This window comes from Roseovarius sp. THAF9, from assembly GCF_009363715.1.
GTDB lineage: Bacteria > Pseudomonadota > Alphaproteobacteria > Rhodobacterales > Rhodobacteraceae > Roseovarius.
Map to the genome: position 1 here is coordinate 3,995,642 of NZ_CP045404.1, position 55,401 is coordinate 4,051,042.

The window sequence follows — 55,401 nt, forward strand, 5'->3', positions numbered from 1 at the left end:
CACTTCGAGGCCGGCGATCTTGCCGGCGTCTTTCGTGGCCTGACGCTGGGCGTCGTTGAAGTAGGCGGGCACGGTGATGACAGCTTGCGTCACTTCCTCGCCGAGATAGCTTTCGGCGGTTTCTTTCATCTTGCCGAGGATGAAGGCCGAGATCTGGCTGGGCGAATACTTGTCGCCCTTGGCGCGCACCCAGGCGTCGCCATTGCCACCGTCGATCACTTCGAACGGCATGTTCTTCTTGTCCTTGGCCAGATCGCTGTCGTCCTGGCGGCGACCAATCAGGCGCTTGACGCCGAAGATGGTGTTTTCGGGGTTGGTGACCGCCTGGCGTTTCGCCGGCTGGCCGACAAGGCGCTCGTCGTCGGTGAAGGCGACGATCGAGGGCGTGGTCCGCGCACCTTCGGAGTTTTCGATGACACGCGCTTGGCTACCATCCATGATGGCGACGCAGCTGTTGGTGGTTCCGAGGTCAATACCAATGACTTTGGACATGTTTTTCGATCCCTTCTGTTCTTAAGGCGATTGAGGGGCGACCGGACCCGTCAAAGGCATCTGGCCACCATGTGAGTTGCAGATCCCGAAAGCGGTCTCTGCGCTTCGGACGGTATATAGGCAGGGGACTATGACCCTGCAAGCGGTTGAAAAGCGGTGAATCGCAGGATTCGGGTTTTAATTTGGCGGATTCGATGGAATTCGGGGAAACATGACAGACGAGACGCTTCAGATACGCGGATTCCGCATTTTCAAGGAATATCTGGATGCGGCACGTCAGGTGGCGCTGGTGGAGGCGCTGCGGGACGTGGTGCAGGCGGCGCCACTGTTTTCGCCGATGACGCCCTATGGCAAGCCGATGCGGGTGAAGATGACGTCGGCCGGGCGTTATGGCTGGGTGTCGGACCGGCGGGGATACCGTTACGAGGAGCGGCACCCCGAAGGCATGGCTTGGCCGCCGATCCCCGAGGAGGTGCTGGAGATCTGGCGCGATCTGGTGAGTGAAGAGCGCGTGCCAGATTGCTGCCTGGTAAATTTCTACGATGCCGATGCGCGAATGGGGATGCACCAGGATCGGGACGAGGCCGATTTCAGCTGGCCGGTGCTGTCGGTGTCGCTGGGCGACGAGGGGCTGTTTCGGATCGGGAACGCGACGCGGGGCGGCAAGACGGAGTCGCACTGGCTGCAATCAGGGGACGTGGTGGTGATGGGCGGTGACGCGCGGCTGACCTATCACGGGATCGACCGGATCAAGCCGGGCACCTCGATGCTGCTGGAAAAGCCGGGGCGGATCAACCTGACCTGCCGGGTCGTGGATTGACGCCGGCGATTGGTCAGCGTGCAAGGTTGCAGCAGCCGGTCAGGTAGGTGACGCCCGAATCTTCGGTGACGAAAAGGTCGACGCTCATGCCATAGGCGCGGTCGGACATGCCGTCGGTGCAGGCGTCGCGCTGGAACATGAAGGTAAAGACCTGGGTCTGCGATTGTCCGAAAATCGCGTAGTGGTCGGTGCGGTTCTCGGAGGTGACGGGATCTAGGGTTGCCACGGAAATCGGGTCGTCGTCCATCCGATCGAGCGTGGCGCTGGCGGTGCTGCCGACATCGAGCGACCAGAACGGCTCGGTTCCGGCGCAGGTCAGCGGGCGGGGCAGTTGATCGTCCGGCTGATCCGGGCGCCGGTCGAGGAAGCGCAGGGCGACCCAGCCCGACGCCTCGTCGACATTGACGCGCGCCCATTCGCGGCTTTCGTCGAATGCGACGACTTCGATGAAGCGAGCATCGGCGGTCAGCTTGGCGACGATGGAGTTTCCCACGCCGGGTGCCGCACGGACATTCAGGACGTCGTCAGCGGCGACGCCCGAGACATCGTAGAAGGCAGGTAGCGCCTGAGCATGGGCGAAAGTGGCGCACAGAAGCAGCGCACATGCCGAGAGGAGTGTTCTCATCGGCGGGCATACCAGCTGCTGGAGGCGAATTGACGGGTGTAGAATTCCGCCAGAAGGCCAAGGATAAGAAGAACGCAGCCCACGATGAGCGCGTATTCGACACTGGTGTTGCGCGGAAAGTAGTTGGCGAAGACGTACCCGCGGCACTGGTCGATGGCGTGAAACAGCGGGTTCCAATCGAACATGGCCAGCATGTAGCCGGGCAGCGTGTTGGCGACGAAAAGCTTGCCCGACGCGATCATGTTGGCACGGGTATAGACGATCTGGATCAGGTTTACCGCCGTGGGAAACCACGGTTTCGCCGCCATGATCAGAAGGCCGACCCCGCAGCCGGTGAACCAGGCCAGCAACAGCATTCCGAAGGCGCCGATCGGATCGGCGATTTCGATCCGTTGAAAGGCGGTGTGATAGATGAACAGGATCACCAGCGCCGACAGGACCTGAATGTAAAGGGCACCCAGCGCCGCGGAGGTGATGGAAATGATCGTGTTCATCGGTGCATGCTGCATCATGGGCGACGACGGACCCGCAGCACCCGCGACCGCGCCCAGCGCCTTGATGTGGGTGAGGTAGAGAAACACCCCGGACATCATGTAGAGCAGGAAATCGCCGCGCAGCTTGGCCCCGCGCAGGCCCAGGACCGTGAACATCAGATAAAAGGCAAGAACGAAGATGATCGCGGTGCTGATGTTGACGAACAGCGCCATGAACGCGTTGCCATGCGTGCTGCGCACGTCGCGGACCGTGGTGTGATAGATCAGCTCGCAGATCGTCACGATGGACGATAGAACCGATTTCTTGCGCGTGTTCTGAAACATGTCCTGTCTGGAGCAACCGCCTTGTTGTGAAATTCTCGCACGGAATTCTTGCCGTCCCGTTAGTGACGTACCATAAGGGGCACGCAGCGGTCCCGCAACAAACGCCTTTGTGGGTTGGACAAAAGAATGGGAGCAGGCATTGGATTACGACAAACTTGTCACGGTCATGCGGCGGTTGGCGCTGGAAGCCGGCGACCGGATCATGGAGATCTACGACGCGGACGATTTCGACGTGAAGGTGAAATCGGATGACAGCCCGGTGACCGCGGCGGACGAGGCGGCGGACAAGATTGTCTCGGACGGGCTGCGGGCGGCGTTTCCCGATGTGGCCCTGATCACCGAGGAACAGGCCGCGACCCATGGCGAGCAGGCCGACACCTTCCTGATCGTCGATCCCTTGGACGGGACCAAGGAGTTCATACACCGGCGCGGCGACTTCACCGTCAACATCGCCTATGTCGAGAATGGTGTTCCGACGCGGGGCGTGGTCTACGCGCCGGCCAAAGGACGGATGTTCTTTACTCGCCCCGACGGGGTTTCGGTGGAGGAAACCGGACCCTTCGCACGGCACAGGTCCGGCGCGCTGACCAAGATTGACGTGTCCGATCCGGACAACGGCGCGCTGATGGTGGTGGCCAGCAAGTCGCACCGGGATCAGGCGACGGACGATTACATCAACAAGTATGCCGTCAAGGATATGACAAGCGCGGGGTCGTCGCTGAAATTCTGCCTGATCGCGACGGGCGAGGCGGATATCTATCCGCGCCTCGGTCGGACGATGGAATGGGATACCGCCGCCGGGCACGCGGTACTTTTGGGAGCCGGCGGCCAAGTGGTACGTTTCGATGACCAGACGCCTTTGAAATATGGCAAGGAAGCCTATGCCAACCCGTTTTTCATCGCCTATGCGCCTAAGGTTGAGCTGAAGCCCGCCTAATGAGCGTCTTGGTGGTCATCCCGGCACGCTATGCCTCGAGCCGCTATCCGGGCAAGCCGCTGGCCATGCTGCGTGGCGCGGATGGCACGGAAAAGAGCCTGATCGAGCGCAGCTGGCTGTCGGCCAAAAGCGTTTCGGGTGTCGACCGGGTGGTCGTGGCCACGGATGACACGCGGATCGAAGAGGCGGCGCGCGGTTTTGGTGCCGAGGTGGTGATGACCTCGCCAGACTGCGCCAACGGGACAGAACGCTGTGCCGACGCGCTGCGAAATCTCGGTGGCGATTACCAGATCGTGGTGAACCTGCAGGGCGACGCGCCGCTGACCCCGTACTGGTTTGTCGAGGACCTGATCGCGGGGATGCGCGAGACCCCGGAAACAGATGTGGCCACGCCGGTACTGCGCTGCGACGGGCGGGCGCTGAACGGGTTCCTTGAAGATCGCGCCAATGGCCGGGTTGGCGGCACGACGGCAGTTTTCGGCCAATCGCGCCACGCGCTCTATTTCTCGAAGGAAGTGGTGCCCTATACGTCGCGCGTGTACGGCGACGGGGAAGAGACACCGGTGTTTCACCATGTGGGGGTCTATGCCTACAGGCCGGAAGCATTGTATGCTTACGGAACCTGGTCGGCGGGCCGGTTGGAAACGCTGGAAGGGCTTGAACAACTACGGTTCCTAGAGAACCGGCGTTCGATCTTGTGTGTCGAAGTGGAGGCGAGGGGACGGCAATTCTGGGAACTGAACAACCCGGAAGATATTGAGAGGATAGAAGGCATGATGCGGGATATGCACATGTCGTAGGCACGGTGAAGAAACGCGACCTGATTTCATAGGTTTGCCACATTGAGCCGGTTGTATTCCGGATCGTGACGTGGGTCTTCTTCGTACGAGTTGCCGATAACGGCTGAGGAGCTTTAGATGCGCAAAAAACTTACAAAGGCGATTTTTCCCGTGGCTGGGCTGGGAACGCGATTTCTGCCGGCGACCAAATCGGTTCCCAAGGAAATCATGACGCTGGTCGACCGCCCGCTGGTGCAATACGCCATCGACGAGGCGCGCGAAGCCGGGATCAAGGAATTCATCTTTGTGACCTCGCGCGGCAAGGGCGCGCTGGAGGACTATTTCGACAACGCGCCTCAGCTTGAGCAAGAGTTGCGCAAGAAGGGCAAGGATGAGCTGCTGGAGATCCTGAAATCGACCAACATGGACAGCGGCGAGATCGCCTATACCCGGCAGAACAAGGCGCTGGGTCTGGGCCACGCTGTGTGGTGCGCGCGGCGTCTTATTGGTAATGAGCCTTTCGCGGTAATCCTGCCCGACGACGTGATCGCGGCGGAAAAGTCCTGTCTGGCGCAGATGGCCGATGCGTTCAAGGAAACCGATGGCGAGAACAACATGGTCGCCGCCATGGAAGTGCCCGAGGACAAGGCTTCAGCTTATGGTGTGCTGGACGTGAAGGAGGATATGGGCCGGATTGTTTCGACCAAGGGCATGGTGGAGAAACCCGCCCCCGGCGAGCAGCCATCGAACCTGGCAGTGATCGGGCGCTATATCCTGACGCCGACGGTATTGCAGAAACTGAACAAGAAACAGACCGGCGCCGGCGGCGAGATCCAGCTGACCGATGCCATAGACGCGGCCCGGGGCGAAGGCGAAGAAGTTCTGGGTTTCCGGTTCGAGGGGCAACGGTTCGACTGTGGCTCGAAGTCCGGGTTCCTTCAGGCGACGGTGGCCTTCGCGTTGAACCGGCCCGAGCTGCGCGACGACCTGCTGAGTTATATTACGGATGTGGTGCAGCCCGCCAAGGCCGCGCAATAACGAAGGAATGGGTCGCCCCTTGCCGAATGTTCTTGTGACCGGCGGCGCGGGCTATATCGGTTCGCATGCCTGCAAAGCGCTGGCGGGTGCCGGCTATACCCCTGTTACCTATGACAACCTGAGCACAGGTTGGGCGGACGCCGTAAAGTTCGGTCCGTTCGAGCAGGGCGACCTGCGCGACCGGGCGCGGCTGGGCGCGGTGTTTGCGGCCTACCAGCCCATCGCGGTGCTGCACTTCGGCGCGCTGAGCCAGGTGGGCGAGAGCATGCGTGAGCCGGGCCGCTATTGGGATAACAACGTCACCGGCTCGTTGGTTCTGCTGGAGGCGGCGGTGGCGGCGGGGTGCGGCAAGTTCGTATTTTCCTCGACCTGTGCCACCTATGGCGACCAGGACAACGTTGTGCTGAACGAGGACAGCCCGCAGGCCCCGATCAACGCCTATGGCGGGTCGAAGCGGGCAATCGAAAACATGCTGCGTGATTTCGAGGCGGCGCACGGCTTGCGGCACGTGATCTTTCGGTATTTCAACGTGGCGGGCGCCGACCCCGAGGCCGAGGTGGGCGAGTTCCACCAGCCGGAAACGCACCTTGTGCCGCTGATCCTGGACGCGATCGACGGTAAGCGCGACGCGCTGACGATATTCGGCACGGATTACGACACGCCCGACGGTACGTGCATTCGCGACTACGTGCATGTCTGCGACCTGGTGGATGCGCACGTGCTGGGATTGAAATGGCTGGAGGACGACAAGGGCAGCCGGGTGTTCAACCTTGGCACCGGAAGCGGTTTCTCGGTGCGCGACGTGGTGGAGCATGCGCGCCGCATCACAAACAAGGAGGTGCCCGTTGTCGAAGGTCTGCGCCGGCCGGGGGACTGCACCAAGCTGGTGTCTGGCTCGGAGCGGGCGGTGTCGGAGCTGGGCTGGAAACCGGGCCGCTCGACGCTGGACGAGATGATCCGGGATGCGTGGCAGTGGCATCAAACTGGACATTACGAAAAATAACGCCGACCCTGCGGTCGAAAGAAGGGTCAGGCAGGACGGATGAGCGTGCTTTCGCAAGCATGGGAGGCGTACAGGCTTCGGTGGAAGCGCCGGCGCCTGTTGTTGCGCGCGCTGCGCAAGCGGCGGCAGTTGCGACCGGTGGTGGACCGCACCGACCGGATCGCGCCGGGGGATATCCTGTGCTTTTCCACCGTGAGGAACGAGGCGGTGCGCCTGCCGTTCTTCCTGCAACATCACCGCGCGCTGGGCGTGCGGCATTTTCTGTTTGTCGACAACGACAGCGACGACGGCACGCGCGACTACCTGGAGACGCAGGAGGATGTTTCCCTGTGGCGGACGCAGGCCAGCTACAAGCTGTCGCGCTTCGGGGTCGATTGGCTGACATGGTTGCAGATCAAGCACGGGCACGGGCATTGGTGCCTGACGCTGGATGCCGACGAGATCCTGATCTATCCGTATCATGAGACTCGCCCCCTGCCCGCGCTGGTCGAAAAGCTGGAACAATCGGGTCGAGACTCGTTCGGGGTGCTGATGCTGGACATGTACCCCAAGGGGCCGCTGGCGCAGCACGGCTATGCCCCCGGAGCAAATCCGTTCGAGCGGTTGTGTTGGTTCGACGGCGGCAATTACATGATTCAGAAAAAGCCGGATCTGCATAACCTTTGGATCCAGGGCGGCGTGCGGGCGCGCAGGTTCTTTGCCGACCGGCCGGAGCGGGCGCCGACGATGGGTAAGATGCCCCTGGTGAAATGGAACCGGCGCTATGCCTATGTCAGCAGTGCGCACTCGCTGTTGCCCCGCCGGCTGAACCGGGTTTACGACGAGGACGGTGGCGAGCGTCTGTCGGGCGTGTTGCTGCACACGAAGTTCCTGAACACGGTGGTCGACCGGTCCGCCGAGGAAAAGCAGCGGCAGGAGCATTTTGCCAATAGCGACCTCTACGACAGCTACTATGACGCGCTGGCCGAGAACCCCGATCTTTGGTGTCCGGCCTCGACGCGGCTGATCGGATGGCGGCAATTGGAGGCGATGGGCCTGATGTCAAAGGGCAACTGGATCTGAGGGTCGTAATTGTTTGCGTTCTGGAAACAATCTCTTATACCGATTGAAGGGGAACGGAGCCGGCCATTGCGGCGGTGTACCATATTGGAAAAGAATGTTTTAACGCGATGCGTGTATGGTGGCGGTCGGTCAATCCGGCGGCCTAGAGGGTGTGAGTAGTGAGTTTGTTGCAGTCATATGCCATGCGGCTGCGCCGGAAGCGGCACAGGGTGCGCGCCTTTCGCAAGCATTTCTCGCTCAAGCCCGTGGTGGATCGCACACGAAAGATCCGACCTGGCGACATCCTGTTGTTCAGCACCATGCGCGACGAGTTCGTGCGCCTGCCGTTCTTTTTGCAGTACTACCGCAACCTTGGGGTTTCGCATTTCTTGATCGTGGATAACGACAGCACCGATGGCGGGCGCGAGTTCATGGCCGACCAGGAGGATGTGTCGATCTGGACCACCAAGGCCAGCTACAAGGGGTCGAAATTCGGGGTCGATTGGCTGAACTGGTTGCAGCGCAAATATGGCCACGGGCACTGGACGCTGGTGGTCGACCCCGACGAGCTGTTTATCTATCCGTTCTGCGACACGCGCCCCATCCGGGCGCTGACCGACTGGTTGGATACCAGTCAGGTCAAATCGTTTGGCGCGATGCTGTTGGACATGTATCCCAAGGGCCGCATCGACGACGTGCGATATTTGCCCGGCCAGGACCCGCTGGAGATCGCGGGATGGTTCGACCCCGGCAATTACGTGATCGAGAAGAACCGGCAATACGGTAACCTATGGATACAGGGCGGGCCGCGCAGCAGGGTGTTCTTTGCCGACCGGCCCAAGAAGGCCCCGGCGCTGAACAAGACGCCGCTGGTGCGGTGGGACAAGCGGTACACTTATATCAGCTCGACCCACACGCTTTTACCGCGGGGGCTGAACCTGACCTATGATGAATGGGGCGGGGAAAAGGCCAGCGGGATCCTGCTGCACGCGAAGTTCCTGAATACCTTCACCGCCAAGGCAGAAGAAGAGTTACAGCGCGGCCAGCACTATGCCGGGAGTGTCGAATACAAATCATACGCCGAGAAATTTCAGGACAGTCCCGACCTTTGGTGCAAATGGTCCGAAAAATATATAAACTGGCGGCAATTAGAAATTCTTGGGCTGATGTCCAAGGGAAACTGGGCATGAGGATGGGCAGAGGGTGAGCGTCGGCATCATAATGCTGGTCCACACGGCCTTTGACCGGGCCGAGCAGGTGGCGCGCCATTGGGCCGCCTCGGGCTGTCCCCTGGTCATTCACGCCGACCGGAACGTGCCCAACGCGACCTACCGCAAGTTCATCGACGCGCTGTCGGACCTGGACAGGGTCAAGTTCGCCAGGCGCCATCGCTGCGAGTGGGGGACATGGGGCTTGGTGGCGGCGACTCAGGAAGCGTCGGAGATCATGCTGCAGAGTTTTCCGGACGTGCGGCACGTCTATCTTGCCTCCGGCTCCTGCCTGCCGCTGCGCCCGGTGCAGGAGCTGATCGACTATCTGGAAGAGCGGCCGCAGACCGATTTTATCGAAAGCGCCACGACGGCGGATGTGCCTTGGACGATCGGGGGGCTAGACCACGAGAGGTTCACCCTGCGCTTTCCGTTTTCCTGGCGGCGAAATCGCAAGCTGTTTGACCGCTATGTCGCCCTGCAACGCAAGATCGGCTACAAGCGGCGCATTCCGAACGGGATCGTGCCGCATATGGGCAGCCAGTGGTGGTGCCTCACACGGCAAACCCTGTCGGCGATCCTGACGGACCCCGAGAGGGCGACCTATGATCGCTATTTCAAGCGCGTGTGGATCCCGGACGAGAGTTATTTCCAGACGCTTGCAAGGCTCTATTCCCGCCAGATCGAAAGCCGGTCACTGACGCTTTCGAAGTTCGACTATCAGGGCAAGCCGCATATCTTCTACGACGATCACCTGCAATTGCTACGTCGCTCGGACTGTTTCGTGGCGCGCAAAATCTGGCCGTTTGCCAATCGGCTTTACAATGCGTTCCTGACCGATGCGGCGGGCGCGATGAAGCGCACAGAGCCCAACCCCGGCAAGATCGACCGGATCTTTGCCAAGGCGGTGGAGCGGCGCACGCGCGGGCGGCCCGGCCTGCTGATGCAGAGCCGGTTCCCGGTGGAGGGGCGCGAGAACGGGCTGACTTGTGCGCAGTATTCCGTGTTTGAGGGGTTCAGCGACCTGTTCGAGAATTTCGAGCCCTGGCTGGCCAAGATGACGGGCACGCGGGTGCACGGGCATCTTTTCGCACCGGAGCGGGCAGAGTTTTCCGACGGCCAGACCGTGATGAACGGTGCGCTGAGCGACAGTGCGAAGCTGCGGGATTACAACCCGCAAGCGTTCCTCGCGAGCCTGATTTGGAACACGCGCGGCGAGCGGCAGTGTTTCCAGGTCGGACCGCGCGACCACATCAAGAAGATCGAGTGGTCGCTGGCCAAGGACCAGAACGCGCAGATCTCGGTGATTTCGGGCGCGTGGGCGGTGCCGCTGTTCAAGTCGAACATGAACTTCGCCGATATCCGACAAGAGGCCGCGCTGTTGCAACAGGTCGAGAGCAAGCACCTGGAGGTACTGCGCTCGCAGTGGGGCAAGGCACGGGTGCGGATCTGGACCATGGCGGAATTCATTGAGGCCCCAATGGAGCCTCTTCAGACGATCATCGACGAGATCGGCAAGCAAAGCGTGCATGGCCTGGCCGAAGTCCCCAAAATGGCCGATCTGACCGGGTTCGGGCAGTTCTTGCAGAACCTCAAGAACCAGGGGATGCATCCCTACCTGATGGGCGATTTCCCGGTGGAGCATCGCCTGCACGAGCCGCAGGGGCAGACGCGCAAACCCTACCTGGTGCGGTAAATGGCAAATAATTTCGACTATTTCGTGGTGTTCGCAGAGATGCGTACCGGCTCGAACTTTCTAGAGGCGAACCTGAACGCGTTCCAGAGTTTCGAGTGCTTCGGCGAGGCGTTCAACCCGCATTTCATCGGCTATCCCAACTGCGACGAGATCGCGGGCGTGGCGCAGCATACGCGCGATGCCGACCCGATGCAGCTGATCAAGGCGGTGCGGGACGTGCCGGACAAGATGGGCGGGTTTCGGTATTTCCATGACCACGATCCGCGCATCCTCGACGTGATGCTGGACGATCCGCGCTGCGCCAAGATCATCCTGACGCGTAACCCGGTGGACAGTTATGTCAGCTGGAAGATCGCGCAGGCGACGGGTCAGTGGAAGCTGACCAACGTCAAGCGGCGCAAGGATAGCCAGGTGCGGTTCGACAAGGCGGAGTTCGAGACGCACGTGACCAAGTTGCAGGAGTTCCAGGTCTTCCTGCTGAACCGGCTGCAAGCGTCGGGGCAGGCGGCGTTCTACATCGCCTACGATGACCTACAGAACCTTGACGTTCTGAACGGGCTGGCGAAATTCCTGGGCAGCGACGAACGGCTGGAGGCGCTGGATGCGTCTCTGAAAAAGCAGAATCCCAGCGGGCTGGAAGACAAGGTGTCCAACTTCAAGGATATGGAGCACGCCTTTGCCGGGCTTGATCCGTTCAACCTGACCCGGACGCCGAATTTCGAGCCGCGCCGGGGGCCGGCGGTGCCCGCTTTCGTGACCGGGGCTCATGCCGCGCTGCTTTACATGCCGATCCGGTCGGGGCCGGAGGCGGCGGTGTGCGATTGGCTGGCCGGGTTGGATGGCGTGGCGGTGGACGACCTGCCCACCAAGCTGAATCAGAAGGAGTTGCGCCAATGGAAACGGCGCAAACCGGGGCATCGCGGGTTTACCGTGCTGCGGCATCCGGTGGCACGGGCGCATGCGGCATTCTGCAACAAGATCCTTCAGACCGGGCCGGGGTGCTTCTCGGACATTCGCAAGACGCTCAGAAACTTTCACAAGCTGCCGCTGCCGGGGAAGATGCCGGACGAAGGCTATGACCGCGAGGCGCACAAGCTGGCCTTTGCCGCGTTCCTTGCGTTTCTGAAGGCGAACCTCGCCGGCCAGACCAATATCCGGGTGGATGCGCATTGGGCCACACAGTCGTCCATCATGCAGGGTATGGCACAGTTCAGCCTGCCGGACATCGTGCTGCGCGAGGACGAACTGGCCGAGGCGCTGCCGCGCCTTGCGGCGTCGGTGGGATATGACGCGGCTCCAGCGCCTGCTAGACCAGCGCCAGATCAGCCATTCTCGATTGACGAAATCTATGATGACGAGATCGAGTCGCTGGTCAGCGACATCTACCAGCGGGACTACATGATGTTCGGATTCCGGGCTTACGCCGCCTGAACCGACTGCGATTCCGTAATGATCGTGTGCAGGGTCGCCGGGTCGTCATTTGCGCGCAGCTTGGCGCAGATCGAAGGATCGCGCAGCGTCCGCGAAACAAGCGCCAATGCCTTGAGATGTTCCACGCCGGCATTCTCGGGTGCGAAGAGGGCGAAGGCAAGGTCGACCGGCTGGCGGTCGACCGAGTTGAAATCGATGGGCGTGTCCAGCAGTACGAGCGCACCGACGACAGAGTCGATGCCCTCCAGCCGCGCGTGCGGCAGGGCGACGCCATGCCCCACGCCGGTTGGACCGAGGTTCTCCCGTTCGATCAGGGCGTCCACGACCCTTTGCTGATCGAGACCGTAGACGGACTCAGCGATGCTGCCCAGTTCGTGCAACAGGCGCTTCTTGCTGGACACGGAGGAGTAGACCCGGACCGCGTCAGGCCGCAAAATCTGAGTGAACTGCATTCAGCTATGCTCCATCGGCGGCTTGCGCCGCCTTGCTTGCTCGATCGTCAAGGGTCAATCCATCCGATATTGCCGTCATCGCGGCGATACACGACGTTCAACCCCTCTTTACCTTCATTTCGGAACACGAGCACCGGTGCGCCGGCGAGCTCCATCTGCATGACTGCTTCGCCGACCGACAAAGAGGGAATATGATGTTCCATCTCTGCAACGATAACGGGCTGGAGGCTTTCTGGTTCCGATTCTTCCCCTTCGCTTTCGGAGGCGAGGATATAGGCGGATGCCTGAGAAAGTTCAATAGGTTCCGCCCGCTCTCGGTGATGGTCCTTCAATCGGCGCTTGTACCGGCGCAACTGCTTTTCCAGTTTCTCGCTGCAATCGTCGAAGGCGGCGTAGATTTCATGCGCGTGGGCCTTGGCCGTGGCCGTCATACCCGTGGACAGGTGAATCGTCGCTTCGCAGACGAATTCGCTCGCGCTTTTTGAAAAGAAGACATGCGCGTCCGTGGGTCGTTCGGCATATTTTTCCACAATGGAGGTCAATTCGTTCTCGACATGAGTCTGCAAAGCCTGGCCGACATCGATTTGTTTTCCACTGATTTGATAGCGCATTCAGAACCTCCAAGATGCGGACAGAAATGACCTTACGGGCGATGTTTCGCCCTGACGTGGGTCAAATCTGTGAGGGATAAAATGACGTTTTGTGTGTGCTCGGCCTCGGCCCAAGTGATGGGTCGCACGGTTCGAACAGTGCAAAAACCGAAAGCGTCATACCTCATTTGATCCGCGATATGGGCGTCTTGTCAATGGAGATTGCGTTAACGTCTGGCGTAAGATCACTTAGGATATACGAAAATTTTCGCCGAGGTAGACGCGGCGGACGTTTTCGTTCGACACAACCTCGTCGGGCGTGCCGGACATCAGGACCTGGCCATCATGCAGGATATAGGCGCGGTCCACGATCTCGAGCGTTTCGCGCACGTTGTGATCCGTGATCAGCACGCCGATGCCGCGTTTCTTGAGATCCGCGACCAGGTGGCGGATGTCGCCGACCGAGATCGGGTCAACCCCGGCAAAGGGCTCGTCCAGAAGCAGGTACTTTGGTTGGGCGGCAAGGCAGCGGGCAATTTCTACCCGGCGGCGTTCCCCGCCCGAAAGCGCCAGCGCGGGAGCGCGGCGCAGGTGTTCAATGGAAAATTCGGACAACAGCTCTTCGAGCCGTTTGCGGCGCTTATGGCGGCTATCCGTGGAGATATCGAGGATCGCCATGATGTTGTCCTCGACCGACATGCCGCGGAAGATCGACATTTCCTGCGGCAAGTAGCCTACGCCCAGCTTGGCGCGGCGATACATCGGAAGGCCGGTGACGTCACGGCCATCTATCCGGACATGGCCGCCCTCGGGATAGATCAGGCCGGCAATGGCGTAGAAGGTCGTTGTCTTGCCCGAGCCGTTGGGGCCGAGAAGCGCCACGACCTCGCCCTGGCGCAAGGACAGGCTGACGTCGCGGATGACGACGCGCTTCTTGTAGCTTTTGCGCAGGTTCTCGACGGCGAGGCCGGTGCTTTCGTGGGCGATATGTAGGTCGGGACGGGCCATTTACCGATCGCCGCCCTCTGGTTGCAGGATGGTCTTGACCCGGCCGGTGACGCGAGCAGTGCCGGCGCGCGTGTCGACGAACATCTTGTCGCCAGTCAGTGCGTTGGGACCCTGAATCAGCAGAACGTCGCCCTCCATCTCGATAAGGCCGGTGTCGACGTTGTAATCGGCCTGCGACGCCTCTGCGGCATCCTCGCCACTCACAAGTGTGACGCCGCCCGTGGCCTGAAGCTGTTCAATCCCGCTTTGATCACCCTTGTAGACGACAAGAACGCGCGGCGCCGACAGACGCATTTCACCTTGGCCGATCAGCACGTTACCGGTGAAGACGGCCGTGCCGTCCTGCTGATTCACGTCCAAATTGTCGGCCGTCACCTCGACAGGCAGCGTGCTGTCCTGCGCGGTGTTGCCGAAAGCGATCTGCGCGCCCTGGGCCAGCGCGGGTAGCGGAAGAGATAAAAGGACGAGCGCGATAAATGTGCGAAACGAATGGGTCACTGATCGATATCCTCGGGCGGCTGCGGGGTATATACCAGTTTCACCCCGTCCGTGAAAACCAAATGTGCCTGCCCGGTTTCCTCGTCCCCGGTCAGAACCATCCGCCCCGCTTTAAGGTCGCCTGGAGGGCCGACACCCGAAATCGGGCCGGGAGTTTCGGCATGAAGCACGTCGAGCCTGGCATCGAGACGTTCGGTCGTCACCTTGTAGCCCGTGGTGGTTTCTATGTTCACGTTACCGATCAGCGAGGCGTCGAGATCGGACTGGTCCATGTTGCCGCGATCGGAAGTGACGGTCACGACCGTGCCCGAGACAAGCTGCATCGTCGCGGTGACATCCTCGGCATTGATCAGGCGCGGATTTTCGGGCGACGGACGGGCGGTGTCGGCTGTGACCATGACCTCGTCGCCGCCGCGGGTGACACCGGCGAAGGCGGCGTTGGTCGCGCCCTGGTCCTGGGCGCGCTGTTCAAGGTCAATCTCGGCAATGGGAATGGATTTGGTCGGGTCGATATGGCGCGATATCAGGAACAGGGTCGACAACAGGCCAAGCGCGGTCAACGGCAGGATGATCTTCATCCACGCCACGAGCCGAGAATAGAAATTGTCCGTCGTTGCCATGATCAATGCGCGAAGATATCCGTTTCGGGCCAGCCGGCAAGGTCCAGCCTGGCGCGTGTCGGCAGAAAGTCAAAGCAGCTTTGGGCGAGCTCCGTGCGGCCTTCGCGGGCAAGGCGGGCGTCCAGTTCGGCCCGCAGCTGATGCAGGTAGAGAACGTCGGACGCGGCGTATTCCAGTTGGGCCTCGGTCAGCTTGGGCGCCCCCCAATCCGATGATTGCTGCTGTTTCGAAATGTCGATGCCAAGAAGTTCCTGAAGCAGGTATTTCAGCCCGTGCCGGTCGGTATAGGTGCGGATCAGCTTGCTGGCGATCTTGGTGCAGTACACGGGTGCGGCCAGGGCGCCGAAGGCGTTGAACATCGCGGCGATATCGAAGCGGCCGAAATGGAAGAGTTTCAGGACGTTTTCATCGGTCAGAAGGCGTTCGAGATTGGGCGCGCTGGTCTGGCCCTGTTTGACCTGAAGGATATGCGCATTGCCGTCGCCGCCGGAAAGCTGCACCACGCACAGCCTGTCGCGGTGCGGATTGAGACCCATGGTCTCGCAGTCGATTGCGACGCTTGGCCCGAGGTCGAGGTCGTCAGGAAGATCGGAGTCGTAAAGGTGGTTGGCCATGGTTCGCCCCGTTTGGTTGGAGTGTATATAGGGCGCTGCTGCGCAATGTGAGCCTGCTTAAGCGAAAAGATGCGGACGCTCAACGAAAAGCAGGACCCGAGGTTTGGCCAACTGCCGGTTTCGTGGACATCGAGATAAGGTGTTTTATGAAATTGGATAATTTACATGACGAGAAGGATGTTGAGCCGCGAGTTCAAACAGGAAGCGGTGGAATTGGCAACGAAGCGTGGTGTCAGTGCGGCACAGGCTTCGAGGGATCTTGGAATACATGCTACGGTGCTTCGGAGATGGCTGCGTGCTGCAGAGGCTGGTTGGGGCCAAGCGGGCTAGTCTTTTTGGTTGGCCGAACCAGTGCCGGTGGTTTCACCCAAGCACAAGGACCGCTGCGCCCTTGAGTTCATTCATGATGAAAGGAGCAGCATCATGAAGTACCTCACAATCCAAGGCCTGCAAGCCAAACTAGGCAACAGAAGCCGTTCCAGCCTGTATAGAGACATAGAGGCTGGCCGCCTTCCGAAACCCATCAAATTCAGCGCGCGCGTTTATTGGGCCAAAGCCGATATCGACGCCGCAATTGCGGCACATGCGAAATAAGACCGGTCCAAACCGACGAGAACGCGCTGGGCTGTGGGCTGGACTATATCTTGGCGGATAGGCCCTTCACACATGCCCAGCGCCTTCTTGGATCAAGCATGGAGGCCAACATGACTAGAAAGACCGATTGGGGGGCGCATATTTGAGTGTCGGAAATGTTATGCCCTCGCCTATGCGTGACAACGGGTACTGCGAGAGCTTCAACGCCAGGTTCCGAGACGAATTGCTCAACGGCGAGGTCTTCTACAGCATGCGAGAAGCACAAATCCTGATCGAACAATGGAGGGCACACTACAACACGAAACGCCCGCACAGTGCTCTAGGCTATCGCCCCCCGGCGCCAGAAACCATCGTCCAGATGGACGAGACGCCGGTCATGCACTAACAATCAAACCGGACCACTCAGGTGGGGCTGATCAGCGGGCGCTCAAACCTAACGCTCAAGCTTTGTATCCTTGGATCAAACTTGAATGGAAAGGTGCGAATTACAACAATAATGGGAAGATCCGACTTAGTGTCAGGCAAGCGGCACAGCGCATGGGGGTCAAAAACAACAACACCTCCGCGCGCGCCTTCCAAGAGCTTCAGGCAAAAGGCTTCATCGTGGTCATGGAGCCAGCCTCGCTTGGTGTAGAGGGAAAGGCGAAATCGCCTTGTTTCGAAATTACCGAACTTCCTCTCCCGCACACAGACAAGGCCAAGAGGCAGAAGGCTTTTCGAGCAGTGGACGGAAGGCAATGACTTTCCCGTGCAAAAGGCAGCAACGCACAATCCGAAGGGCCGGAACGGAAAATAACCTGTCCCAAAAAGTGGAACGAACCTGTATCGAAAATCGCTACGTTTGAGCGCAGCCTGTATCGAAAATCGAGACATGCCTAACTATTTCGTAGCGATTTTGCGAACGAAAACGAAGAAATCGTCCTTCGTTCGTAGCACTTTCTGGGACATCCTTAGCTACCATACCAAGCTCAGGAAACGGGACTTCAGAGGTGTATGCGGTAGGCTCATGCTCAGGTGGTTTACCCCAGTGCATCTTCAGCCGATTGCTCTTTCGCAAATCTGGCAACGCGAAATGGAAGGGAGGGGAGCGGAAGTGCGCTGCGGACTTGTCGAATGACCACTTTTTGCTCTGAGCGGTAATTCGGGCCACGAGCAAGGTTGGCTGACCAAGCATTCTAACGCTTGCGTTTCTCAAAATGATATAAGATAACATTGTGATGTTATATGGTATCATTTTGGATGTTGCTCAAGAAACGAGTTGGACGATTGGCGCAACCGGGTTGTCGCGGGCAGGGCTTTTGCCGCCGAGGCTTGTCCGGATGCCGGCACAGAATTCCCTAACCGACTACTACGTGCAGACTAAACCGGAGACCACATGAACGCAGATCCGCAAGCCCGCCTTCCCGTCACCGTGCTGTCAGGGTTTCTCGGCGCCGGGAAGACGACGCTCCTGAACCGTGTCCTCAATAATCGCGACGGGCGGCGCGTCGCCGTCATCGTCAATGACATGTCCGAGGTGAACATCGATGCCGACCTCGTGCGGGCCGACAGCGAGCTGTCGCGTACCGACGAGACCCTGGTCGAGATGTCCAACGGCTGTATCTGCTGCACCCTGCGCGACGACCTGTTGCAGGAGGTGCGCAAGCTGGCCTCCGAACAGCGCTTTGACTATCTGCTGATCGAATCGACCGGCATTTCCGAGCCTCTGCCTGTCGCCGCCACCTTCGAGTTTCGCGATGAGGCGGGCGAGAGCCTGTCGGACGTGTCGCGCCTCGATACCATGGTCACGGTGGTCGACGCGGTGAACCTGCTCAAGGACTATTCCAGCCACGACTTCCTGAGCGACCGTGGCGAGACCATGGGCGAGGAGGACGAGCGCACGCTGGTTCACCTGCTGACCGACCAGATCGAGTTTGCCGATGTGATGATCCTGAACAAGGTCAGTGATGCAGGGCCAGAGCGCACAGATGCCGCGCGCAAGATCATACGGAGCCTGAACGCCGACGCCCGGATCATCGAGGCCGATCATTCGGACGTCTCCGCGGACGCCATCCTCGACACCGGGCTTTTCGATTTCGAGAAGGCGCATGAGCATCCGATGTGGGCCAGGGAGCTTTACGGCTTTGCCGACCACGTCCCCGAGACCGAGGAATACGGCGTTGCGTCCTTCGTCTATCGCGCTCGGCAGCCGTTCGAGCCGGAAAAGATCATGGCGGTGCTGAACGGCGACCTGCCGGGAGTCATCCGGGCCAAGGGGCATTTCTGGATCGCCACGCGGCCCGACTGGGTGGCGGAGTACTCGCTCGCCGGGGCGCTGTCCTCGGTCACGCCGCTGGGCCAATGGTGGGCCACGGTGCCCAAGGAGCGGCATCCTGACCACGTCGGCGCGCAGGAATACCTGAGGGCGCACTGGCAAGAGCCATGGGGCGACCGCCGGCAGGAGATCGTGTTCATCGGGGCAGGCATTGACTGGCCGGCGCTGAAAGCGCGGCTGGACGCGGCGCTGGTGCCCGAAAGCGCGGCACCGGGACCGGACAGCCTGCCGAATCTGCCCGATTCGTTCCCCGCGTGGCGGCGGGCATCATGACCCTGCATCCGATTGTTCCCAAAGGCGCCGGGTCTGGCGTTCTGAGCGTCAATGGGCCTGAGGACATGGGCGCGATCAGGCTGCCGGGTGTAGGCGGCGTGATCTGCCAGCGCCAGCTTGCCGAACCCGTGCTGCACTGGCTAAAGACTTTACCGCCCGACGTGCTGCCCGCGGCCCGCGTCATCGTGCGACCGGGCGAGATTGCCTCGGCCGTCACCCTGGCCTGCGAAGAGGCTGGATTGCCCGACGCGCCCGAGCGCCGGATCCTCATCGACGATATCGCGGTGTTGGCGACCACCCTTGGCAAGATCACGCGTGCCAAGTGGCTGAGGCTGCGGTTGGACGTGGTGACGACCAATGCCTGCCGCCGGTTCCACATCGACAGGGTCACGGCCCGGCTCGTGTGCACCTATCGTGGTACTGGCACGCAATACGGCGTGGCGCGCGACGATGCACCGAAAGTCGTTCACACGGTGCCGACCGGATCGCCCTTCGTCATGCGCGGCACGCTCTGGCCGGCGCAACCCGATCCGCACCTGCTGCACCGCTCTCCGCCGATAGAGGGCACGGGCGAAACGCGCCTGATGCTGGCGCTCGATCCGGTCACGGACCCGGACGCCGAGACATGAGTCGCAACATCGCCACCAGCCTGCGCCGCCGCCGGCGCAACGACCCGATGCGCGATTTCGACGCTCTGCCACAACTCTTGCGCAACTGGATGCACCACGCGGCGCTGGCGTGGTCGCCTGCCTCGTGCCGCCGCATCTGGCAAAAGGCCCGCGCCGAAGGGGAGGCAACCGACGCCATCCTGGCCCGGCTTGATCGGGCCGAGCGGATCACGCTGGCCCGCGACAGGCTGACCTGTCCGGCCAACACCATAGAGACATGAAAAGACGAAAGGACCGAAGACCATGAAACGCACCCTGTCCCTGATCGCCGCGGCACTGCTTGCGGCGATGGCGCCCGCGCTGGCGGATGACACGCTCGATGTTGTGGCCCAGTTCGAGATCCAGTCACCGGAACCCTCGACCTCAGGCTATATCTTCACCCGCATGGGCGTGGCCGAGACGCTGACAAATGCCGACCCCGAGGGCCAGTTGACGCCCGGACTGGCGACCGACTGGAGCACGTCGGACAACGGGCTGACCTGGACCTTCAAGTTGCGCGAAGGCGTGATGTTCCACGATGGCACGGATCTGGCACCGGAAGCCGTGGTCAATGCCCTGACAATCGCACAGGGCAAGCCCGGACCGCTCTCCTCCACGCCGGTCGAGGCAATCGAGGCGGATGACGGTGCCGTGATCCTCACGCTGTCAGAGCCCTTCGCCGCGCTTCCGGCGTATCTCGCGCATTACAGCGCGCAGATCCTGGCGCCGGATGCCTACGGCCCGGATGGCGCAGGTGTCGAGATCATCGGCACCGGCCCCTACAAGGTGACCGAGCTTGCCCCGCCGCTCAGCCTGAAGGCCGAAAGCTTTGCCGACTACTGGGGCCTTGCGCCCAATGTGCCCAATGTCAGCTATGCCGCTGTCAGCCGGGTCGAGACCCGCGCGCTGATGGCCGAATCCGGCAAGGCAGATTTCGTCTTCGGGCTGGACCCGGCCTCGGTCGCGCGGCTGGATGCGACCGATGCTGCGACCGTCTATTCTGTCGCCATCCCGCGCACCTTGCTGATGAAGGTCAATGCCGGGCATCCTTTTCTGACGGAGCCCGAAGCCCGGCAGGCCCTGTCGCTGGCCATCGACCGCGAGGGCATCGCCAAGGCCGTTCTGCGTTATCCCGAAGGCGCCACGCAGCTGTTCCCGCCGGCGGTGGGAGAATGGCATGACGAAACGCTCGACCCGCTGGCCTACGATCCCGAGACGGCCAAGGCATTGCTGGCCGATCTCGGCTGGGACGCGGGCGATGACGGCATACTGACCCGCGAAGGTGAGCGGTTTGCCCTGACGCTCACCACCTATCCCGACCGGCCCGAATTGCCGCTGGTCGCCTCGGTGCTGGAACAGCAATTCCGGGCCATCGGGGTGGAGTTGAGCATCAACACGACCAACTCCAGCGAGATCAGTTCTGGACACGCAGACGGCTCGCTCGATCTTGGCTTGATTGCGAGGAACTTCGGCCTGATCCCCAACCCGGTGGGGACCGTGCTGTCGGATTACGCGCCGACCGGCGACTGGGGGGCGATGGGCTGGCAGAACGGCGAGATCGTGGAACTGGCACGTAGTGTCGGTCGCGGTGACGGCGACGAGGATGCGCGGGCACGGATCGCCGAGATCCTGCAAACCGAGCTGCCGATTATCCCGATCGCCTGGTACCGCCAGACGCTGGCCGTCGCCGCCGGTGTCGAAGGCACGGTCATCGATCCGTGGGAGCGGACATTCGGATTGCAGGACCTGAAGCTGGCACAATGAAGACACTGATCACACGCGGTATACAGGCGGTGATGGTGGCGGTCCTGATCGGGGCCGCCACATTCGCCATGATGCGCAGCCTGCCGGGAGATGCGGCCTATCGCATTGCCGCTGGGCGCTATGGCTACGACAACGTCAACACCGCCGCCGCCGATGCGGTGCGCGAAGAACTGGGTCTGGGTGGCCCTGCGATGCCCGCCTTCCTCAATTGGCTGGGCGACCTCGCGCGGCTGGATTTCGGCACCTCGCTGGTCACCGGCAATCCCGTCATTGCCGAGATTGGCCACCAGTTGGGGGCCAGCCTGGCGTTGGCGGCGGTAGCGGTGCTGCTGTCGCTGCTGATCGGCCCTCCGCTGGGCATACTGGCGGGCTTGCGCCCGGGCGGCGTGCTGGACCGCGCCCTGCTGATCGTTTCGACAGGACTGAAAGCGGTGCCGCAATTCCTGATGGCGCTGATCCTCATCCTGATCCTGTCGGTTCAGCTGAAACTGTTGCCCGCGGCAGGCCACGGCGAGGCGCGCCACTTCATCCTGCCCGCGCTGGCCCTGGCGCTGGGCCTTGCGGCCGTGAACGCGCGCATTGCGCGGGACGCGATGGCTCGGGTGGGTACCATGCCTTATTACGCCTTCGCGCAATGGAAAGGCCTAACCCGTCGACAAACCCTGATGCGCCACGGGTTGCGCAATGTGTCGGTCCCTTTGCTGACCTATCTCGGACTGCAATTTGTGACGCTGGTTGAGGGTGTCGTGGTGGTCGAGGCAGTGTTCGGCTGGCCCGGGATCGGCCATGCGCTAGTGCACGCGATCTTTTCCCGGGACGTGCCGATGGTGCAGGGCACGGCGTTGGTGCTGGGTCTCAGTTTCGTCGTCATCAATGCGGTCATCGACCTTGTCACGCAACGGATCGATCCGCGGAGGGCGGCATGACCGATGCTGTTATGATCCCGCGCCCCGCGGGACAAGCCGTGCGCTGGGCCGGCGCGACGCTGGTTGCGGCGGTGCTTGCCTTTGCCCTGATTGGCCCGATGATCGTGCCCGGCGACCCTTACGCGCAGTCGCTGATGCAAGCGTTGGGCGCGCCCGACGCCACCGCACCGCTGGGCTATGACCATCTTGGCCGGTCGATCTTTCACCGGCTGGCCCACGCCCTGCGCCTGTCGCCCGTCATCGCCGTTGCCGCGGTGCTGACCGCAGGTGCTGCCGGGCTGGTTCTGGGCACATTGGCGGCGGCGCGGGGTGGCTGGGTCGACCGGATCCTGACAATCCTGGCCGACGCGCTGTTGGCGTTGCCGGGGCTGCTGTTGGTGCTGATCGTACTGGCCATCGTGCCGGGCACCGCGCTGGGGTTCTGGGCCGGGTTGTCGCTGGTCCTGTGGGTCGAGTTCTTCCGCCTGACGCGGGCGGCCACGCGCGACACGCTGGCGTCGCCCGCCGTCGAGGCGTCGCGCTTGCTGGGCTTCGGCACGATCTATGTCTTCCGCACGCATATCTGGCCCGAGATCGCACCAATGATGCTGACCGCCGCCGCCTTCGGCACGGCCACGGCGATCATGGCCATCGCGGCGCTGGGCTTCGTGCATGTGGGGATGCGCGCCCCGACACCGGAATTGGGCCTGATGATGGTCGAGTTTTTGCCCTATTGGCGCGAGGCGCCGCTGGCGCTTCTGTCGCCGGTGGTGGCGACCTTCGTGCTGTTGCTTGGACTGACACTACTGGCCGGGAGCCGCGAGACATGACCCTGTTGCGTGCCGAAAACATCACCGTATCCGATGCCGACACTCCGATCCTGCATCCGGTGTCCCTGCACCTTAGCCCCGGTGAGCCGCTGGTCGTGCTGGGCGAGACGGGATCGGGCAAGAGCCTGCTGGCACAGGCCATCATGGGCACCTTGCCCAAGGACCTTTCGCCGAAAGGGCGCGTGGTTCTGGGCGACCGGTTGCTTGATGCCGCGCGGCCTGTGGGATTCCGCCCGCTCTGGGGACGCGAGATCGCGGTCCTGCCACAGGAGCCATGGCTGTCGCTTGACCCGCTGATGCGGGCGGGCGCGCAGGTAAGCGAGGCGCACCGGCTGGTGCGCGGGCTGGGCGCTGCCGAGGCGCGCGCGCAGGCGCAAGAGGATCTTGCGCGGCTTAGCCTGGATGGCGCCGAGGACCGTTATCCGCACGAACTGTCGGGCGGCATGGCGCAGCGCGTCGCCATCGCTGCGGCGCGGGCGGGCGGTGCGCGCATCGTCATCGCCGACGAGCCGACCAAGGGGCTGGACGCCGCGCGCCGCGACGAGGTGGCAGACCTGCTTCTGGCGGAACTGGCGCAGGGCGGCGGGCTGTTGGTCATCACTCACGATCTGGCACTTGCGCGGCGGATCGGCGGGCGGATCATCATTCTGCGCGAGGGGAAGGTGGTGGAGGCCGGCGTAACGCGGTCCGTGATGGCCGCCCCTGTCAAGGAGTACACCCGCGAATTGATCGCCGCCGATCCCGAGACCTGGGCCGCCCGGCGCAAGCCGCCCGCCGGTGCCGCCATGCTGAGCGCGACCGGTCTTGCGGCAGAGCGCGGCGGCCACCGGCTGTTCTCGGACATTTCCTTCGATCTCTGCGAGGGGCGGATCCTTGGCGTCACCGGGCCGTCGGGCTGTGGCAAGTCCACGCTGGGCGATGTTATTCTGGGTCTCGTGCGGCCCGCCGCCGGGCGGGTGGAACGGGAACCAGGCCTGCCGCCAACCGCCTTTCAGAAGCTCTATCAGGATCCGGTCGCGGCCTTTCCGCGGCACCGGACGCTGGGGCGCACTTTATTCGATGTCGCCTGCCGTCATGGTCAGACTCAAGGCCGGATCGACGCGCTGATGCCGCGCCTCGGCCTCGCGCCCGCGCTGCTGAACCGTAAGCCGGGCGCCGTCTCTGGTGGCGAGCTTCAGCGTCTCGCGCTTCTGCGCCTGCTGCTGGTCCGTCCCAGGTTCATCTTCGCCGACGAGCCCACGTCGCGCCTCGACCCGATCACCCAGAAACAGGTGATCGGCCTTCTGACCGAAACCGCCGAGCGCGAGGGATGCGGGATCATGCTGGTGAGCCACGACGCGGCTCTGGTCGGCGCGACGGCCGATCATGTTCTGTCGCTGGCCGCGCCGCAAAAGCACACGGAATTGAACGCCCCGATCGTTGCAGGGGCGTTGCAATGACCCTCGTCTGACTTCATCAATGAAACCTGAAAGGACCTGTCATGAAACCGATCCACCTGGCCCTGGCCACCACCACCCTCGCCGCGCCCGCAATCGCGCAAGACACGCGCGAACTTGACGCGCATGTGCACGGCGTCTCGACCGTCGAAATCGCGGTCGAACACGGAACGATCGAGATCAACATCCTGTCGCCTGGCATGGACATCGTCGGCTTTGAGCACGAGGCGAGTTCTGCCGAGGACAAGGAGGCGGTAGCAACTGCGATCCGGCAATTCCTGACGCCAGAGGAGATCGTGACGCTGCCCGAAGGCGCGGGGTGTCGGCTGACCGAGGTTCTGGCCCATCTGCACACCGGCGATCATGACGACGAGCACATGCACGAGGGTGATGACCACACGCACGACGACGACCACGCCGAAGGCGAAGAGCACGATCACGACCACGAAGACCACGCGGACGAGGCGCGGCACAGTGAGTTTCACGTGACCTACGGCTTTGCCTGCGATGACGAGGACGCGCTGACCGGCGTGGGCTTCCCGTTCTTCGAACGGTTCCCCAATGCCGAAGAAATCGAAGTGCAATACGTGACGGAGACCGGCGCGGGCACGGCGGAGCTGACGCCCGGTTCCGCCGAGGTCTCTTTCGAGTAGCGATGGCAGACCCGGCCCTGACCCTGCAAGACGTCCGTTTCCGCTGGCCGGGGCGGGCATCTTTCGGAATGTCGGTGCCGGAGTTCCGGCTGGACCAGGGCGAAAGCGTTCTGCTTTTGGGCGAAAGCGGGTCGGGGAAGTCCACGCTTCTGTCGCTGGTCTGCGGGATCGTCACTGCCGATGCCGGCCGGGTGGATCTGGCCGGCACGAACCTTGCCACCCTGCGGGCCGGCGCGCGCGACAGGTTCCGGGCCGAGCGGATCGGCGTCATCTTCCAGCAGTTCAACCTGCTGCCCTATGCCAGTGTCTCCGACAACATCATGCTGCCTTTGAAGTTCGCGCTCGAGCGGAGAAAGCGCGCCGCAGCGGACGATGCGGTAAAGCTCTGCGCGGCACTTGGTCTGCCCTCGGATATTGTCGAGGCCAAGGCGGGGCGCCTTTCCGTCGGTCAGCAACAGCGGGTCGCCGTGGCCCGCGCCCTGATCGGCCAGCCGCCCCTGATCGTCGCGGACGAGCCGACCTCGGCACTGGATGCGGCGACGCAGGATGCGTTTCTTGGCCTTTTGTTCGATCAGATCGCGGCAGCCGGATCGTCGCTGTTGATGGTCAGCCATGACGAAAGGCTGAGCGCGCGATTCGACCGCGTGGTGCGCCTCGCTGACATCGCCTCTGTCGAAAGGCAGGCCGCATGATCCTGCGCCTTGCCTTCGGCTCCCTCATGGCTCGCGCCTTGACCGTCGGCATGACGGTGCTGGCCATCGCCCTGTCGGTCGCGCTGTTTCTTGGCGTCGAGAAGGTGCGCACGGGTGCCAAGGCCAGTTTTGCCGACACGATTTCGGGCACCGACCTGATCGTCGGGGCGCGGTCCGGCTCGGTTCAGCTGTTGCTGTATTCCGTGTTCCGGATCGGCAACGCCACCAACAACGTGACCTGGGAAAGCTACCAGGATATCGCCAACCGGCCCGAGGTGGACTGGATCGTGCCGATATCGCTTGGCGACAGCCACCGCCAGTTCCGGGTCATGGGCACCACGCAGGCGTTTTTCGAGCACTACAAGTATCGCGGCGGCCGGTCCTTGGAGATCGGCGATGGCCACGGGCTGGATGATCTTTACGACGCGGTCATCGGCGCCGAGGTCGCGGCCACGCTGGGCTATGCGGTGGGCGACCCGATCGTCGTCTCGCACGGCCTTGCGTCCTTCACCCACCACGACGATCAACCCTTTCGCGTGGCGGGCATCATCGACCGCACCGGCACCCCGGTGGACCGGACAGTCATCGTCAGCCTGGAGGCCATCGAGGCGATCCATGTCGATTGGCAATCCGGTGCACAGATCCCCGGCCAAAGCACGCCGGTCGAGCAGATACGGCAGATGGACCTGTCGCCGTCGGCAGTGACGGCCGCGCTGGTCGGGGTCAAGTCGCGCCTCCAGATCTTTGGCCTGCAACGCTGGATCAACACCTACCCCGAAGAGCCGTTGCTGGCGGTCCTGCCCGGCGTCGCCTTGCAAGAGCTGTGGCAGATCGTCGGTGTGGCCGAGACCGCGCTGATCGGCGTGTCGGCGATGGTGGTGGTGACGGCGCTCCTGGGGATGATGGCGATGATCTTTTCCTCGCTCAACGAACGCCGGCGGGAAATGGCGATCTGGCGAGCCATGGGCGCGCGCCCTGCCACCATCCTGGGCCTGCTGGTGTTGGAAGCGGCGCTGATGGCCGCCCTGGGCGCACTGCTGGGCCTCGCGCTGCTCTACGGCGGGCTGGTCGTGGCGCAGCCGGTGGTGGACAACGCCTTCGGCCTCTGGCTGCCGATCGCGCCGCCGACCGGGCGGGAACTGGCCGCTCTCGCAGGTGTGATCATCGCGGCGGCGCTTGTCAGCCTGTTTCCGGCACTCAGGGCCTACCGCCTGTCGCTGTCTGATGGCATGATGGTGAGGATATGAAGCGCGCGCACCCCTCTCGCCGGGCCGTCCTGGCCATGCTCTCGGCAACCCTGCTTCCAGGCCGGGCCATGGCCAACCCGTTCCGGGAAATCATATGGGAAGACCTGATTCCCAAGGGCGTGCCCTATGGTGAAATCATCGGCCCCGGCAAGATCGACGAGGCCAATGACACCTGGGTGCCTGAATACGACCGCAACGCGTGGCGGATGAACACCCGTCTCAACGGCAAGGCGGTCAAGCTGCCCGGCTACATCATCCCGTTCGACGTCACTTCGCAAGGTGTGACCAGCTTTATGCTGGTGCCTTACGTGGGCGCCTGCATCCACACGCCGCCGCCGCCGCCGAACCAACTTGTCTTCGTCACAACCAAGACCCCCTGGCCCAGCGACTCGCTGTGGGACCCGGTGTGGGTCTCTGGTCGGCTCTCGGCCAAGTCCATGAAGACGCAGATCGCGGATGTCGGATACCGGATGACCGCCGAGCGGATCGAGGTGTACGAATGGCAGTGAAAGGCCTGACTCGCAGGGCGCTGCTTCTGTCCTTCGCCGCATCGGGGTTTGCAGGACAGGCGCTGGCCGACACGGTGATCGCGTTGGAATGGCGCGACCTTCTGCCCGAGGACGACACGTCTCTGCCCGGCAACCTGCAAGGCATCCTGCCGCACGACGAAAGCAGCATGGCCGCGCGTCAGCCGCCATCGACAGGCATTCGCACCGACTGGACCGGCAAGATCGTGCAACTTTCGGGCTTTATCGTGCCGCTCGACCACGAAGGCACTGGCGTCACCGCGTTCATCCTCGTGCCCTATGTCGGCGCCTGCGTCCACGTGCCCCCGCCGCCGGCCAACCAGCTTGTCTTCGTGACCACCAGCACGCCCTTCGAAAGCTCCGGCATGTTCGAGCCCGTAACGGTCACCGGCATGTTCGGCACGGCGTCGAGATCAACCCAACTGGCCGAGATCGGCTATGCACTTTCCGCGGAAAAGATCCGGAGCTTGAGGCGTTAAGTGAGATTGTAGAACAATCAAGCGGCACGAGTTATTCTTCAACGCCCATAGATCGAAGTCCGTCGCATCAAAACTCAGGAATCACACTTCAGGACCGGTCTCGTCATTCCGACCAAAGCAGACATTCGCTCTGAATGACACGTAGATTGGCTATGGACCGAGACCGCAGTCACTCTGGCGTTAATGCTTGCCGCGTTTAGCTACACAATATAGGCACCTAGAGATGATTAGAGTATGATCGGTTTTGGGTCTTAGTCGAATGTTGATAAATGATGACGTCATAATGGATGATGAAGCTTAAATTTCGCGGTACGAAAGGCTTGTAGCCGAGCTTCGCAAACGTACTCCGGGAATACGCGCGGCACGTCTTTGCCCAGCTACGGCTCATTCTTCAAAACATCGCAGACTAGCTTGCTTGCAATGTAAAAAGTCTGGGTGTTTGCGTTTTCGCGAGTTAGGGCTGGACGATAATGGCGCCCCCCTTGCCGAGGACTTGCGTCCCGCATGTGGCGCAAAATCCAAGACAGGTGAACTATGTGAAGAGCCGGTAGTTGCAGGAAAGCGACGCTGCCGAATTCATGGTGGCCTGAGCACGGGGCCAAAAACGAAAGAAGGGCGCGAACGCGTCCGCGCAGTTCAGCATGAGCGTTGGAGCCAATCGAGATGATAGAAGCTATCCTGCGAAAAGCCGAGTGCGGAGAGGGTCTGGCAGATCGTTAACTCCTAAGAAAGTATGAATACAACAGCTCCGGCGGTGAACCCTTCACAGATCAATGCCATATGCGTTCTCTTTCGCGACACGATACGTGGTAATTGGAGCTGCACTATCCCGCGACGGGTCCAAGAGCGGTCCACAGAAGTTCGCAAAGGTCCATTCCCGCAATCGCCAGCTACGCTGTCCCAAACACCCTCGACATTTTTGCGTGAATGGCACGACCGATGACCTCTTCAGCACCTGCACGGGATTTAAAGCAGCCGCCGAGCAGCTTCCAACGGTTTAACCTATCGCCTTACTTTTGGAAGAGACTACGGTCCAAGCCGCCGAAGCTGAACTCGTCAACGATACTATCCAATTCTTGCGCCTTCCAGGACGTGTCCTTTCCCAGCAGATAAACACCGCTCTCAGCCACGTGTTACCACTTGAGACGAATTTTCGTCGGACAGCGCGCTTAACAGGTCGCGCCAGCGACAATGAAAGGGTGGATATTTAAGGGAATAAAGTCAAACATCCAGCAGAGAAATCGAACCTTCTCAGTGGTCTACTGGACGATTGTGGTGCCGCTGAAGGGACTCGAACCCCCGACCCCATCATTACGAATGACGTGCTCTACCAGCTGAGCTACAGCGGCCCCGTGGAGCGCGGCTATAGCACTCCAATTCGTATCCGAAAAGAGCTATTTTTCCGACTCTGCCGGCTTTGGTTCGTCGACAATTTCGGCATCATCAATGTCCGCCGTGGACTTATCATCCTCGTCAATGGTTTCGTTAGACGTGGTGTGATCCTCGACAGAGCCTATGATCAGGGGCAGCATTTCGATCCCCGTGGCAGACGACACCGAGGACGCCGGAGGCGCCTGCCAACTGAGCGTGTCGAAGGCATGGCAGTTATCGCAGGACGGCGCCCACTCCGCGTGGATGTGGTGGCAGTTGTTGCAGACCCACTGCGGACCGCGCGGCGCTGACAAGGCGCGTGCAAGCCAGCCCTTGACCACGCTGTCCGACGCCCCTTCGCCCCGTTCGATGGCGGCCATTATCGTCAGCGCACGCGCATCGGGGTCGACCTCGGCCAGATCGCCCAGCGCGCGGCGAGCGGCGGGGAAATCCTCGGCGGCGAGATGTAGCTCGGCGTCGATCAGGCGGGTTTCGCGATGATCGGGATGGATCTTGAGCAGCTTCGAAAAGCGCTTGATCCGGGCCTGCGGCGTCTCTTCGGGTTCGATCTCGGCGAAGGCGGCGGCCAGGTCTGGATGGGGTTGGGCATCCCATGCCTTCTTGATCACGCGGGTGGCGTTGCGCTTGTTGCCCTGTTCGATGTAGCCGCGCGCGGTCAGAACGGCGGCCGGGACCAGATCGGGCGACAGGCGGTTCGCCTGAATGGCGGCCTCGCGCGCCTCGATGCTCTTGCCGTCGTCAAGGATGTCACGCGCCTCAGACAGGGCCAGTACCGCATCGCGGCGGCGATGGACGTCACGCGGGAGGTTACCGGATTTCAGCTTGGCGCTGAGCGTTTCGCGCGCGCCTTTCCAGTCGCCGGTCTGGGCCTGAAGTTTCAGCAGCGTGTCCTGTACTTCCTCGTGCTTGGGCTTGAGCGTAAACGCAGTCTTGGCCAGCTTCAGTGCAGTCTCGGTTTCGCCATCGGCGAGTTTCTGACGCAGGATGCCACGAACGCCGACGAAACGGGTCTTTTCGTTTGTCAGCAGACGCTTGTAGGTTTCCTCAGCCTTGCGGCGATTGCCGGACATCTCGGCGGCTTGCGCGGTGATCAGGTTGGTGAGCGCGGGCTTTTTGAGATAACGTTCGGCCTTGCCAGCCTTGGCCATGGCAATGTCGCCTTCGCCCGACGCCAGCGCCATGAGACCTTCGGACAGCGCCTGATAGCCCTTTTCCTGGCGGTTGCGCTGGAAATAGCGGGACAGCGCCGTGTCATCGCCGTTGATAAAGCGCAGCACCGCGACCAGCAGCGACGCGATCTTGAGGATAAGCCAGACGGCAACCACCAGAAGGACAAGCGCGATCACCGCCATGAGCGGGGTCAGGTTGAATTCCTGTCCGGCCATCACGATCCGCACGCCGCCGTCGAGTTCCAGCAGGTAGATCGCCCCCCAGCTGGCCGCGGCGACGAGGCCGATGAAGAGGACAATCTTGATTATGGACCACAACATTCTTTGACTTCCCCCGGCGTTAATTCAATGTCTCGCTTAGCGATTGGGCCGCGCCCAATGCCTCGCGCCGTTCAGTCGCCCGCCCGACCCAGTCGGACAACTCGGCACGGCCTTCTTCTGGCAACGCCGCTAATTCAGCCAGTGCGTCCTGTAGCCGACCATCGCGGATCGCGGCTTCGGCACGGGATAGCACGGCGTCGGGGTCGTCGCCTTCGCGCGGTTCAAGGGAACGCGCGCCCAACTGATCCCGCAGAAAGCCCGACAGACCCGTGCCTTCGCCGGTCACATCACGTGATGCGTCGAGCGCGGCGCGAGCCGACTCGGGAAAGCTTTCCTGAAGGCTCGACAGTGTGGCGACACCGGAGTCCGCTGTCGATACGAGGATTTCGGGCACATCGACATCTGTGTCCTGCAGCTCGGTCACGGCACCCGTGAAACCCGCGCCATTGTCGAGTGCGGCGAGGATCCGGCTGATCGCGGCACGTTGCATCGCGGCGACCGCGGCTTCGTCTGCGGCGGTCTCGGTGTTCATCGCCTGCTCGATCAGGGCTTGCAGATCCTCGCGCTGGGCCGCCAGCTCTTGGCGGGCGGCGTCAAGTTCAGCCTCGTAGGCGGCGATGGCCGCGGGATCGGCGCTTTCGGTGACCGGGCGCTGTTCGACGTCGCGAAGCCGCGCATCAATCGCGTCCAGCGTGTCCTCGGCCTGGGCGACGCGTTCGGACAGGGTGCCAAGCGCCTCGATCTGGGCCTCAAGCGCGGAGTCGTCGGTGTTGGTGATTCCGCCGACTTTCTCGGAAAGCGACTCGATGGTGCCGGCCTGGTCGTCGACACGCTGGCCAAGATCGCTGACTTCGCTGGCAAGCACCTCGTCCCGCACGGGCTCGGTCTGCGCCAGGCCAAAATAGGCCGCGGCGAAGCCGATCGCGCCGGCAACGACGCCGCCCAATATGAGTGCAGCGGCGCCCGGTCCCTTGGCCGGTTGCTGGGTCGTGGCGGGCAGAGCTGTGGCCGTGTAGGTGTCGGTTGCGTGATCCGCCGTGTCGCTCTGCTGGGGCGTATCTTCTGGTTTGGCCTCGTCGGCGGTCTCTTCCGGCGTTTCGTCCGGACCGGCAGGATCTTCCTGCGCGATCGGCTCGTTTGCGTCGTCGTCGTCGCCGCCGGCTTGTTCGTCAGAAGGCGTGACCTCAGGCGCATCCGAAACGTCCGAAGCGGTGTCGGTTTTGCCGTTCTCCTGCGACGTCTCTTCGGAGTTTTCAGTGGCCTCGTTTTTTGCTTCGGAAGTCTCGTCCGCTTGCGACGTATCCTTGTCGAAGGCGTTCTTCCCCTTGGACGATGGTTTCTTTGCCACTTGAAAACCTCTTTCGAATCTTGCCGCTAGTGCCCGGTGAACCGAGCTTACTGTGGGCTGCTCCTGCCCTCAAGCCGGTTGGCACGAGACCATAGTGTTGCTGTACAGGCCAGCATGGACTGCCTGTCGGGTGACTGGGCGACTTCGATCCGGACCGCATCATCCGGGGCGAAGACCCCGGCTGCGGCGTCGCTGATTGCCGCGACGTGCAAGTTAGCGCCTTTTGGAAGCGCATCTAGCAAAAGCTGGGCACTGCGCGGGGAAAAAACAGGGGCGATGACCGCATCCGCCTGCATGATCCGGGTGAGGGCCGCGTCCGGCAAGGGTACGGAAAGCTGGCGATAGACCGTCGCTTCATCAGTGTCTATTCCAGCAGAATTGAGGTACTTTGCGATGTCAAAAGCCACGTGATCACCGCGCAGGTGCAGACAGGGCGTCGCGGGCGCGTCGCGCACTATCCGTTTCGCAAGGTCCAGGCCGGTTCCGGGCCCGACGATGGGAGACAGGCCGCAGTCCATCGCCTTTTCGGCGGTGGCCCTGCCCACGGTGTAACAGGTGAAACCACGCGCTGATGTGGCCCTGGCAAAGCTGGCGACCGCATGGGCGGAAGTGAAGATCAGCGTGGGAAAAGGCGCAAGATCTGGCAGATCGGGCAAAAGCTGAATTTCTAAAATGGGTGCGATGCAGATATCAGCCCCCGATCCCAACTCGGCCTGCACTGTCGCGGCAAACGCCTTGGCCGCGTCGACAGGTCTCGTGATCAGGATCAGCGCCGGCATGTACGCTCCGGAGTTGTTTGTGCGTCCTTGCGGTGTTACCTGCCAAGAAGGCTTGGCGCAACGGGCGTAAGATGACCGATACCCTGGTGATCCTTGGATTGGAAAGCAGCTGTGACGACACGGCAGCCGCGGTCGTGTCCATGTCCGCGGAGCATTCCGAGATCTTGTCCTCGGTCGTACTGGGGCAGGACGCGCTGCACGATGCGTTCGGCGGAATCGTCCCCGAGATTGCCGCCCGCGCCCATGCCGAAAAACTGGATGCCGCGGTCAAACAGGCTCTGTTTCAGGCCAATAGGACCCTCGGCGAAGTGACTTTGGTGGCGGCAACGGCGGGGCCAGGCCTAATCGGTGGAGTGCTGTGCGGCGTCACGACGGCGAAGGCAATTGCCGCCGCGCGGTGTATTCCGTTGGTCGGTGTCAACCATCTTGCGGGTCATGCGCTGACACCGCGGCTGACCGACGGCCTGCCCTTTCCTTACGTCATGCTCCTGGTGTCGGGCGGGCATTGTCAGTTTCTCTTGGTCGAGGGCTGTGATGATTTCACGCGACTGGGTGGTACAATCGACGATGCACCGGGCGAGGCATTCGACAAGTCCGCCCGTCTTCTTGGCCTTGGCCAGCCCGGCGGGCCGGCGATCGAGCGTGAGGCGCTGGATGGCGATGCCGCGAGGTTCCGGTTTCCGCGCCCCCTGCTGGACCGGCCAGGGTGCGATATGTCGTTCTCGGGTCTGAAAACCGCGTTGTTGCGTGCGAGGGACTCGGTGATCGCGGAAAAAGGCGGGCTGACCCGGCAGGACCGCGCCGATCTATGCGCCGGATTCCAACGAGCGGTAGCCGATGTGTTGCAAGAGAAGACACGCCGCGCCCTGACAGAGGCGCGCGGGGCCCTGCCGGAGGCCCCCTCGCTGGCGGTGGCCGGTGGTGTGGCGGCAAACTCCGAGATCAGGGCAGGATTAGAGACTGTTGCCGCCGAATTCGGCGTTTCTTTTGTCGCTCCGCCGCTGTCCCTTTGTACCGACAACGCCGCGATGATCGCCTATGCAGGCGGGGAACTCTTCTCGGCCGGGCGCATTGACGATATGACGTTGGCGGCGCGCCCGCGCTGGCCTTTGGATCAACACAGTCCGTCCCTGCTAGGCGGCGGAAAGAAAGGGGCAAAGGCATGATCGCGGTGATCGGCGCCGGTGCATTCGGTACGGCCCTTGCGGTATCGCTGGCACGCAACGGGCCGGTTGTGTTGTGGGCTCGGGACAAAGATCATGTGAAAGAAATGCAGGCGACGCGGCAAAACGCGCGTCGCCTGCCAGAGATCACCCTGCCGCAAGCCGTCACGGTATCCACGGATCTTGCATGCCTTGCAGACGCCGATATTGTTCTTGTCTCTGTTCCGGCCCAAAAGCTGCGTGCATTCCTGAAATCGCATGGTTCGAAACTTGCGGGCAAACCCGTGGTGGCCTGTTGCAAGGGCATGGAGCGGGGCACTGGCCTGAGACCGACGCAGGTCATTGCCGAGCATGTAGGTGATGCCGTTCCGGCCATTCTGACCGGACCGTCTTTTGCGCAGGATATTGCAAAGGGTTTGCCAACCGCGCTGACGCTCGCCTGCGCGGATGAGCCCATGGGCGAACACCTGCAAGCGCGGCTATCAACGCCGAACATCAGGCTCTATCGCACCACGGACGTGACGGGCGCCGAACTTGGTGGCGCGCTGAAGAACGTGATCGCGATTGCCTGCGGCGTCGCGATCGGCGCCGGGTTGGGGGAGAGCGCGCGTGCAGCGTTGATGACGCGCGGGTTCGCAGAACTTGTCAAAGTCGCGGAGACATATGGTGCCAACGCCGACACCCTGGCAGGGCTTTCAGGCTTTGGCGACCTGGTGCTGACCTGCACGTCGGAACAATCGCGCAATTACCGGTTCGGCCAAAGTATCGGCGCGGGCGAGACCTTTGACACCGGCCTGACGGTCGAAGGCGCGGCGACTGCGCAGGCGCTTGAAGAGATCGCACGAGATGCCGGGCTGGACCTGCCCATCACACATGTCGTGACCGGGCTGGTGCGCGGCGAATTGAACGTGCGCGACGCAATGGATAAGCTTCTGCAAAGACCATTGAAGGAAGAATGAATGCTGATCGCCCTGATTGCCCGGGACAAGCCCGGCGCCCTGCAAACGCGTCTTGATAATCGCGACAGTCACGTGGCCTATCTGAAGGAAAGCGGCGTCGTGAGCCAAGCCGGTCCACTGCTGAATGCCGATGGCGGCATGATCGGGTCGCTGGTGGTGTTGGAGGTGGAAAATATGGCACAGGCCGAGGAATGGGCCGCGAAAGACCCGTACAAGGCTGCGGATCTGTTCGAAAGTGTCGAGCTGATTCCGTGGAACAAGGTGATCTGACCCATGCGCTATTGGCTGTTCAAATCCGAGCCGTCCACATGGAGCTGGGACCAGCAGGTCGCCAAGGCGGAGGCAGGCGAGGAGTGGGACGGCGTGCGGAATTACCAGGCACGGAATTTCATGCGCGAGATGGCGGTCGGCGACCGGGGTTTTTTCTACCATAGCCAGACGGAAAAGGCGGTGGTCGGTACCGTCGAGGTGATTGCCGAGGCGCATCCCGACAGCACGACCGACGACGACCGCTGGGAGTGTGTGGATATCAAGGCTCTGGAAGCAGCAAAAACGCCGGTGACGCTCGATATGATCAAGCAGGATCCCCGTCTGTCGGAGATGGTACTGGTGCGAAACTCACGTTTGTCGGTGCAGCCTGTAACCGCTGACGAATGGAAGATCGTCTGTGAAATTGCGGGTCTGACCGCGTAGCCGTTTGGCACTTCGGCGGAGATAACTGCGTGAGTTCGTACGGAGGGTATCGCGCGTATCGACCGATACCCTCCGTTGCCCCACGTGCTCCCTACGCACCACACGTGTCTCTGGAAATGGTTTCGGCCATACTGGCGCGATCCTGAGACGGATATCACTTTCTGACCCGATTCACAAAAACCGAATGCAAGGCATTTCACTAAAATGCCGTGGTTGCCCGGCAGCGATGCGCGACCCGATAAAGCGGACAAATTGATCTGTTAACAGCCGAGTAAGACCTGGTCTGCTAACGATTGTTTCGGGTGAGTAAATAGGTGGTGAGATGAGTGCGTCTGGTGACAATGCCGCGCCAGTCATCATCAAACGGAAAAAGGTCACGGGTGGTGACGGGCATCATGGCGGTGCCTGGAAGGTCGCGTATGCGGACTTCGTCACGGCGATGATGGCGTTTTTCCTTTTGATGTGGCTGTTGAATGCGACGACGGAACAACAACGAAAAGGTATTGCGGATTACTTCAGCCCGACGATTCCGATCAATCGCGTATCGGGCGGTGGAGACGGAAGTTTCGGCGGAGAAAGCGTATTTTCCGAAGAGACACTGCCACAGAACGGGACGGGTGCCACAAACCAGCGCCCGACCGAGGCCCGCCAGGCCCGCGGTGAAATCGGTGTCAGCGAAGACGGCCGTGCAGAAAGCACCGACCTTGAGGCAGAGGCACAGGATACCGCCAGTTTCAGCAAGATCGAGGAAATGTTGATGGGGCGGGGCGGGGAAAGCACCGTCTCGAAGGAAACCAGGCGGCATATCGTGACCCAGGTCACGGATGAGGGCTTGGTCATTGAAATTTTCGATTTGGAGAATGCGGAACTCTTTAAGCCGGACAGCGACGAGCCGACGCCTCTTCTGCGCGAAATCGCCAAGATGGTCGGGTCTGTTGCAAGGCTGGTCGAGAACCGAGTTGCGATTGAAGGGCATACCAGCGCCGTGCCTGTCGTGCGCGCCGAAAATCCCGTATGGTCCCTGTCGATGGCGCGTGCCGACCAAATGCGTGAATTGCTGGAGTCCGAGCAGGTATTGGCACCGCGAATGAACCGCGTTACCGGACACGCGGACCGCGAGCCGGCCCATGAGAACGCGCTTTCGATCCGGAACAACCGGCTTGAAGTGATCCTTTTGAGATCTGATCAATAGGAAGTAGGCAGAATTTTATCTGTTAGCGGCCTGTTAAATCGCAGCGTCTAGTTCTGGGCATTGAAGACATTCGATGCAGCAGAAAGGCGTGTCCATGACAATATCATCCTCGTTGAATGCCGGTGTGGCGGGTCTCAGTTCCAATGCGACCCGCCTGGCGGCGATTTCCGACAATATCGCGAACTCGGCCACCTACGGGTACAAGCGGGTCGAGGCGGACTTCCAGTCCATGGTGATTTCCTCCAACGGGGGCAGCTATTCGGCCGGTGGCGTGCGGTCCTCGACTCAGCGGCTGATCGACGAGCGCGGATCGCTGGTGTCCACTTCCAACCCGACCGACCTTGCGGTTCGCGGACGCGGCATGTTGCCTGTGGCGCTGGCCAGCCAAGTGGATGTCGGCAACGGGTCGAGCCAGATGCTCTTGACCACGACCGGGTCTTTCCGGACCGATGCCGAAGGGCGCTTGGTCACGGAATCGGGTCTGGTCCTGCTGGGCTGGCCGGCCAATGCCGATGGCACGGTTCCGGAGTTTCCGCGCGATACCAGCGACGGACTTGAGCCGGTCCAGATCAACGTCAATCAGCTGACGGGCGAGCCGACGACCAGCATCGATCTTGGCGTGAACCTGCCCGCGACGGACACCGAAGCGGGTGCCCCGGGCGACCCGCAACAATTGTCGATTGAATACTTCGACAATCTGGGCAAATCCGAAAACATCCTGATCGAATTCACGCCAACCGTCCCGGCCACGGCGTCGTCCAACGAATGGACGATGGTCCTTACCGACTCGGCGCAAGGAGGCGCGGTGATCGGCGAATACACCCTGAGCTTCGATGACGCGCGCGCCTCAGGCGGCACGCTGCTTGGCGTGACCGACACTTCGGGCGGCGCGTACGATCCCGGCACGGGTTCGATCATTGTCAACGTGGCCGGCGGCCCGATGGAGATCAATATCGGGCAGTTGGGGGCCAATGACGGTCTGACGCAACTGTCCGACAGTTTCGCACCGCTTTCGATCAACAAGGATGGCTCGCCGGTGGGCAACATGATCTCGGCCGAGGTGGATGAAAATGGCTTTGTGCATGCCTCATTCGACACGGGTATCACGCGGGTTATCTACCAGGTGCCGTTGGTCGACCTGCCCAACCCCAACGGCATGGTCGCCATGGACCAACAGACCTATCTTCCCTCGCCCGAAAGCGGCTCGTTCTTCCTGTGGAACGCTGGGGATGGCCCGACAGGTGACGTCGTCGCCTTTGCCCGCGAGGAATCCGCGACTGACGTTGCAGGTGAGCTGACGGACATGATCCAGACGCAGCGGGCTTATTCCTCCAACGCCAAGGTCATTCAGACCGTTGACGAGATGTTGCAGGAAACAACCAATATCAAGCGCTGATCCGGCGCTTGAAATCTTACCCTAGCACCGAGGTGCCGCGATGAGTATTTCCACGGCTTTGTCCAACGCCCTGACGGGACTGACCGCAAGTTCCCGCGCGGCCGGGGTGGTCTCGACCAACCTGGCAAACATCCTGACCGATGGCTACGCGCCGCGCAGCATTGAGTTGACGGCACAGGGCGATGGTCGCGGCGGCGGTGTGTCGGTTGTCGCTGTCACGCGGAATGTCGATGCGGGCCTTCTGAGTGAACGGCGGCTTGCCGACAGCGCCTTGGGCTACAACGACGCGATGGCCGGGTTTCTCGCGCGGTTCGAAAGCGAGGTGGGCTTGCCAGACGAGCCATCGTCTCTGACCGCGCGGATTGCCGCCTTCGCGGCCAGCCTGGCAAGCGCTGCGTCCAAGCCGGAAGAAGAGGCGCGTCTCAGCGAAGTCGCGTTGCGCGGCGCCGAACTGGCCGGAAAACTGAACGCGATTTCGGGCCGTATCGAGGCCGAGCGCACCGCCGCCGACGGTCAGATCAATCAGGCGGTGGACCGGGTGAACACGCTCTTGTCGCAGGTTCAGACCCTGAATGCGCATATCGTGAACGCCAAAAACTTCGGTCACCCGTCTGCGTCTTTCGAAGATCAGCGGCAGCAGGTTATCGATGAATTGTCGGACTACGTGCCGGTCCGGTCCGCCGATCGCGGCAATGGTGGCTTGGCACTTTACACGCCCGGCGGTGCTGTCCTGATCGACGGTCGGCCTGCCGAGCTTTCCTTCTCGCCCTCGAATGTGGTTGCGGCGCATATGACCGAGGCTAACGGTCTTTTGTCCGGGCTTCAGATCAATGGCGTACAGATCGCGTCCTCCGGCGAGAACAGTCCGATCAAGGGCGGGCGCCTCGCCGGATTGTTCGAGATACGCGACAGCCTCGCCGTGGACGCGCAGACGCAGGTGGATGCCACGGCGCGCAACCTGATCGAGCGCTTTCAGGACGCTGGCCTTGATGCGACTCGGGCGCCAGGTGACCCCGGCCTTTTCACGGATAACGGCAACAGTTTCGCCGCAGCTGGCGAGATCGGCATTGCCGGCAGGATCGTGCTGAACTCCGCGGTCGATATTCGCCAGGGCGGCGCGGCATGGCGATTGCGCGATGGTCTCGGGGCAACCGCTCCCGGTGCCCCCGGCAATGCGGGCCTGCTCATCGATCTCTCTGCGGCGATCAGCGCGACGAATGCGATGGCGTCGGGCGATCTTGGGGCGACGGCGCGCTCATTCTCGGGGCACGCAACCAGCTTCGTGTCCCGCTTGGGACAGCAGGCCATCACCGTAGATCAGTCGATGAGTTTCGCGGCATCTCGCCGGGCGGGCCTGAAGGATATCGAACTCCAGAACGGCGTGGACTCGGATGAACAAATGCAACGGCTCTTGCTAATTGAGCAGGCCTACAGTGCAAATGCCCGCATGATCCAGACTGCCGACGACATGATACAAACCCTGCTGAGGATCTGACCATGAATGCGCTTTCCCTGGGCGATCTGGCCCACACGTTTCTGTTGCGGCGTCAAAGCGCCCAGATCAAGCAGGACTTGACACGCCTGTCCGAAGAACTTGCCAGTGGGCGAACGACGGACACGCGCCGGCATCTCAACGGGCATTTCACTGCGCTTGCCGACTTCGAGCGTGAACTGCGTCTGCTTGACCGGTATGACAACACCGCCGCAGAGGTGGGCGCGCAATCGGCCGCTATGCAAGCTGCGATGAACACGGTCCAGGACCGTGCGGGCGCGCTTGCCGAGACCATGGCGCTGGCCTCGGCCGCAGCCTCGCCTGGCGACACGCGCACGGTTGCGACCCAGGCGCAAAGCGAGCTTGAAACCATCGTCGCCGCGCTCAACACGCGCGTGGCGGGGCGTGCAGTGTTTTCAGGGGTCGCGGTTGCGACCGCACCGCTTGTCGATGCCGATACGCTTCTGGCAGACCTGAGAAGCGCCGTGTCGGGGGCGACGACAGCCGCGGATGTGATGGCGGCGGCCGACACCTTCTTCGATGCGCCGGGCGGCGTGTTTGAGACCTCTATCTACCAAGGAGGCACAATCGATCTGAGCCCGTTCAACCTCGGATCAGGGGAAAGTGTGACGCTGTCGTTGCGCGCAGATGATGCCGCGGTGCGGACCGTGCTGAAAAATGTCGCCGTGGCCGCGCTTTCAGACGATCCAAGCATCACGCTGAATGCCGGCGAAGCGAAAGAGCTCTTGCAGACGCTGAGTGTCGGTGCGCTTTCGGGGCAGGACAGCGTAACGCGTCTGCGCGCAAACCTTGGTTTCGCCGAGGAGCGGATTGAGATGGCATCGGTCCGCATCACTTCCGAATTGACCAGCCTGGAGGTCGCTCGAAATGCATTGCTGGAGGTCGATCCCTACCAGACAGCGACTCAGCTCGAAGCTGTTCAGACACAACTTGAAACGCTCTACACGATAACCGCGCGGTCTTCGCGCCTCAGCCTGGTGAATTTCCTTTCATGACATTTCTTCCGCGCGCGTTCCTGTCTGCGATCCTCTCGATGATTCTCGCAACATTGCCGGTTTCGGCCAGCCCGATCCGTATCAAGGACCTCGTGGAATTCGATGGCGTCCGCGGCAACGACCTGGTGGGCTATGGCCTCGTGGTTGGTCTGAACGGCACCGGGGATGGTCTGCGCAATGCGCCATTCACCGAAGAGATCATGTCCAACATCCTGGAGCGCCTGGGGGTCAACGTCACCGGCGAACAGTTTCGACCCAAGAACGTGGCCGCGGTTTTCGTGACGGCCACCATACCGCCCTTCGCGCGCGCCGGCGGCCAGATAGATGTCACGGTTTCTGCGATCGGTGATGCCGGCAGCTTGCTTGGCGGCACGCTGGTCATGACGCCGCTTAACGCCGCAGATGGCCAGATCTATGCGGTGGCCCAAGGGACCATCATCGCCGGAGGAGCCGCGGCCCAGGGCGAGGCCGGCGGCGTGGTTCAGGGGGTGCCGACGGCCGGGGTCATACCGGCCGGGGCCCGGGTGGAACGAGAGATCGATTTCGACCTTTCGTCGCTGGACAGTATGCGCCTTGCGCTGCGCGAGCCCGACTTTACGACGGCGAACCGTATCGAACGTGCGATTAATGCCAGTTTTGGCCGCGCTGTCGCTGTGATGATGGACTCGGGCACAGTGCGCCTCGATATTGGCCGGACCGGCACGCCAAGCCCGGCTCATGCGCTGAGCCAGATCGAAAACATCCTTGTACAGCCCGAACGCAAAGCGCGGGTCGTCGTGGATCAGAGGTCCGGCACGATCGTGATGGGCGAAGACGTTCGTATCTCGCGCGTGGCGGTGTCGCAGGGCAACCTGACACTCAGGGTCGAGGAGACACCGCTTGCCGTTCAGCCGAATCCGTTCGCGGAAGGCGAGACGGTGATCGTTCCCCGAACGAACGCCGAGATCGAGGAAGAGCCCGGTATCGGCCTTGCCGAAGTGCCGGACGGTACATCTCTGTCGGAAGTCATCGCCGGGTTGAACGCCCTAGGGGTTGCGCCGCGGGACATGATCGACATCCTCAAGAGCATCAAGGCTGCGGGTGCGCTTCATGCGGAATTCGTTGTTCGGTGAAATAGCGCGCAGCGGTTGCGCAGGCCGCTGACCGTTCCCCTGACCACGTCTCGGTCGCCCTATTTCAAACGCTGGAAGTATTGTCTGAACAGGTCCCGGAAAAGGCCAGCGTTCGTGCCCGGAGCCTCGTTGTACTGACCAAGGCAACCGGATCTTCGGGTCCTGGCACCGACAGGCAGGTCGGGTTGGCGGACAGGCACGCCGGCCCTAAGGCGTTTCGCGATGAACCTGGATCATAGCCTGCCCGTGAAACGCGCTGCAACATCCTGGCGCAGCAGGTGTTTTGCGCTGAGCTCTTGGCTCAGATTAAAGGCACAACACTATGTTTCATGGACTTCGATGTCGCCGGGTCGCATTTTTCCCAGCGGTCAGAAGTAACCGCGTACCAGCCCGTCTGCCACCAGTGTCCATCCATCGGCAATCACGAAGAAAGCCAGTTTGAAAGGAAGGGATACAATGGCCGGCGGGACCATCATCATGCCCATCGACATCAGGACGGCGGCGACAACCAAGTCAATTATCAGGAATGGCAGGAAGAGCAGGAACCCGATCTGGAACGCTCGGGCGATCTCGGAGAGCATGAAGCTTGGCACAAGGATTGACAGCGGCGCACCGGGCGCTGGTGCCGTTCCGGCCGCGTCAGGCCGAAGTGCAGCCATCGCGCTAAACGTGTCACCGTCGACACGGCCTGCCATGAAATTGCGGAACGGCTCCAACACGCGCGCGACAGCTTCCTCGATCTCGATGCGCTCGCCGAGAAGCGGTTCGATTCCCGCAGTCCAAGCCTCGGTAAATACCGGTTCCATGACGAAATAGGTAAGGAACAAAGCAAGGCTGACGATCAGCATGTTGGGGGGCGATTGTTGCAGGCCGATCCCCTGCCTCAGGATCGAAAGCACCGTTACGATGAAAGGGAAACAGGTGATCATGATCGCGAGACCCGGCGCAAGGCTGAGGACCGTGATCAACAGGATCAGTTGGATCGTGCGCGCCGAGAGCGACCCGTCATCGCCCAGCGAGATCGAGATTTCCTGCGCTGCAGCGGGACCGGCGAGCATCAAAAGGCCGCCGATGAGGCAACCCAAAAGGCCTGCGTGTACCGTCATCCCAGCCCGTCTTGCAGATCGGCTACCTCGGTCAGCCGGACGGCCAATTGGCCTTGTTGCTCACCTTCCAGCTCTTCCAGTTCGCCTCTGGCGATAAGCCGCTCCCCGACATAGAGTTCAACCGCGTCGTCGACGCGCTTGTCCAGCGGCAGCACCGCGTTTCTGCCCATCTTCAGCAGATCGCGGATCAGCGGGCGTGCCTTGCCGACGGAGATTGTGATCTCGATCGGAACAGAAGAAAACGGGCTGCGCAGTTCGCCGGGAGTGGTCTCCTGCGGGTCGGGTTGATCGGTCATCAAGCGGATTTCCTTTGTTCTTCGGCAAGGGCGGTGGTGAAATAGGCGTCAATCGCGGTGGCTATCCTGGCGATGGTGTCATGCAGATCGATTTCCTGCTCGGCGCCGTCTTCGAAGCGGACCTGCACCTGGTCCGGCGAGAGTGTTGCGTCTTCCTCGACGGATACCGAGACTTGGCCTTCGCCCAGATCGGCAACATCGAGCGCGGCGCTCTGACCCGGAGCGACGCATACAAGAACGGTGCGTCTTCCGTGGACCGCGACCTGTTGCATGATGATCTCGCTGAGGCGTGGCGAGAGGGTTTCGCGCGCCACCGCCGGCAGTACGGTCTCCACGATCTGCATGATCAAGGGACGCACGCCTTCCAGAATGGTGCGAAACGCCTCCTTCTGCGTGAAATCAATGTCTTCAACGGCGCGGGCGAATTCTGCAGATACGTGGCCAGCCTGTCCTTCTTGGGCTTTGACCGAGTCGTCCCACCCGGCTTGGTATCCTTTCTCGAACGCCTCGAGACGCTCTTCCTCGAGCAGGACATCCGTCATTTCGATCGTGTCGCCGCTGCTCAATGTTCCGAAATCTTCCAGAAGGTGGGAAACGGACATCAGGCGCGCTCCTCCTCGCCCTCGAGCCAGCTGCGCAGGATCTCGACTGTTTCGTCTTGCCGCTCACTGATCATGGCGCGTAGCCTTTCGACAGGGTCCTGATCATCGGAATCGAGGGATGGGAGCCCCATGCCACCACCGCCCGACAGCATCGGCAATTCGCCTGGTCGGTCTGCATCGTCCTGTATCTCGCCGGTCAGAGCGGCTTGGGAGGTTTCAAAATCGCCGATGTTATCCGAATAACCGGAATTCTCGGAACCGGCCGGAGCGGCAAGCTGCGCGGCACCATCGGGCTGACGCGCCAGAACGGGGCGCACGACGAATAGACCAAGAATAAGCGCGACAATGGCTAGAACCGCTGCCTTGATGAGGGACATAGCATCGAAAGCGAAGTTCGAAAGAAATGAGCTTTGCGGTCCTGTTCCCAGTGGTTCGGGCAGCTCGAATTGCATCGTCTTGAGAGTGATTTCATCTCCACGCGCTTCGTCAAAGCCGACGGCGGAAGCGACGAGTTCACGAAGATCGGCAAGCTCTTCCTCCGAGCGCGGTTCAAACACTTCTTCCCCGTTGGCATCCGTCGTCGTGGTGCCATTGACCAGCACCGCGACGGTCAGACGCTTGACTGCGCCCGGCACCATCGTGATTTGCCGTTCGGTTTCGGAAACTTCGTAATTGATTCTTTCGCGTGTCTCGCTCACCTGGCTGGACGAGGAATCGCCGGCCGCACCGTCACCATCGGGCAGGTTTGATGCCACCGTGACGTCACCGCCGCCCTGATCGGTTGACTGATTCGCGACCTCCTCGGTATCGGTGCTGATCGCGACGCGGCTGCCCGGGTCGATCACACGCTCACGGACAGACTCGGTCTGCGTCACGGTATCGACGCTGACCTCGACCACCGCATTGCCCGGACCGACACGTGCTTCCAGAAGTCGCGTCACCCGTTGCCGGATCGCATCGGTGCGGTCGTCTGCAGCGTTGGTCGGCGTTTCTTCGGCCATGCCTAGAAGACCGCCTTCGCTGTCGATGATCGAGACATCCTCGGGCGTCAGGCCCGGCACGGCGGAAGCGACAAGAAACTTCAAGCCCTTGGCGTGCTTGGCTGAAAGGCCACCCGATGCAGTGCTGATCGAGACGGATGCGGAGGGTTGAACGTCGCGCTGAAACGGGTTGTTCCCGGTCTTGGCGATATGCACCCGGGCCGAGCTTATGGACGGGTGGGTCAGGATCGTACGGGCAAGCTCGCCCTCTTTGGCGCGCCAGTATGCGGCATCGAACATCTGCGATGTCGTACCAAAGCCTGACAGACCATCGAGCAGTTCATATCCTCGAGACGAGTTCGCCGGAAGTCCCTCGCTGGCCAAGGTCATGCGCAGTTCATCACGCCGCGCGGAATCTACAAATATCGACCCGCCGCGCACGTCATACGCGACGCCGCGCTGTTCGAGAGCACGCACGACCTCTCCGGCCGGGCCGCTTTCGAGACCGGCGTAGATCAGCGAAAGACTGGGTGCCGAGGCCATACGGGCAAGTGACAGAACGGCGGCAAACATCGCGACCGTTGCAAGTGTCACGATCACGCGTCGCCGAGCATTCATACCCGACCAGATATCGATGAGCTGCTGCAAGTTCTTCGCCTCCAGGATTGCGGCGTTCTGCCGTTCGCTGCGGTCCTGTTTCGCTCATCAGGCTTAACAATCGGTTAGTTCCTCTCGGGCTATGGTGCAGAAAATCGAAATCGAGGGATCAATTGATGAACGATACCGAAGATCAGGTCGACGAGCCTCCTAAGAAGAAGTCGAAACTACCTTTGATTCTTGGGCTTGTCCTGGCTCTCGCCGGCGGTGGCGGTGGATTTTACGCCGTCTCGTCCGGTCTGATTCTCGGCGGAGGATCAACCGAAGATCACACGCATGAACAAGAGGACCTTGAGGTTAAGGACATGCCCGATGTGGCTTTCGTTCCGATCGAGCCGCTGGTCATTTCGATCGGCGGGACCGATGTCAGCCATCTGCGCTTTCGAGCGCAGCTGGAAGTCCGGTCGACCTATCGCGAGGAAGTCGAGAAGCTGATGCCGCGCGTGGTGGATGTGCTCAATTCCTACTTGCGGGCCGTCGCCGTTGAAGATCTGAGCAACAACTCGGCCTTGGTGCGGCTGCGCGCTCAGATGCTGAGACGCGTGCAGGTGGTCACCGGCGGTGACCGGGTAAATGACCTGCTGATCATGGAATTCGTACTGAACTGAGGGATCAAATGATCGAGATGATTGCAGATGTGCTGTTGGTCGCCGGCGCGATCGGTGCCGGATTTTATTGTTATGTTCTGGCGCGCCGGCTTAGCCGGTTCAACGATCTTGAGAACGGGATTGGCGGTGCGGTAGCAGTGTTGTCCGCACAGGTTGACGACCTGACCAAGACGCTGGAGGCCGCACAGCAGACTGCCTCGGCGTCGACCATGTCGCTGGATGGTCTGACTGACCGCGCCGAAACAGTGGCCAAGCGGCTCGAACTTCTGGTCGCGTCCATGCACGACGTGTCTGATACGCCGCCGCCCCAATCTGGCGAGGCCGAGAAAGGGGATGCGCCCGCGTCTCCCCTTGGCCCGATGTTCAAACGACACGGAAATGGATGAATGGGAAAGTCGGCTATGAAAAAGCAGGCAAGACAGAAACGCCGTTCCGCTCAGAAGGGCAGCCTGGTGGTCATCGCCGCGCTGCTGATCTCGTCTGCGATGCTGAGAATCGGCGAAGGTGCGGGGCAGGCGCTTGCACGCGATCCCGATAACGACGCGATCGCAAATGCGGGTGGCGAGGGTATGGGAAAGACCTGCCAGACGGCCGAAGACATGCAAGCGATGCTGGAGGCGTTCCAATCGCGCGAAGCCAGGATCGAGGAAAAGGAAGCCGCGATACGTGACCGTATGCACGCGTTGCGCATCGCCGATGAGCAAGTGACGAAAAAACTTGCGCAATTGACCGAGGCGGAAACACAGCTGCGCGAGACCATCGCGCTCGCAGAGACCGCAGCCGAAGACGACCTGGACCGGCTGACGCGGGTTTACGAAACGATGAAGCCGAAACAGGCAGCAGCCCTGTTCGAAGAGATGGACCCGAATTTTGCCGCCGGTTTCCTGGGCCGGATGCGGCCCGAGGCGGCTGCGGCCATCATGGCCGGCCTCAGCCCCGAGGCCGCGCATCTTTACAGCGTGGTTCTGGCCGGCCGAAACGCGGGTGTTCCAAAGGAATAATCCGCCGCGATCAGCAAAAAATTAACCGGTCGATGGTTATCTGGCGCGGACATTCCGGTGGAGCACAGAGCGCGACATGATTGGCATAATCGGTATTCTCGTCATTTTCGTGATGGTCTTCGGCGGATATCTCGCGGCCGGCGGCAAGCTGGGGATCATTCTCAAGGCCCTGCCGTTCGAATTGATGATGATCGGCGGCGCCGCTATCGGCGCTTTCCTGATCAGCAACGACATGGCTGCGGTCAAGCATACGGCGAAGGATATTGGCAAGGTCTTCAAGGGGCCCAAGTGGAAACCCGAAGATTATCGCGATCTTCTGTGCATGCTGTTCGAGTTGATCCGGCTGGCACGGTCAAATCCGGTGGCGATCGAGGAACATGTCGAGGCGCCGGACGACTCCTCGATCTTCGGGCGCTATCCCAAGATCCAGTCCGACAAGGAGGCGGTGGCGCTGATCTGTGACACGATGCGATCCGCGTCAATGAACTACGACGATCCTCACCAGGTCGAGGAGGTGCTCGAAAAGCGGATGGAGTCGACGATGCATCACGCTTTGCATTCCAGCCACGCGCTTCAGACCATGGCCGACGGTTTGCCGGCATTGGGCATCGTGGCGGCTGTCCTGGGGGTGATCAAAACCATGGCTTCAATCGACCAACCGCCGGAAGTGCTCGGCAAGATGATCGGTGGCGCACTGGTCGGTACATTCCTGGGCGTGTTCCTCGCCTACGGGCTGGTTGGCCCGTTCGCCGGCAAGGTCAAGGCCGTGGTTGAAGAAGACGCGCAATTCTACCAACTGATCCGGGAGGTCCTGGTTGCAAATCTTTACAATCACGCCACCAACATCTGCATAGAGGTCGGTCGCCAGAACACACCATCACATTGCCGCCCCAGCTTTACCGACCTCGAGGAGGCGCTCAAGGCCGTCAAGCAGGAGGCGGCCTGATGGGTCGGTGGCTCGCCATCCTGCTTTCAGCGATCTGGCCGCTGGCGGCGCAAGCTCAAGACGTTTCAGTGCGTTCGGGAGATCATGAGGACTTCACGAGACTGGTCTTCAACCTGCCATCACGGATCGATTGGACGATCGAAAACACCGAGAACGAGGCAGTGCTGCGCTTTGCCCGGCGGGGCCTTTCCTTTGACATCAGCCAAGTGTTCGATCGAATTCAGAAGGATCGAGTGGCGCAGATCGACATTGACCGTGATGCGCAAGCCGTAACACTTCGGTTTGGCTGCGACTGCGAGGCGACAGGTTTCTGGTTTCGCAAGTCCATGCTGGTCGTCGATGTTGCCGCCAAAGAGGTCGGGTCGACCGGACAGGTGGGGGAGACATCAAGCGACCACCGCAGCTTTGCGCTTCAGCTTCCGACGCGCGGTACGTCGGCCGCAACGTCCTTGGTGCATCGAGCGATCGGTTTCGAGCCACCTGAAACTAAGCAAAAGCCCGCAATGGAAAGCCCGCTTTTGCGCGAGACTGGTCTTGAAGAAAGCCGCGACCGCCTGTTGCGCCAATTCAGTCGCGCGGCAAGCCAGGGTCTGTTGGCACCGAAGAGAACGTTGCCGCAACCGGTTGAAAACGTCACTGAACCATCTCAGCCCGCGCCACCGGAGCCGGCTTTGCAAGACCCAGAGGAAAGTGACGCCACACTGCCCTTCAACCTTAACATCAATGTTCAAACGGCTGTGGACCGCGACTTCCTGTCCGCGCTTGAAGCAGGTGACCAAACAGGGCTTGCCGGCAGATGTCTTGATGCAGAGTTGATCGACGTGGCGAACTGGGGGTCGGGCGCGCCGTTCTGGGATCAAATCGGTCCACTCAGAGGTCGCATGACAAGCGAATTCGATCGTATTGACGAACAGTCGGTCGGCAAGCTGGCCCAACTCTACCTGTACTTCGGCTTCGGCGTCGAGGCTGGCAACATCGCGTCGTTATTGCCGGACGGTTCGGAGCGGAAGAAAATCTACACGGCGCTGGCGCAGATCATGGATAAGGGCAGTGCAGACGGGACGGTTCTTGCCGACCAGCTCGACTGCGACGCGCCAGGTGCGATGTGGTCGGCGCTTTCTCACGAACATTTGCCAACGGATGTCCAGGTGAACAATAACGCGATCGTCCGGGCGTTTTCTGGCTTGCCTCCGCACCTCAGAAAACATCTCGGGCCAATTCTGTCCGCCAGACTTCTGAGCGCCGGACATGCCCGCCAAAGTTCTGCAATTCTTCGAATCCTAGACCGCGTCGACGAGACCATGACGCCCGCGGCCAAGATGGTCGTCGCCGATCTGCAAACTCAGAACGGAGAGCTGGAAGCAGCGGAGGAAAGCCTGAAAATTGTGGTCGAGGCGAACAGTGAGATGTCGCCGGAGGCTGTTGTCCGACAGATTGATAGCCAGATGGAACGCGGGGGCCAAGTTCCGGCGAAACTGGCGCAATTGGCTTCGGCTTATGCATACGAATATGCAGGGAGCCCCTTGGGGCAAAAGCTGGCGCGGTCGCATGTTCTTGCATTGGGTGCCACCGGTGCGTTCGACGACGCATTTTCCGAGCTGGACAGATTTGAGTCGGATGCAGAAGAACCGTTGAACCAGATTCGGGCCGACCTTACGAACCGGCTGGCAACCCATGGCGCGCCATTCGAAATCCTGCGGTATGTGCTGTCGGACGAGACCGCCCGGCCTGATCTTCTTTCGCAGGAAAGCGCACTTGCGATGGCAGAGCATCTTCTGGATGCAGGGTTCTACCAACAGAGCCGGGACATGCTGGAGCAAACTTTCCATGGCCGTAACATGCGGAAGGCACGTCTTATCCGGGCAAGGACGGCGCTGAAGCTCGACCAGCCGCGGCTCGCCGAAGTCGAGTTGCTTGGTCTTGAAGGCAAGGATGTCAACATCCTGCGCGCGCAGGCCCGCAGTATGGTCGGAGAACACCGGCAGGCCTATGAGTTGTTCAAATCCGCCGGGCTTGACACCGAGGCGAACCGAGAGGCGTGGTTGGCCGAAAGCGGCGTGGAAGTCACTGGGCCCTCCGCTTCGAATGAACCGACGGAAGTTGCCGATGAGGAACCCGGAGTCGGCGTGCTTGCACAGAACAAGCTCCTCTTGGAAGACGTGGGTGCCACGCGCGGCACCCTTCAGGCCTTGCTGGCCGAAACCCCGGATCCGTCGCCGGAGAATTAGGCCCGATTACCAATTGTAAAGGTTAACGCTCTAGACTTGGAGCATAGGCAGAATGCCTTTTGCAGTGCGGAGAAACCGGTGGAATATTTGCTCGCTCCAGTCCTCTTGAAATACGCCAATTTACCTCTGCGCACGGGGTTCGGGAGGCTTTTGCAATGAAGCCCCTGACACTCGAGAACTTGTTTCAGCCGACAGTTATGCTGGCTTTGGCTCTGATGGCCATCATCGTCATGATGGTTCTGCCCATGCCGTCCTGGGTGCTGGACGTGGGTCTTGCGGCTTCTTTCGCGCTGGCCATTTTGATCTTCACCGTCACGCTATTCATCGAGCGACCGCTCGATTTCTCGTCGTTCCCCACGATTTTACTCGCGTCTCTGATGCTGAGATTGTCGCTGAATGTTTCTTCGACCAAGCTCATCATCGGCGAAGGGCACACCGGCACTGACGCCGCAGGAGACGTCATTCAAGGCTTCGCCAACTTCGTGATGGGCGGCAGCATCTTTTTGGGTCTTGTCGTGTTCTCGGTTCTTTTGATCGTTAATTTCATGGTGATCACGAAAGGGGCAGCGCGGATGGCCGAAGTGGGTGCGCGTTTTGCCCTCGATGGTATGCCTGGCAAGCAATTGGCGATCGACAGCGATATGTCCGCTGGCGCCATAGATCACACCGAAGCAAAGGAGCGGCGTGAACGCGAGCAACAGGAAACGACCTTTTTCGGCTCGCTCGACGGCGCGTCGAAATTCGTGAAGGGCGATGCCGTTGCAGGTTTGCTGATCACCCTGCTCAACCTCGTGATGGGTCTGATCATGGGCGTCGTAGTGCACGGTATGCCGATAGGGACCGCGTTCGAGACCTATGCCATCCTGACGGTCGGCGACGGACTTGTGACCCAGATTCCGGCAGTGGTGATTTCCATTGCGTCAGCCCTTCTGTTGGCCCGCGGAGGCAGCCAAGGCGCGACGGACATCGCTCTGACGGCACAGCTTGGCCGGCACCCGTCCGCCATGGCGACGGTTGCCGTTCTGATGATCCTGTTCGCGCTTGTGCCGGGTTTGCCTTTCATTCCCTTTATAATCGGCGGTCTGGCCCTTGGCGGAACCGCGCTGTGGCTGTTGCGCACGCGCGGCTTGCCGAAGGAGGCCCCGGTAGAGGTCGATCCGGAGGTAAGCCCTGCCAGCAAATCGCTGGGCGATATCCTTGACCTTGACGATATCCATGTCGAATTCGCGCCCGACCTCGTTAATATGGTCCTTGATCCGGGAACCGGCCTCGATGCACGGATCGACAACATGCGTCGCCATGTGGCCAGCTATTTTGGCCTCATCCTGCCAGAAATCCGGCTGACCGATGAACCTGCCTTGCCGCAGGGCACATATGTCCTGCGGATTCAGGGGGTCGAGCAAGCCCGTGCCGTTCTGCGCCTTGATCACGTTCTGGCGCTTGATCCCGAATCCGCGCCTGGTCTGCCTTCGGGCGAAAACGTCCGCGAGCCTGTCTACGATGCACCGGCGCGTTGGATTCCCGAGGTTGACCAGACCGATGCGGCCTTGTCCGGTGTCACCCTCGTCAATCCCGCAGAGGTGCTTGCAACGCATCTTCTGGAAGTCATCAAGCGCAATCTCGGCCGGTTGCTGACGATGAAGGCAATGCGGCGGTTGCTGGATGAAATGGTCAATCTCAGCAATCCGGCACGGGCAGAAGCCAACCGAAAGCTGCTTGATGAAATGATTCCCGACCGCGTGCCAACTGATCTATTGCACCAGGTGTTGCGCCTGCTGCTGGCAGAGCAGGTATCTATTCGCAACCTACCGCTGATCCTGGAGGCGGTGGCCGAGGGCCGCCAGGTACACGCGCATCCCGAGATGATCTGCGAACATGTGCGGCAAAGGCTGGGCTTCCAGCTTGTCGCCAACCTGCAGCGCGAGGATGGAAGTTTGCCGCTGTTGCAGCTTGCACCGGAATGGGAAGACACCTTTTCGACCTATCAGGTGGAAAGCGATCGTGGCCGCCCGGACGTGGCTCTGCCGCCGGAGCTTTTCAACGTTCTCACATCTTCGGTGGCCGATGCCGTGTCGGACGCGGGCGAACGCGGTGTCTTTCCGGCGATTGTCACTTCGACGCCGCGCCGAAGGTTCCTGCGCACGGTGCTGACGGCGAAAAGCATCTCGAACCCCGTCTTGTCCTTTGAAGAGATCGGGGCCGATGCCCGGCCGGCCCTGGTTGGCGTGGTTCCGGCATGAGTCCGGCGGCAGAGCTTTTGTCACTGGTCGAAGACGTGCTTTGGTTTCATTTCATCGTGTTCCTGCGCGCCGGCCCGGTAATGGCACTCTTTCCCGGGTTCGGGGAACGCACGGTGCCGACGCGTTTCAAGCTGGTACTAGCGATCATGTTCACCATCGTGATCGTCCCGGCCTTGGTGCCTGCATTGGACCCGGTGATGGCGGCCCCTCCACCGCTGGGATGGCTTATCCTCTCGGAAACGGCTGTCGGCCTCGTCATCGGGATTGGGCTTCGGATGTTCCTCCTGGCGCTGCAGACGGCCGGTGCGATTGCGGCCCAATCGACCTCGCTTTCGCAGATCTTGGGGGATGCCGGGGTGACGCCACTGCCGGCGATCGGGCATTTGCTGGTCGTCGGCGGGCTTGCCCTGGCAATGATCCTCGACATGCACGTCCACGTGGCCGAAATGATGATCCTGACATATACCCTTTTCCCGGTGGCACAGCTGCCTGATCCGGGGGCTGTCTCGATGTGGGGCATACGTCAGGTTTCCGGCGCCTTTGCCCTGGCGTTTACCCTGGCAGCGCCCTTCGTGATCGTGTCGGTGCTCTACAACATCACGCTTGGCGTGATCAATCGCGCGATGCCGCAAATGATGGTCGTTTTCGTCGGCGCTCCGGTGATCACCGGGGCCGGAATAGCGCTGTTGTTCCTGTTGGCGCCAACGATGCTGACTCTGTGGATCGAGGCGCTTCAGGCCTTCGTCGTCAATCCGTTCGGAACGCGGTGATGTCCGGCTCGCAGGAAGACGATACAGAAAAGTCGCACGAGCCGACACAACACAAGCTGGACGAGGCGCGCAAGAAAGGCGAGTTGGCCCGATCGGCCGACTTGAACACGGCAGCCGCCTATGGGGGCTTTCTTTTGGCCGCACTTGCAATCGGAGCCAGCTCTGTCGGCTCGGTCAGCACGGCAATGATGGTGTTGCTCGGACAGGCGGGCGACTTCGCGGATCTCGTGTTCGAAGGTCCGGCGGCCGGTCCGGTCGGCGGATTGCTGGGGACCATAGCCTTAGGCCTTTTGGCATGGTTTCTGATACCGGCTGTTTCAGCGATGCTCAGTGTCTTTGCACAACGCGCCTTCGTTTTCGCGCCAACCAAGCTGCAGCCCAAGTTGTCCCGGATCAGTCCGGTCTCTAACGCGAAAAACAAGTACGGCCTCTCAGGTCTGTTCGAGTTCGCCAAGAGTTTTGCCAAGCTGTTCTTCTACTCGGTCCTGCTGGCCGCATACCTGTCCCTCAGATTGCCGGAAATGGCAGGCAGCCTGCACGCCGAACCTCAGGTGATCGGGGCGCTGATGGCAAAAATGCTGATCGAGTTTCTGTTCGTGGTCTTCGTGATCGCGGCGTCGATTGGGGTGGTGGATTTTATCTGGCAGCACTTCGATCACCAACGCAAGAACCGGATGTCGCATCGCGAGGTCAAGGAAGAGCACAAGCAGAACGAGGGCGATCCGCATATGAAACAAGAGCGTCGACAACGCGCGACGCAGATCGCCAGCCAGCAGATGATTGTCGAAGTTCCGGGGGCGGACGTGGTTATCGTAAACCCGACACATTATGCCGTGGCCCTGAAATGGAGCCGCCTGCCCGGGGCGGCTCCGATCTGTGTGGCGAAAGGCGTCGATCATGTCGCGCTTGCGATCCGCGATGCGGCGATGGCGCATGGCGTACCGGTGAGGTCCGATCCGCCAACGGCCCGGGCGGTTTACGCGATGACCCAAATCGGCGACGAGATCGATCCGCAGCACTATCGTGCGGTGGCTGCCGCCATCCGGTTTGCCGAGGCGATGCGTCAACGTGCGAGGGCCTGGTCATGAAAGACGATTTCAACGAGCTTGTGGCGATCACCGATGCGCGGTTCCGAGCGGAACAGGCGAAGCTGAGGGATATTCTGCAAGCAGAGAAACGCCTGCGCGACAAGGCGGCAGAGCTGGAGGCGGCGCAGTATGCCGCGCGACAGCAATACGCGTCCGAGTGCGCCGGCCAGCGCGTCTATGGCGGTGACGTACTTTGGCACGGCTGGATCGGTCGCGCACGCCGCCAACTGCAAATTGAACTGGCGCGCGTGCTGGTCGAAAAAGGAAACAGGATGAGCGCTCTGGGTCAGGCCCACGGGCGCAAGATCGCGTCCGAGTCGCTGGAGACAGATGCGAGGCGCAAGAAACGCGCCGAGTCCCAAAAGCAGACTATCGAACGGGAACAGGCTCTGTTCCTGCTCGATCACTGGTTTCGCTGACTGCCCGGCGCGCGACGCCTAGACGTCCTGGCGGGCGATATCGGTGATCAGAATGTTATGCACCACATCCCCGATGAGTCCCTGCGCCGTCTCGCGCAGCGACGCGCGCAGAATGTCCATGTTGTTTGCGTTGGTGAACTCGCCCTCGAAGCCGCCGACATTGGCGTGATCGAAAAGCACTTGCAGGAATGCGTCGCGCAGCTTTGGTTCTCGGGCATAGATCACCTCGGATTGACCTTCAGCCACTTCGACGCTCAGCGACATCACCACCAGGGAATTCACGAGGTCATTGGTGACCACCGGCACCACGAACTGATTGTTGAGCTTGACGTACTCGTTTGTCGTTTCTTCTTCGGCCGCGTCGGCGTCGTGATCCTTTGCGGATGTGTCATGCGCG

Annotated in this window: 58 protein-coding genes, 1 tRNA gene and 2 pseudogenes (2 of these 61 only partly in view); 43 read left to right on the forward strand and 18 right to left on the reverse strand. The window is 61.4% G+C overall.

What is annotated here, in order from left to right:
- Positions 1-492: the start of a molecular chaperone DnaK gene (dnaK, locus tag FIU86_RS19560; protein ID WP_152476688.1), read on the reverse strand. Its footprint begins 1,425 nt before the window's first position; the window shows 492 of its 1,917 coding nt (coding positions 1-492); the start codon lies at positions 490-492; its stop codon lies beyond the left edge, outside the window.
- A gap of 211 nt (positions 493-703) precedes the next feature.
- Here dnaK and FIU86_RS19565 point away from each other — a divergent pair, with 211 nt between their 5' ends.
- Positions 704-1,312 (forward strand): alpha-ketoglutarate-dependent dioxygenase AlkB, encoded by a 609-nt coding sequence (locus tag FIU86_RS19565; RefSeq protein ID WP_152476689.1) that lies wholly within the window; start codon positions 704-706, stop codon positions 1,310-1,312.
- A gap of 13 nt (positions 1,313-1,325) precedes the next feature.
- On the opposite strand, the gene FIU86_RS19570 is transcribed toward FIU86_RS19565, so the two are convergent.
- Both FIU86_RS19570 and FIU86_RS19575 read right to left on the reverse strand, forming a co-directional pair.
- On the reverse strand, positions 1,326-1,937 hold the full coding sequence (locus FIU86_RS19570; protein ID WP_152476691.1) for an SH3 domain-containing protein: 612 nt from the start codon (positions 1,935-1,937) through the stop codon (positions 1,326-1,328).
- Entirely contained in the window at positions 1,934-2,755 is an 822-nt protein-coding gene (locus tag FIU86_RS19575; protein WP_152476693.1) for an ABC transporter permease, read from the reverse strand. Before FIU86_RS19575 ends, FIU86_RS19570 begins: the two co-directional genes overlap by 4 nt.
- A 139-nt stretch (positions 2,756-2,894) precedes the next feature.
- Between FIU86_RS19575 and cysQ the strand changes: the two genes are divergently transcribed.
- The 8 genes from cysQ (at position 2,895) to FIU86_RS19615 (ending at position 11,888) form a co-directional block, all read left to right on the forward strand.
- A complete protein-coding gene (gene cysQ, locus FIU86_RS19580) occupies positions 2,895-3,692 on the forward strand; it encodes a 3'(2'),5'-bisphosphate nucleotidase CysQ (protein WP_152476695.1) in 798 nt (265 codons plus the stop codon).
- Entirely contained in the window at positions 3,692-4,492 is an 801-nt protein-coding gene (locus FIU86_RS19585) for a 3-deoxy-manno-octulosonate cytidylyltransferase (RefSeq protein ID WP_152476697.1), read from the forward strand. Before cysQ ends, FIU86_RS19585 begins: the two co-directional genes overlap by 1 nt.
- Before the next feature lie 117 nt (positions 4,493-4,609).
- Entirely contained in the window at positions 4,610-5,509 is a 900-nt protein-coding gene (locus tag FIU86_RS19590; protein ID WP_152476699.1) for a UTP--glucose-1-phosphate uridylyltransferase, read from the forward strand.
- 19 nt (positions 5,510-5,528) lie between these two features.
- Positions 5,529-6,512, forward strand: a complete 984-nt coding sequence (gene galE, locus FIU86_RS19595) for a UDP-glucose 4-epimerase GalE (protein ID WP_152476701.1) — start codon at positions 5,529-5,531, stop codon at positions 6,510-6,512.
- Positions 6,513-6,551: 39 nt separating this feature from the next.
- The gene (locus tag FIU86_RS19600) at positions 6,552-7,574 is read left to right on the forward strand and encodes a glycosyltransferase family 2 protein (protein ID WP_152476703.1); all 1,023 of its coding nucleotides are present in this window, start codon (positions 6,552-6,554) and stop codon (positions 7,572-7,574) included.
- Between the two features lie 182 nt (positions 7,575-7,756).
- Complete coding sequence (locus tag FIU86_RS19605) at positions 7,757-8,743, forward strand: glycosyltransferase family 2 protein (protein ID WP_152477249.1); 987 nt, start codon at positions 7,757-7,759, stop codon at positions 8,741-8,743.
- A 13-nt stretch (positions 8,744-8,756) separates the two neighbouring features.
- Positions 8,757-10,457: a beta-1,6-N-acetylglucosaminyltransferase gene (locus FIU86_RS19610; RefSeq protein WP_152476704.1), complete on the forward strand. Its 1,701-nt coding sequence runs from the start codon at positions 8,757-8,759 to the stop codon at positions 10,455-10,457.
- A complete protein-coding gene (locus tag FIU86_RS19615; RefSeq protein ID WP_152476706.1) occupies positions 10,458-11,888 on the forward strand; it encodes a sulfotransferase family 2 domain-containing protein in 1,431 nt (476 codons plus the stop codon).
- Here FIU86_RS19615 and FIU86_RS19620 read toward each other — a convergent pair.
- The 6 genes from FIU86_RS19620 to FIU86_RS19645 all read right to left on the reverse strand — a co-directional run bounded on the left by FIU86_RS19620 (position 11,876) and on the right by FIU86_RS19645 (position 15,670).
- Entirely contained in the window at positions 11,876-12,340 is a 465-nt protein-coding gene (locus tag FIU86_RS19620) for a PTS sugar transporter subunit IIA (RefSeq protein ID WP_152476708.1), read from the reverse strand. The genes FIU86_RS19615 and FIU86_RS19620 overlap by 13 nt on opposite strands.
- Before the next feature lie 47 nt (positions 12,341-12,387).
- Positions 12,388-12,951, reverse strand: a complete 564-nt coding sequence (gene raiA / locus FIU86_RS19625) for a ribosome-associated translation inhibitor RaiA (RefSeq protein WP_103762650.1) — start codon at positions 12,949-12,951, stop codon at positions 12,388-12,390.
- A gap of 228 nt (positions 12,952-13,179) precedes the next feature.
- The gene (gene lptB, locus FIU86_RS19630; RefSeq protein WP_057795468.1) at positions 13,180-13,938 is read right to left on the reverse strand and encodes an LPS export ABC transporter ATP-binding protein; all 759 of its coding nucleotides are present in this window, start codon (positions 13,936-13,938) and stop codon (positions 13,180-13,182) included.
- Positions 13,939-14,436 (reverse strand): lipopolysaccharide transport periplasmic protein LptA, encoded by a 498-nt coding sequence (lptA, locus tag FIU86_RS19635; protein ID WP_152476710.1) that lies wholly within the window; start codon positions 14,434-14,436, stop codon positions 13,939-13,941.
- The gene (gene lptC, locus FIU86_RS19640) at positions 14,433-15,056 is read right to left on the reverse strand and encodes an LPS export ABC transporter periplasmic protein LptC (RefSeq protein WP_152476712.1); all 624 of its coding nucleotides are present in this window, start codon (positions 15,054-15,056) and stop codon (positions 14,433-14,435) included. The genes lptA and lptC overlap by 4 nt, the downstream gene beginning before the upstream one ends.
- 2 nt (positions 15,057-15,058) lie before the next feature.
- Positions 15,059-15,670 carry a ribonuclease D gene (locus tag FIU86_RS19645; RefSeq protein WP_152476714.1) on the reverse strand — a complete coding sequence of 204 codons (612 nt, stop codon included), beginning with the start codon at positions 15,668-15,670 and terminating at the stop codon, positions 15,059-15,061.
- Positions 15,671-15,835: 165 nt separating this feature from the next.
- Here FIU86_RS19645 and FIU86_RS19650 point away from each other — a divergent pair.
- The 16 genes and pseudogenes from FIU86_RS19650 to FIU86_RS23135 form a co-directional block, all read left to right on the forward strand.
- Positions 15,836-15,979: pseudogene (locus FIU86_RS19650) on the forward strand (transposase); the annotation flags it as partial.
- Positions 15,980-16,093: 114 nt separating this feature from the next.
- Positions 16,094-16,264, forward strand: coding sequence for an AlpA family transcriptional regulator (locus FIU86_RS19655; RefSeq protein ID WP_152476716.1), 171 nt, complete (start codon positions 16,094-16,096; stop codon positions 16,262-16,264).
- 178 nt (positions 16,265-16,442) lie between these two features.
- A pseudogene (locus FIU86_RS19660) lies at positions 16,443-16,649 on the forward strand (transposase); the annotation flags it as partial.
- Between the two features lie 990 nt (positions 16,650-17,639).
- A complete protein-coding gene (locus tag FIU86_RS19670; protein ID WP_152476720.1) occupies positions 17,640-18,851 on the forward strand; it encodes a GTP-binding protein in 1,212 nt (403 codons plus the stop codon).
- Entirely contained in the window at positions 18,848-19,480 is a 633-nt protein-coding gene (locus FIU86_RS19675; protein WP_152476722.1) for a DUF1826 domain-containing protein, read from the forward strand. The genes FIU86_RS19670 and FIU86_RS19675 overlap by 4 nt, the downstream gene beginning before the upstream one ends.
- Positions 19,477-19,740: a DUF6525 family protein gene (locus FIU86_RS19680; RefSeq protein ID WP_152476724.1), complete on the forward strand. Its 264-nt coding sequence runs from the start codon at positions 19,477-19,479 to the stop codon at positions 19,738-19,740. The genes FIU86_RS19675 and FIU86_RS19680 overlap by 4 nt, the downstream gene beginning before the upstream one ends.
- A 22-nt stretch (positions 19,741-19,762) precedes the next feature.
- Complete coding sequence (locus FIU86_RS19685) at positions 19,763-21,262, forward strand: ABC transporter substrate-binding protein (RefSeq protein ID WP_152476726.1); 1,500 nt, start codon at positions 19,763-19,765, stop codon at positions 21,260-21,262.
- Entirely contained in the window at positions 21,259-22,188 is a 930-nt protein-coding gene (locus tag FIU86_RS19690; protein WP_152476728.1) for an ABC transporter permease, read from the forward strand. Before FIU86_RS19685 ends, FIU86_RS19690 begins: the two co-directional genes overlap by 4 nt.
- Positions 22,185-22,997 carry an ABC transporter permease gene (locus FIU86_RS19695; RefSeq protein WP_216647194.1) on the forward strand — a complete coding sequence of 271 codons (813 nt, stop codon included), beginning with the start codon at positions 22,185-22,187 and terminating at the stop codon, positions 22,995-22,997. Before FIU86_RS19690 ends, FIU86_RS19695 begins: the two co-directional genes overlap by 4 nt.
- Positions 22,994-24,436 (forward strand): ABC transporter ATP-binding protein, encoded by a 1,443-nt coding sequence (locus FIU86_RS19700; protein ID WP_152476730.1) that lies wholly within the window; start codon positions 22,994-22,996, stop codon positions 24,434-24,436. The genes FIU86_RS19695 and FIU86_RS19700 overlap by 4 nt, the downstream gene beginning before the upstream one ends.
- A gap of 41 nt (positions 24,437-24,477) precedes the next feature.
- A complete protein-coding gene (locus tag FIU86_RS19705; protein WP_152476732.1) occupies positions 24,478-25,086 on the forward strand; it encodes a DUF2796 domain-containing protein in 609 nt (202 codons plus the stop codon).
- 2 nt (positions 25,087-25,088) lie between these two features.
- Complete coding sequence (locus tag FIU86_RS19710; protein ID WP_152476734.1) at positions 25,089-25,778, forward strand: ABC transporter ATP-binding protein; 690 nt, start codon at positions 25,089-25,091, stop codon at positions 25,776-25,778.
- A complete protein-coding gene (locus FIU86_RS19715; RefSeq protein WP_152476736.1) occupies positions 25,775-27,025 on the forward strand; it encodes an ABC transporter permease in 1,251 nt (416 codons plus the stop codon). The genes FIU86_RS19710 and FIU86_RS19715 overlap by 4 nt, the downstream gene beginning before the upstream one ends.
- Positions 27,022-27,534 (forward strand): DUF3299 domain-containing protein, encoded by a 513-nt coding sequence (locus FIU86_RS19720; protein WP_172977560.1) that lies wholly within the window; start codon positions 27,022-27,024, stop codon positions 27,532-27,534. Before FIU86_RS19715 ends, FIU86_RS19720 begins: the two co-directional genes overlap by 4 nt.
- Positions 27,525-28,031, forward strand: coding sequence for a DUF3299 domain-containing protein (locus tag FIU86_RS19725; protein WP_152476738.1), 507 nt, complete (start codon positions 27,525-27,527; stop codon positions 28,029-28,031). Before FIU86_RS19720 ends, FIU86_RS19725 begins: the two co-directional genes overlap by 10 nt.
- A gap of 493 nt (positions 28,032-28,524) precedes the next feature.
- A complete protein-coding gene (locus FIU86_RS23135) occupies positions 28,525-28,698 on the forward strand; it encodes an HGGxSTG domain-containing protein (RefSeq protein WP_368373166.1) in 174 nt (57 codons plus the stop codon).
- A 606-nt stretch (positions 28,699-29,304) separates the two neighbouring features.
- Here the strand turns inward: FIU86_RS23135 and FIU86_RS19730 are convergent.
- The 4 genes from FIU86_RS19730 to FIU86_RS19745 all read right to left on the reverse strand — a co-directional run bounded on the left by FIU86_RS19730 (position 29,305) and on the right by FIU86_RS19745 (position 33,040).
- A tRNA-Thr gene (locus tag FIU86_RS19730) sits at positions 29,305-29,380 on the reverse strand.
- Positions 29,381-29,425: 45 nt separating this feature from the next.
- Positions 29,426-30,913, reverse strand: coding sequence for a heme biosynthesis protein HemY (locus FIU86_RS19735; protein ID WP_152476740.1), 1,488 nt, complete (start codon positions 30,911-30,913; stop codon positions 29,426-29,428).
- A gap of 19 nt (positions 30,914-30,932) precedes the next feature.
- On the reverse strand, positions 30,933-32,261 hold the full coding sequence (locus tag FIU86_RS19740; RefSeq protein ID WP_152476742.1) for a COG4223 family protein: 1,329 nt from the start codon (positions 32,259-32,261) through the stop codon (positions 30,933-30,935).
- A 47-nt stretch (positions 32,262-32,308) separates the two neighbouring features.
- The gene (locus FIU86_RS19745) at positions 32,309-33,040 is read right to left on the reverse strand and encodes a uroporphyrinogen-III synthase (RefSeq protein WP_152476744.1); all 732 of its coding nucleotides are present in this window, start codon (positions 33,038-33,040) and stop codon (positions 32,309-32,311) included.
- A 71-nt stretch (positions 33,041-33,111) separates the two neighbouring features.
- Here FIU86_RS19745 and tsaD point away from each other — a divergent pair, with 71 nt between their 5' ends.
- From tsaD to FIU86_RS19790, 9 genes are all read left to right on the forward strand, one after another.
- A complete protein-coding gene (gene tsaD, locus FIU86_RS19750) occupies positions 33,112-34,206 on the forward strand; it encodes a tRNA (adenosine(37)-N6)-threonylcarbamoyltransferase complex transferase subunit TsaD (RefSeq protein WP_152476746.1) in 1,095 nt (364 codons plus the stop codon).
- Positions 34,203-35,162, forward strand: a complete 960-nt coding sequence (locus FIU86_RS19755) for an NAD(P)H-dependent glycerol-3-phosphate dehydrogenase (RefSeq protein WP_152476748.1) — start codon at positions 34,203-34,205, stop codon at positions 35,160-35,162. The genes tsaD and FIU86_RS19755 overlap by 4 nt, the downstream gene beginning before the upstream one ends.
- Positions 35,163-35,432 carry a YciI family protein gene (locus tag FIU86_RS19760; RefSeq protein ID WP_152476750.1) on the forward strand — a complete coding sequence of 90 codons (270 nt, stop codon included), beginning with the start codon at positions 35,163-35,165 and terminating at the stop codon, positions 35,430-35,432. It abuts the gene before it with no gap.
- A 3-nt stretch (positions 35,433-35,435) separates the two neighbouring features.
- The gene (locus FIU86_RS19765) at positions 35,436-35,855 is read left to right on the forward strand and encodes an EVE domain-containing protein (RefSeq protein ID WP_152476752.1); all 420 of its coding nucleotides are present in this window, start codon (positions 35,436-35,438) and stop codon (positions 35,853-35,855) included.
- A gap of 322 nt (positions 35,856-36,177) precedes the next feature.
- Positions 36,178-37,047 carry a flagellar motor protein MotB gene (locus tag FIU86_RS19770; RefSeq protein ID WP_152476754.1) on the forward strand — a complete coding sequence of 290 codons (870 nt, stop codon included), beginning with the start codon at positions 36,178-36,180 and terminating at the stop codon, positions 37,045-37,047.
- A 94-nt stretch (positions 37,048-37,141) separates the two neighbouring features.
- A complete protein-coding gene (locus FIU86_RS19775) occupies positions 37,142-38,443 on the forward strand; it encodes a flagellar hook protein FlgE (RefSeq protein WP_254703901.1) in 1,302 nt (433 codons plus the stop codon).
- A gap of 40 nt (positions 38,444-38,483) precedes the next feature.
- Positions 38,484-39,938, forward strand: coding sequence for a flagellar hook-associated protein FlgK (gene flgK, locus FIU86_RS19780; protein ID WP_152476758.1), 1,455 nt, complete (start codon positions 38,484-38,486; stop codon positions 39,936-39,938).
- 2 nt (positions 39,939-39,940) lie between these two features.
- Positions 39,941-40,951, forward strand: coding sequence for a flagellin (locus FIU86_RS19785; RefSeq protein WP_152476760.1), 1,011 nt, complete (start codon positions 39,941-39,943; stop codon positions 40,949-40,951).
- A gap of 38 nt (positions 40,952-40,989) precedes the next feature.
- Positions 40,990-42,063 carry a flagellar basal body P-ring protein FlgI gene (locus FIU86_RS19790; protein ID WP_152477252.1) on the forward strand — a complete coding sequence of 358 codons (1,074 nt, stop codon included), beginning with the start codon at positions 40,990-40,992 and terminating at the stop codon, positions 42,061-42,063.
- A 368-nt stretch (positions 42,064-42,431) separates the two neighbouring features.
- Here FIU86_RS19790 and fliP read toward each other — a convergent pair whose 3' ends face one another.
- The 4 genes from fliP to fliF are packed head-to-tail and all read right to left on the reverse strand — an operon-like array spanning position 42,432 to position 45,695.
- Positions 42,432-43,121 (reverse strand): flagellar type III secretion system pore protein FliP, encoded by a 690-nt coding sequence (fliP, locus tag FIU86_RS19795; RefSeq protein WP_254704034.1) that lies wholly within the window; start codon positions 43,119-43,121, stop codon positions 42,432-42,434.
- A 44-nt stretch (positions 43,122-43,165) separates the two neighbouring features.
- Entirely contained in the window at positions 43,166-43,465 is a 300-nt protein-coding gene (locus FIU86_RS19800) for a FliM/FliN family flagellar motor switch protein (protein WP_152476764.1), read from the reverse strand.
- Positions 43,465-44,067: a flagellar biosynthesis protein gene (locus tag FIU86_RS19805; RefSeq protein WP_152476766.1), complete on the reverse strand. Its 603-nt coding sequence runs from the start codon at positions 44,065-44,067 to the stop codon at positions 43,465-43,467. Before FIU86_RS19805 ends, FIU86_RS19800 begins: the two co-directional genes overlap by 1 nt.
- Positions 44,067-45,695, reverse strand: coding sequence for a flagellar basal-body MS-ring/collar protein FliF (gene fliF / locus FIU86_RS19810; RefSeq protein WP_152476768.1), 1,629 nt, complete (start codon positions 45,693-45,695; stop codon positions 44,067-44,069). The genes FIU86_RS19805 and fliF overlap by 1 nt, the downstream gene beginning before the upstream one ends.
- A 125-nt stretch (positions 45,696-45,820) precedes the next feature.
- Between fliF and FIU86_RS19815 the strand changes: the two genes are divergently transcribed.
- From FIU86_RS19815 to FIU86_RS19855, 9 genes are all read left to right on the forward strand, one after another.
- Complete coding sequence (locus FIU86_RS19815) at positions 45,821-46,312, forward strand: flagellar basal body-associated protein FliL (protein ID WP_152476770.1); 492 nt, start codon at positions 45,821-45,823, stop codon at positions 46,310-46,312.
- A gap of 11 nt (positions 46,313-46,323) precedes the next feature.
- On the forward strand, positions 46,324-46,698 hold the full coding sequence (locus tag FIU86_RS19820; protein ID WP_152477253.1) for a hypothetical protein: 375 nt from the start codon (positions 46,324-46,326) through the stop codon (positions 46,696-46,698).
- Between the two features lie 15 nt (positions 46,699-46,713).
- Positions 46,714-47,313, forward strand: coding sequence for a MotE family protein (locus tag FIU86_RS19825; protein WP_152477254.1), 600 nt, complete (start codon positions 46,714-46,716; stop codon positions 47,311-47,313).
- 76 nt (positions 47,314-47,389) lie between these two features.
- Positions 47,390-48,259: a flagellar motor stator protein MotA gene (gene motA, locus FIU86_RS19830; protein ID WP_152476772.1), complete on the forward strand. Its 870-nt coding sequence runs from the start codon at positions 47,390-47,392 to the stop codon at positions 48,257-48,259.
- The gene (locus tag FIU86_RS19835; protein WP_152476774.1) at positions 48,259-50,487 is read left to right on the forward strand and encodes a hypothetical protein; all 2,229 of its coding nucleotides are present in this window, start codon (positions 48,259-48,261) and stop codon (positions 50,485-50,487) included. The genes motA and FIU86_RS19835 overlap by 1 nt, the downstream gene beginning before the upstream one ends.
- 155 nt (positions 50,488-50,642) lie before the next feature.
- Positions 50,643-52,727 (forward strand): flagellar biosynthesis protein FlhA, encoded by a 2,085-nt coding sequence (gene flhA, locus FIU86_RS19840; RefSeq protein ID WP_152476776.1) that lies wholly within the window; start codon positions 50,643-50,645, stop codon positions 52,725-52,727.
- Complete coding sequence (locus FIU86_RS19845) at positions 52,724-53,497, forward strand: flagellar biosynthetic protein FliR (protein ID WP_152476778.1); 774 nt, start codon at positions 52,724-52,726, stop codon at positions 53,495-53,497. The genes flhA and FIU86_RS19845 overlap by 4 nt, the downstream gene beginning before the upstream one ends.
- Positions 53,497-54,585 (forward strand): flagellar biosynthesis protein FlhB, encoded by a 1,089-nt coding sequence (locus tag FIU86_RS19850; RefSeq protein ID WP_152476780.1) that lies wholly within the window; start codon positions 53,497-53,499, stop codon positions 54,583-54,585. Before FIU86_RS19845 ends, FIU86_RS19850 begins: the two co-directional genes overlap by 1 nt.
- A complete protein-coding gene (locus tag FIU86_RS19855; protein ID WP_152476782.1) occupies positions 54,582-55,004 on the forward strand; it encodes a hypothetical protein in 423 nt (140 codons plus the stop codon). Before FIU86_RS19850 ends, FIU86_RS19855 begins: the two co-directional genes overlap by 4 nt.
- A gap of 18 nt (positions 55,005-55,022) precedes the next feature.
- Here the strand turns inward: FIU86_RS19855 and FIU86_RS19860 are convergent, their stop codons facing one another.
- Positions 55,023-55,401, reverse strand: partial view of a flagellar basal body-associated FliL family protein gene (locus tag FIU86_RS19860; protein ID WP_152476784.1) — the 3' portion only. Its footprint extends 134 nt past the window's final position; only the last 379 of its 513 coding nucleotides appear in the window; its start codon lies beyond the right edge, outside the window; it ends in the stop codon at positions 55,023-55,025.

Bases quoted from the DNA above. Each gene is read 5' to 3' on its own strand.
- FIU86_RS19720 (WP_172977560.1), top strand. From the start codon at position 27,022: ATGAAGCGCGCGCACCCCTCTCGCCGGGCCGTCCTGGCCATGCTCTCG.
- FIU86_RS19785 (WP_152476760.1), top strand. From the start codon at position 39,941: ATGAATGCGCTTTCCCTGGGCGATCTGGCCCACACGTTTCTGTTGCGG.
- FIU86_RS19755 (WP_152476748.1), top strand. From the start codon at position 34,203: ATGATCGCGGTGATCGGCGCCGGTGCATTCGGTACGGCCCTTGCGGTA.
- FIU86_RS19685 (WP_152476726.1), top strand. From the start codon at position 19,763: ATGAAACGCACCCTGTCCCTGATCGCCGCGGCACTGCTTGCGGCGATG.
- FIU86_RS19770 (WP_152476754.1), top strand. From the start codon at position 36,178: ATGAGTGCGTCTGGTGACAATGCCGCGCCAGTCATCATCAAACGGAAA.
- FIU86_RS19775 (WP_254703901.1), top strand. From the start codon at position 37,142: ATGACAATATCATCCTCGTTGAATGCCGGTGTGGCGGGTCTCAGTTCC.
- motA (WP_152476772.1), top strand. From the start codon at position 47,390: ATGATTGGCATAATCGGTATTCTCGTCATTTTCGTGATGGTCTTCGGC.
- FIU86_RS19850 (WP_152476780.1), top strand. From the start codon at position 53,497: ATGTCCGGCTCGCAGGAAGACGATACAGAAAAGTCGCACGAGCCGACA.
- FIU86_RS19705 (WP_152476732.1), top strand. From the start codon at position 24,478: ATGAAACCGATCCACCTGGCCCTGGCCACCACCACCCTCGCCGCGCCC.
- FIU86_RS19600 (WP_152476703.1), top strand. From the start codon at position 6,552: ATGAGCGTGCTTTCGCAAGCATGGGAGGCGTACAGGCTTCGGTGGAAG.
- FIU86_RS19645 (WP_152476714.1), bottom strand. From the start codon at position 15,670: ATGGCCAACCACCTTTACGACTCCGATCTTCCTGACGACCTCGACCTC.
- FIU86_RS19680 (WP_152476724.1), top strand. From the start codon at position 19,477: ATGAGTCGCAACATCGCCACCAGCCTGCGCCGCCGCCGGCGCAACGAC.
- flgK (WP_152476758.1), top strand. From the start codon at position 38,484: ATGAGTATTTCCACGGCTTTGTCCAACGCCCTGACGGGACTGACCGCA.
- FIU86_RS19585 (WP_152476697.1), top strand. From the start codon at position 3,692: ATGAGCGTCTTGGTGGTCATCCCGGCACGCTATGCCTCGAGCCGCTAT.
- FIU86_RS19855 (WP_152476782.1), top strand. From the start codon at position 54,582: ATGAAAGACGATTTCAACGAGCTTGTGGCGATCACCGATGCGCGGTTC.
- raiA (WP_103762650.1), bottom strand. From the start codon at position 12,951: ATGCGCTATCAAATCAGTGGAAAACAAATCGATGTCGGCCAGGCTTTG.
- FIU86_RS19805 (WP_152476766.1), bottom strand. From the start codon at position 44,067: ATGTCCGTTTCCCACCTTCTGGAAGATTTCGGAACATTGAGCAGCGGC.
- FIU86_RS19605 (WP_152477249.1), top strand. From the start codon at position 7,757: ATGCGGCTGCGCCGGAAGCGGCACAGGGTGCGCGCCTTTCGCAAGCAT.
- FIU86_RS19620 (WP_152476708.1), bottom strand. From the start codon at position 12,340: ATGCAGTTCACTCAGATTTTGCGGCCTGACGCGGTCCGGGTCTACTCC.
- FIU86_RS19565 (WP_152476689.1), top strand. From the start codon at position 704: ATGACAGACGAGACGCTTCAGATACGCGGATTCCGCATTTTCAAGGAA.
- FIU86_RS19615 (WP_152476706.1), top strand. From the start codon at position 10,458: ATGGCAAATAATTTCGACTATTTCGTGGTGTTCGCAGAGATGCGTACC.
- FIU86_RS19715 (WP_152476736.1), top strand. From the start codon at position 25,775: ATGATCCTGCGCCTTGCCTTCGGCTCCCTCATGGCTCGCGCCTTGACC.
- FIU86_RS19590 (WP_152476699.1), top strand. From the start codon at position 4,610: ATGCGCAAAAAACTTACAAAGGCGATTTTTCCCGTGGCTGGGCTGGGA.
- FIU86_RS19675 (WP_152476722.1), top strand. From the start codon at position 18,848: ATGACCCTGCATCCGATTGTTCCCAAAGGCGCCGGGTCTGGCGTTCTG.
- FIU86_RS19690 (WP_152476728.1), top strand. From the start codon at position 21,259: ATGAAGACACTGATCACACGCGGTATACAGGCGGTGATGGTGGCGGTC.
- FIU86_RS19710 (WP_152476734.1), top strand. From the start codon at position 25,089: ATGGCAGACCCGGCCCTGACCCTGCAAGACGTCCGTTTCCGCTGGCCG.
- FIU86_RS19735 (WP_152476740.1), bottom strand. From the start codon at position 30,913: ATGTTGTGGTCCATAATCAAGATTGTCCTCTTCATCGGCCTCGTCGCC.
- FIU86_RS19725 (WP_152476738.1), top strand. From the start codon at position 27,525: ATGGCAGTGAAAGGCCTGACTCGCAGGGCGCTGCTTCTGTCCTTCGCC.
- fliP (WP_254704034.1), bottom strand. From the start codon at position 43,121: ATGCTCGCCGGTCCCGCTGCAGCGCAGGAAATCTCGATCTCGCTGGGC.
- FIU86_RS19700 (WP_152476730.1), top strand. From the start codon at position 22,994: ATGACCCTGTTGCGTGCCGAAAACATCACCGTATCCGATGCCGACACT.
- FIU86_RS19655 (WP_152476716.1), top strand. From the start codon at position 16,094: ATGAAGTACCTCACAATCCAAGGCCTGCAAGCCAAACTAGGCAACAGA.
- FIU86_RS19670 (WP_152476720.1), top strand. From the start codon at position 17,640: ATGAACGCAGATCCGCAAGCCCGCCTTCCCGTCACCGTGCTGTCAGGG.
- FIU86_RS19825 (WP_152477254.1), top strand. From the start codon at position 46,714: ATGAAAAAGCAGGCAAGACAGAAACGCCGTTCCGCTCAGAAGGGCAGC.
- lptB (WP_057795468.1), bottom strand. From the start codon at position 13,938: ATGGCCCGTCCCGACCTACATATCGCCCACGAAAGCACCGGCCTCGCC.
- FIU86_RS19765 (WP_152476752.1), top strand. From the start codon at position 35,436: ATGCGCTATTGGCTGTTCAAATCCGAGCCGTCCACATGGAGCTGGGAC.
- FIU86_RS19760 (WP_152476750.1), top strand. From the start codon at position 35,163: ATGCTGATCGCCCTGATTGCCCGGGACAAGCCCGGCGCCCTGCAAACG.
- flhA (WP_152476776.1), top strand. From the start codon at position 50,643: ATGAAGCCCCTGACACTCGAGAACTTGTTTCAGCCGACAGTTATGCTG.
- FIU86_RS19815 (WP_152476770.1), top strand. From the start codon at position 45,821: ATGAACGATACCGAAGATCAGGTCGACGAGCCTCCTAAGAAGAAGTCG.
- FIU86_RS19695 (WP_216647194.1), top strand. From the start codon at position 22,185: ATGACCGATGCTGTTATGATCCCGCGCCCCGCGGGACAAGCCGTGCGC.
- tsaD (WP_152476746.1), top strand. From the start codon at position 33,112: ATGACCGATACCCTGGTGATCCTTGGATTGGAAAGCAGCTGTGACGAC.
- lptC (WP_152476712.1), bottom strand. From the start codon at position 15,056: ATGGCAACGACGGACAATTTCTATTCTCGGCTCGTGGCGTGGATGAAG.
- FIU86_RS19835 (WP_152476774.1), top strand. From the start codon at position 48,259: ATGGGTCGGTGGCTCGCCATCCTGCTTTCAGCGATCTGGCCGCTGGCG.
- FIU86_RS19570 (WP_152476691.1), bottom strand. From the start codon at position 1,937: ATGAGAACACTCCTCTCGGCATGTGCGCTGCTTCTGTGCGCCACTTTC.
- FIU86_RS19800 (WP_152476764.1), bottom strand. From the start codon at position 43,465: ATGACCGATCAACCCGACCCGCAGGAGACCACTCCCGGCGAACTGCGC.
- FIU86_RS19745 (WP_152476744.1), bottom strand. From the start codon at position 33,040: ATGCCGGCGCTGATCCTGATCACGAGACCTGTCGACGCGGCCAAGGCG.
- FIU86_RS19790 (WP_152477252.1), top strand. From the start codon at position 40,990: ATGATTCTCGCAACATTGCCGGTTTCGGCCAGCCCGATCCGTATCAAG.
- FIU86_RS19575 (WP_152476693.1), bottom strand. From the start codon at position 2,755: ATGTTTCAGAACACGCGCAAGAAATCGGTTCTATCGTCCATCGTGACG.
- FIU86_RS19845 (WP_152476778.1), top strand. From the start codon at position 52,724: ATGAGTCCGGCGGCAGAGCTTTTGTCACTGGTCGAAGACGTGCTTTGG.